At 42.4% G+C, this 55,222-nt stretch carries 71 protein-coding genes and 2 other annotated features; of the genes, 2 read left to right on the top strand and 69 right to left on the bottom strand.

From position 1 onward, the window contains the following. Positions 1–185: 185 nt before the first annotated feature. Positions 186–410, bottom strand: a complete 225-nt coding sequence (locus IHV10_RS20800) for a hypothetical protein (RefSeq protein WP_231619647.1) — start codon at positions 408–410, stop codon at positions 186–188. Between the two features lie 150 nt (positions 411–560). Between IHV10_RS20800 and pdaB the strand changes: the two genes are divergently transcribed. After that, positions 561–1,322, top strand: a complete 762-nt coding sequence (gene pdaB, locus IHV10_RS20805) for a polysaccharide deacetylase family sporulation protein PdaB (RefSeq protein WP_197134147.1) — start codon at positions 561–563, stop codon at positions 1,320–1,322. Between the two features lie 22 nt (positions 1,323–1,344). Here pdaB and IHV10_RS20810 read toward each other — a convergent pair whose 3' ends face one another. Continuing rightward, complete coding sequence (locus IHV10_RS20810) at positions 1,345–1,965, bottom strand: KinB-signaling pathway activation protein (RefSeq protein WP_197134150.1); 621 nt, start codon at positions 1,963–1,965, stop codon at positions 1,345–1,347. 148 nt (positions 1,966–2,113) lie between these two features. On the opposite strand from IHV10_RS20810, the gene gerD reads away from it, so the two are divergent. Then, a complete protein-coding gene (gene gerD / locus IHV10_RS20815) occupies positions 2,114–2,743 on the top strand; it encodes a spore germination lipoprotein GerD (RefSeq protein WP_197134154.1) in 630 nt (209 codons plus the stop codon). A 30-nt stretch (positions 2,744–2,773) separates the two neighbouring features. On the opposite strand, the gene IHV10_RS20820 is transcribed toward gerD, so the two are convergent. From IHV10_RS20820 to radA, 67 genes are all read right to left on the bottom strand, one after another. Then, entirely contained in the window at positions 2,774–3,823 is a 1,050-nt protein-coding gene (locus tag IHV10_RS20820) for a P-loop NTPase (protein WP_197134157.1), read from the bottom strand. A gap of 277 nt (positions 3,824–4,100) precedes the next feature. After that, positions 4,101–4,826, bottom strand: a complete 726-nt coding sequence (gene cwlD, locus IHV10_RS20825; protein ID WP_197134160.1) for an N-acetylmuramoyl-L-alanine amidase CwlD — start codon at positions 4,824–4,826, stop codon at positions 4,101–4,103. 72 nt (positions 4,827–4,898) lie between these two features. Next, positions 4,899–5,339, bottom strand: coding sequence for a DUF2521 family protein (locus IHV10_RS20830; RefSeq protein ID WP_197134163.1), 441 nt, complete (start codon positions 5,337–5,339; stop codon positions 4,899–4,901). Positions 5,340–5,674: 335 nt separating this feature from the next. After that, a complete protein-coding gene (gene rpsI / locus IHV10_RS20835; protein WP_066237857.1) occupies positions 5,675–6,067 on the bottom strand; it encodes a 30S ribosomal protein S9 in 393 nt (130 codons plus the stop codon). 16 nt (positions 6,068–6,083) lie between these two features. Next, on the bottom strand, positions 6,084–6,521 hold the full coding sequence (gene rplM, locus IHV10_RS20840; protein WP_066237860.1) for a 50S ribosomal protein L13: 438 nt from the start codon (positions 6,519–6,521) through the stop codon (positions 6,084–6,086). A 151-nt stretch (positions 6,522–6,672) separates the two neighbouring features. Continuing rightward, on the bottom strand, positions 6,673–7,425 hold the full coding sequence (gene truA / locus IHV10_RS20845; RefSeq protein ID WP_197134166.1) for a tRNA pseudouridine(38-40) synthase TruA: 753 nt from the start codon (positions 7,423–7,425) through the stop codon (positions 6,673–6,675). A 13-nt stretch (positions 7,426–7,438) separates the two neighbouring features. Next, complete coding sequence (locus IHV10_RS20850) at positions 7,439–8,236, bottom strand: energy-coupling factor transporter transmembrane component T family protein (protein ID WP_197134169.1); 798 nt, start codon at positions 8,234–8,236, stop codon at positions 7,439–7,441. Position 8,237: 1 nt separating this feature from the next. Next, on the bottom strand, positions 8,238–9,104 hold the full coding sequence (locus IHV10_RS20855; protein ID WP_197134172.1) for an energy-coupling factor ABC transporter ATP-binding protein: 867 nt from the start codon (positions 9,102–9,104) through the stop codon (positions 8,238–8,240). Next, positions 9,089–9,919: an energy-coupling factor ABC transporter ATP-binding protein gene (locus IHV10_RS20860; RefSeq protein ID WP_197134175.1), complete on the bottom strand. Its 831-nt coding sequence runs from the start codon at positions 9,917–9,919 to the stop codon at positions 9,089–9,091. The genes IHV10_RS20855 and IHV10_RS20860 overlap by 16 nt, the downstream gene beginning before the upstream one ends. 254 nt (positions 9,920–10,173) lie before the next feature. Beyond that, positions 10,174–10,536, bottom strand: a complete 363-nt coding sequence (rplQ, locus tag IHV10_RS20865; protein ID WP_066237878.1) for a 50S ribosomal protein L17 — start codon at positions 10,534–10,536, stop codon at positions 10,174–10,176. 58 nt (positions 10,537–10,594) lie between these two features. Beyond that, positions 10,595–11,539 carry a DNA-directed RNA polymerase subunit alpha gene (locus IHV10_RS20870; RefSeq protein WP_066390697.1) on the bottom strand — a complete coding sequence of 315 codons (945 nt, stop codon included), beginning with the start codon at positions 11,537–11,539 and terminating at the stop codon, positions 10,595–10,597. 143 nt (positions 11,540–11,682) lie between these two features. Continuing rightward, entirely contained in the window at positions 11,683–12,078 is a 396-nt protein-coding gene (gene rpsK, locus IHV10_RS20875) for a 30S ribosomal protein S11 (protein WP_066237883.1), read from the bottom strand. A gap of 20 nt (positions 12,079–12,098) precedes the next feature. Beyond that, positions 12,099–12,464: a 30S ribosomal protein S13 gene (gene rpsM, locus IHV10_RS20880; RefSeq protein ID WP_066390695.1), complete on the bottom strand. Its 366-nt coding sequence runs from the start codon at positions 12,462–12,464 to the stop codon at positions 12,099–12,101. Positions 12,465–12,485: 21 nt separating this feature from the next. Beyond that, positions 12,486–12,599: a 50S ribosomal protein L36 gene (gene rpmJ / locus IHV10_RS20885; protein WP_007203526.1), complete on the bottom strand. Its 114-nt coding sequence runs from the start codon at positions 12,597–12,599 to the stop codon at positions 12,486–12,488. Positions 12,600–12,634: 35 nt separating this feature from the next. Then, entirely contained in the window at positions 12,635–12,853 is a 219-nt protein-coding gene (gene infA, locus IHV10_RS20890) for a translation initiation factor IF-1 (protein WP_066237890.1), read from the bottom strand. After that, positions 12,846–13,169, bottom strand: a complete 324-nt coding sequence (locus IHV10_RS20895) for a KOW domain-containing RNA-binding protein (protein ID WP_137792243.1) — start codon at positions 13,167–13,169, stop codon at positions 12,846–12,848. Before IHV10_RS20895 ends, infA begins: the two co-directional genes overlap by 8 nt. A 14-nt stretch (positions 13,170–13,183) precedes the next feature. Beyond that, positions 13,184–13,930, bottom strand: coding sequence for a type I methionyl aminopeptidase (gene map / locus IHV10_RS20900; protein ID WP_197134178.1), 747 nt, complete (start codon positions 13,928–13,930; stop codon positions 13,184–13,186). Continuing rightward, positions 13,927–14,580 (bottom strand): adenylate kinase, encoded by a 654-nt coding sequence (locus tag IHV10_RS20905; RefSeq protein ID WP_066390692.1) that lies wholly within the window; start codon positions 14,578–14,580, stop codon positions 13,927–13,929. The genes map and IHV10_RS20905 overlap by 4 nt, the downstream gene beginning before the upstream one ends. Positions 14,581–14,648: 68 nt before the next feature. Then, a complete protein-coding gene (secY, locus tag IHV10_RS20910; protein WP_197134181.1) occupies positions 14,649–15,950 on the bottom strand; it encodes a preprotein translocase subunit SecY in 1,302 nt (433 codons plus the stop codon). Continuing rightward, positions 15,950–16,390: a 50S ribosomal protein L15 gene (gene rplO / locus IHV10_RS20915; protein WP_197134184.1), complete on the bottom strand. Its 441-nt coding sequence runs from the start codon at positions 16,388–16,390 to the stop codon at positions 15,950–15,952. Before rplO ends, secY begins: the two co-directional genes overlap by 1 nt. 31 nt (positions 16,391–16,421) lie before the next feature. After that, entirely contained in the window at positions 16,422–16,610 is a 189-nt protein-coding gene (rpmD, locus tag IHV10_RS20920) for a 50S ribosomal protein L30 (protein WP_066237910.1), read from the bottom strand. Positions 16,611–16,624: 14 nt separating this feature from the next. Beyond that, a complete protein-coding gene (gene rpsE / locus IHV10_RS20925; RefSeq protein WP_066237913.1) occupies positions 16,625–17,125 on the bottom strand; it encodes a 30S ribosomal protein S5 in 501 nt (166 codons plus the stop codon). A 14-nt stretch (positions 17,126–17,139) separates the two neighbouring features. Then, positions 17,140–17,502, bottom strand: a complete 363-nt coding sequence (rplR, locus tag IHV10_RS20930) for a 50S ribosomal protein L18 (protein WP_066237916.1) — start codon at positions 17,500–17,502, stop codon at positions 17,140–17,142. Between the two features lie 31 nt (positions 17,503–17,533). Further along, positions 17,534–18,073: a 50S ribosomal protein L6 gene (gene rplF, locus IHV10_RS20935; RefSeq protein WP_066390685.1), complete on the bottom strand. Its 540-nt coding sequence runs from the start codon at positions 18,071–18,073 to the stop codon at positions 17,534–17,536. Positions 18,074–18,097: 24 nt separating this feature from the next. Continuing rightward, positions 18,098–18,496, bottom strand: coding sequence for a 30S ribosomal protein S8 (rpsH, locus tag IHV10_RS20940; RefSeq protein WP_066390683.1), 399 nt, complete (start codon positions 18,494–18,496; stop codon positions 18,098–18,100). Positions 18,497–18,528: 32 nt separating this feature from the next. Then, complete coding sequence (rpsN, locus tag IHV10_RS20945; protein ID WP_066390681.1) at positions 18,529–18,714, bottom strand: 30S ribosomal protein S14; 186 nt, start codon at positions 18,712–18,714, stop codon at positions 18,529–18,531. Between the two features lie 24 nt (positions 18,715–18,738). Continuing rightward, entirely contained in the window at positions 18,739–19,278 is a 540-nt protein-coding gene (rplE, locus tag IHV10_RS20950; protein ID WP_066390678.1) for a 50S ribosomal protein L5, read from the bottom strand. Between the two features lie 26 nt (positions 19,279–19,304). Continuing rightward, positions 19,305–19,616, bottom strand: coding sequence for a 50S ribosomal protein L24 (gene rplX, locus IHV10_RS20955; protein WP_066294477.1), 312 nt, complete (start codon positions 19,614–19,616; stop codon positions 19,305–19,307). Between the two features lie 57 nt (positions 19,617–19,673). After that, the gene (rplN, locus tag IHV10_RS20960; protein WP_066237936.1) at positions 19,674–20,042 is read right to left on the bottom strand and encodes a 50S ribosomal protein L14; all 369 of its coding nucleotides are present in this window, start codon (positions 20,040–20,042) and stop codon (positions 19,674–19,676) included. A 45-nt stretch (positions 20,043–20,087) separates the two neighbouring features. Continuing rightward, positions 20,088–20,351, bottom strand: a complete 264-nt coding sequence (gene rpsQ / locus IHV10_RS20965; RefSeq protein ID WP_066390676.1) for a 30S ribosomal protein S17 — start codon at positions 20,349–20,351, stop codon at positions 20,088–20,090. Between the two features lie 22 nt (positions 20,352–20,373). Then, positions 20,374–20,577, bottom strand: coding sequence for a 50S ribosomal protein L29 (gene rpmC / locus IHV10_RS20970; protein ID WP_066237940.1), 204 nt, complete (start codon positions 20,575–20,577; stop codon positions 20,374–20,376). Then, positions 20,567–21,001, bottom strand: coding sequence for a 50S ribosomal protein L16 (gene rplP, locus IHV10_RS20975; RefSeq protein WP_066237943.1), 435 nt, complete (start codon positions 20,999–21,001; stop codon positions 20,567–20,569). Before rplP ends, rpmC begins: the two co-directional genes overlap by 11 nt. 2 nt (positions 21,002–21,003) lie before the next feature. Then, complete coding sequence (gene rpsC, locus IHV10_RS20980; protein WP_066237945.1) at positions 21,004–21,663, bottom strand: 30S ribosomal protein S3; 660 nt, start codon at positions 21,661–21,663, stop codon at positions 21,004–21,006. A 3-nt stretch (positions 21,664–21,666) separates the two neighbouring features. Continuing rightward, positions 21,667–22,008 (bottom strand): 50S ribosomal protein L22, encoded by a 342-nt coding sequence (gene rplV / locus IHV10_RS20985; protein WP_066237948.1) that lies wholly within the window; start codon positions 22,006–22,008, stop codon positions 21,667–21,669. Between the two features lie 19 nt (positions 22,009–22,027). Beyond that, entirely contained in the window at positions 22,028–22,306 is a 279-nt protein-coding gene (gene rpsS, locus IHV10_RS20990; RefSeq protein WP_066237951.1) for a 30S ribosomal protein S19, read from the bottom strand. A 57-nt stretch (positions 22,307–22,363) separates the two neighbouring features. Further along, entirely contained in the window at positions 22,364–23,194 is an 831-nt protein-coding gene (rplB, locus tag IHV10_RS20995) for a 50S ribosomal protein L2 (protein WP_066390675.1), read from the bottom strand. A 28-nt stretch (positions 23,195–23,222) separates the two neighbouring features. Further along, a complete protein-coding gene (gene rplW, locus IHV10_RS21000; RefSeq protein ID WP_137792245.1) occupies positions 23,223–23,510 on the bottom strand; it encodes a 50S ribosomal protein L23 in 288 nt (95 codons plus the stop codon). After that, positions 23,510–24,133, bottom strand: coding sequence for a 50S ribosomal protein L4 (gene rplD, locus IHV10_RS21005; RefSeq protein ID WP_066390669.1), 624 nt, complete (start codon positions 24,131–24,133; stop codon positions 23,510–23,512). The genes rplW and rplD overlap by 1 nt, the downstream gene beginning before the upstream one ends. Before the next feature lie 17 nt (positions 24,134–24,150). Then, positions 24,151–24,789, bottom strand: coding sequence for a 50S ribosomal protein L3 (gene rplC, locus IHV10_RS21010; RefSeq protein ID WP_066237965.1), 639 nt, complete (start codon positions 24,787–24,789; stop codon positions 24,151–24,153). A gap of 49 nt (positions 24,790–24,838) precedes the next feature. Further along, entirely contained in the window at positions 24,839–25,147 is a 309-nt protein-coding gene (gene rpsJ, locus IHV10_RS21015; protein WP_053356198.1) for a 30S ribosomal protein S10, read from the bottom strand. Between the two features lie 899 nt (positions 25,148–26,046). Next, positions 26,047–27,237 (bottom strand): elongation factor Tu, encoded by a 1,191-nt coding sequence (gene tuf / locus IHV10_RS21020; protein ID WP_066390665.1) that lies wholly within the window; start codon positions 27,235–27,237, stop codon positions 26,047–26,049. 116 nt (positions 27,238–27,353) lie between these two features. Continuing rightward, positions 27,354–29,432: an elongation factor G gene (gene fusA, locus IHV10_RS21025; protein ID WP_197134187.1), complete on the bottom strand. Its 2,079-nt coding sequence runs from the start codon at positions 29,430–29,432 to the stop codon at positions 27,354–27,356. 75 nt (positions 29,433–29,507) lie between these two features. Then, positions 29,508–29,978 (bottom strand): 30S ribosomal protein S7, encoded by a 471-nt coding sequence (gene rpsG, locus IHV10_RS21030; RefSeq protein ID WP_197134190.1) that lies wholly within the window; start codon positions 29,976–29,978, stop codon positions 29,508–29,510. A 46-nt stretch (positions 29,979–30,024) separates the two neighbouring features. Next, positions 30,025–30,447, bottom strand: a complete 423-nt coding sequence (gene rpsL, locus IHV10_RS21035; RefSeq protein ID WP_197134192.1) for a 30S ribosomal protein S12 — start codon at positions 30,445–30,447, stop codon at positions 30,025–30,027. A gap of 116 nt (positions 30,448–30,563) precedes the next feature. Continuing rightward, positions 30,564–30,812 (bottom strand): 50S ribosomal protein L7ae-like protein, encoded by a 249-nt coding sequence (locus tag IHV10_RS21040; protein ID WP_066237983.1) that lies wholly within the window; start codon positions 30,810–30,812, stop codon positions 30,564–30,566. An 84-nt stretch (positions 30,813–30,896) separates the two neighbouring features. Then, a complete protein-coding gene (rpoC, locus tag IHV10_RS21045) occupies positions 30,897–34,520 on the bottom strand; it encodes a DNA-directed RNA polymerase subunit beta' (protein ID WP_197134194.1) in 3,624 nt (1,207 codons plus the stop codon). Between the two features lie 29 nt (positions 34,521–34,549). After that, positions 34,550–38,092 carry a DNA-directed RNA polymerase subunit beta gene (gene rpoB, locus IHV10_RS21050; protein ID WP_197134196.1) on the bottom strand — a complete coding sequence of 1,181 codons (3,543 nt, stop codon included), beginning with the start codon at positions 38,090–38,092 and terminating at the stop codon, positions 34,550–34,552. 291 nt (positions 38,093–38,383) lie between these two features. Next, positions 38,384–38,986, bottom strand: coding sequence for a class I SAM-dependent methyltransferase (locus IHV10_RS21055; protein WP_197134198.1), 603 nt, complete (start codon positions 38,984–38,986; stop codon positions 38,384–38,386). Positions 38,987–39,331: 345 nt separating this feature from the next. Continuing rightward, a complete protein-coding gene (gene rplL, locus IHV10_RS21060; RefSeq protein ID WP_066237995.1) occupies positions 39,332–39,697 on the bottom strand; it encodes a 50S ribosomal protein L7/L12 in 366 nt (121 codons plus the stop codon). Between the two features lie 47 nt (positions 39,698–39,744). After that, positions 39,745–40,245 (bottom strand): 50S ribosomal protein L10, encoded by a 501-nt coding sequence (gene rplJ / locus IHV10_RS21065; RefSeq protein ID WP_144704568.1) that lies wholly within the window; start codon positions 40,243–40,245, stop codon positions 39,745–39,747. A 39-nt stretch (positions 40,246–40,284) separates the two neighbouring features. Further along, positions 40,285–40,435 (bottom strand) — a sequence feature (ribosomal protein L10 leader region). 45 nt (positions 40,436–40,480) lie between these two features. Then, positions 40,481–41,182 (bottom strand): 50S ribosomal protein L1, encoded by a 702-nt coding sequence (gene rplA, locus IHV10_RS21070; protein ID WP_066390636.1) that lies wholly within the window; start codon positions 41,180–41,182, stop codon positions 40,481–40,483. Positions 41,183–41,343: 161 nt separating this feature from the next. Then, positions 41,344–41,769 carry a 50S ribosomal protein L11 gene (gene rplK / locus IHV10_RS21075; protein WP_066285502.1) on the bottom strand — a complete coding sequence of 142 codons (426 nt, stop codon included), beginning with the start codon at positions 41,767–41,769 and terminating at the stop codon, positions 41,344–41,346. A gap of 158 nt (positions 41,770–41,927) precedes the next feature. Then, entirely contained in the window at positions 41,928–42,461 is a 534-nt protein-coding gene (nusG, locus tag IHV10_RS21080) for a transcription termination/antitermination protein NusG (protein WP_066390634.1), read from the bottom strand. 75 nt (positions 42,462–42,536) lie between these two features. Beyond that, positions 42,537–42,743: a preprotein translocase subunit SecE gene (secE, locus tag IHV10_RS21085; protein ID WP_197134200.1), complete on the bottom strand. Its 207-nt coding sequence runs from the start codon at positions 42,741–42,743 to the stop codon at positions 42,537–42,539. A 57-nt stretch (positions 42,744–42,800) separates the two neighbouring features. Then, positions 42,801–42,950: a 50S ribosomal protein L33 gene (gene rpmG, locus IHV10_RS21090; protein ID WP_197134202.1), complete on the bottom strand. Its 150-nt coding sequence runs from the start codon at positions 42,948–42,950 to the stop codon at positions 42,801–42,803. Positions 42,951–43,516: 566 nt separating this feature from the next. Further along, positions 43,517–44,167, bottom strand: coding sequence for an RNA polymerase sporulation sigma factor SigH (gene sigH / locus IHV10_RS21095; RefSeq protein ID WP_066390628.1), 651 nt, complete (start codon positions 44,165–44,167; stop codon positions 43,517–43,519). A gap of 79 nt (positions 44,168–44,246) precedes the next feature. After that, entirely contained in the window at positions 44,247–44,765 is a 519-nt protein-coding gene (locus IHV10_RS21100; RefSeq protein WP_137792248.1) for an NYN domain-containing protein, read from the bottom strand. Further along, on the bottom strand, positions 44,762–45,535 hold the full coding sequence (rlmB, locus tag IHV10_RS21105; protein ID WP_197134204.1) for a 23S rRNA (guanosine(2251)-2'-O)-methyltransferase RlmB: 774 nt from the start codon (positions 45,533–45,535) through the stop codon (positions 44,762–44,764). The genes IHV10_RS21100 and rlmB overlap by 4 nt, the downstream gene beginning before the upstream one ends. A gap of 3 nt (positions 45,536–45,538) precedes the next feature. Beyond that, positions 45,539–45,946, bottom strand: a complete 408-nt coding sequence (locus IHV10_RS21110; RefSeq protein WP_197134207.1) for a Mini-ribonuclease 3 — start codon at positions 45,944–45,946, stop codon at positions 45,539–45,541. Beyond that, complete coding sequence (gene cysS, locus IHV10_RS21115) at positions 45,947–47,350, bottom strand: cysteine--tRNA ligase (RefSeq protein ID WP_197134210.1); 1,404 nt, start codon at positions 47,348–47,350, stop codon at positions 45,947–45,949. Beyond that, positions 47,351–47,998, bottom strand: a complete 648-nt coding sequence (gene cysE / locus IHV10_RS21120; protein WP_197134213.1) for a serine O-acetyltransferase — start codon at positions 47,996–47,998, stop codon at positions 47,351–47,353. A gap of 287 nt (positions 47,999–48,285) precedes the next feature. After that, positions 48,286–48,516, bottom strand: a binding site (T-box leader). A 56-nt stretch (positions 48,517–48,572) separates the two neighbouring features. Then, positions 48,573–50,042, bottom strand: a complete 1,470-nt coding sequence (gltX, locus tag IHV10_RS21125; RefSeq protein ID WP_197134238.1) for a glutamate--tRNA ligase — start codon at positions 50,040–50,042, stop codon at positions 48,573–48,575. A 246-nt stretch (positions 50,043–50,288) separates the two neighbouring features. Continuing rightward, complete coding sequence (gene ispF, locus IHV10_RS21130) at positions 50,289–50,765, bottom strand: 2-C-methyl-D-erythritol 2,4-cyclodiphosphate synthase (protein WP_197134216.1); 477 nt, start codon at positions 50,763–50,765, stop codon at positions 50,289–50,291. Further along, entirely contained in the window at positions 50,762–51,457 is a 696-nt protein-coding gene (gene ispD / locus IHV10_RS21135; RefSeq protein ID WP_197134219.1) for a 2-C-methyl-D-erythritol 4-phosphate cytidylyltransferase, read from the bottom strand. Before ispD ends, ispF begins: the two co-directional genes overlap by 4 nt. 18 nt (positions 51,458–51,475) lie before the next feature. Then, positions 51,476–52,567 (bottom strand): PIN/TRAM domain-containing protein, encoded by a 1,092-nt coding sequence (locus IHV10_RS21140; protein WP_197134221.1) that lies wholly within the window; start codon positions 52,565–52,567, stop codon positions 51,476–51,478. Positions 52,568–52,662: 95 nt separating this feature from the next. Beyond that, entirely contained in the window at positions 52,663–53,736 is a 1,074-nt protein-coding gene (gene disA / locus IHV10_RS21145) for a DNA integrity scanning diadenylate cyclase DisA (RefSeq protein WP_066390602.1), read from the bottom strand. An 8-nt stretch (positions 53,737–53,744) separates the two neighbouring features. After that, entirely contained in the window at positions 53,745–55,121 is a 1,377-nt protein-coding gene (gene radA, locus IHV10_RS21150; protein ID WP_197134224.1) for a DNA repair protein RadA, read from the bottom strand. Positions 55,122–55,222 lie beyond the last annotated feature (101 nt).

Below are 55,222 nucleotides of genomic sequence, written 5' to 3' on the forward strand. Positions count from 1 at the left end.
GTGTGTTTCAGTGTGTCGCTCGTTTTGGCGACTTTTATAAGATACCACCGTTAGCTAGTTGATGTCAACTGCTTTTTTTAGTGATTCTTAATTTGTTTATTTCGTTTGTTTCAGCCGCTGTAAAAGCGACAAGAAGTAATATACCACCTTCTTGATAATATGGTCAATAGTTTTTTCGAAAAAAGTTAATTTCTTAGTTTCCGCCTTAAATATCTTCTGCAATCAGATGGCTTCGCGAACCTGCAGAACAAACGATAAATGATCTGATACCGCTCTTCTAATACAGTTTTTACAATGGCATCAATCTTATTGTCTTCAAGATCGACCCTTAGTTCTTCCATTTCCTTTTTTAACACATATTCAAACTCATAAAGCTCTTGATGATTTAACAGCATCCCTACCAAAGACAATAGACGACACCCCTCTTATTTTTTCTTTTACCATTATGGCCATGAAAAGTCAGAGTTAATATTTTATAGGAATGTCTAAATTTTCGGTATATCTTGTCCCTTTTATCATAGATATTTTGTAAGGAAGATGGACAGGGGGTAGATGGTTTTATGAAATTTTTCTTTGTTATTAACGGCAAGAAAATGAAACAATACATGGTTGTTGTGTTTGCAGCGTTCTTTGCTGCCTCAATTGCATTTGTAGGACAGCAGCAACTATCTGTGTTTTCATCTAAAGATGGACCCCGTGCGATTTATAAGGGAGAAGACCAAGGAAACAAAGTATCTCTCACGTTTGATATCAGCTGGGGCGACAAACGGGTCACACCGATCTTAGACGTCTTAAAGGAAAAGGGCGTAAAAAACTGTACCTTTTTCCTATCAGCCGCTTGGGCTGAACGTCATCCTGAAATCGTCGAACGTATTGTAAAAGATGGTCATGAAGTAGCTAGTCTCGGTTATCAATACAAAAGCTATACAGATTGGGAAGATAAACAGATCAAGCGGGATATCCTTTTAGCTCAGGAGAAAATTAAAAAAGTATCCGGGAAAATGACTTCTCTCATACGACCACCAAATGGGAATTTTGATGAGCGTGTCTTGAACATCTCAGAAGATCTCAACCACACGGTAGTTCATTGGAGCATCGACACGAAAGATTGGAAAAACCCTGGAGTAGATCGTATTGTTACAACTGCCACTGATGAGACGAAAGCAGGAGACATCATCTTGCTTCATGCATCCGATTCCGTTAAACAAACACATAAAGCACTTCCAACTATTATTGATAAACTCCGCGACGATGGCTTTAAATTTGTGAGTGTAAGTGAGATGATCGCGAATACCGAGGCAAACAGTAAAGAAGTTAACTGATGAATGAAAAAACGCCCCTGCCTTATAAGGCAGTGGGCTTTGTTTGTTTAGATGATTTAGATTGATTTGACTGCAACAGTCGATGCAACATTAAAATTTGATACGTGTTACAAAGCATGATCGGAACAAAGCCCATCCATAGTGAAAGGGTATTGTTTTCTTTTAACACCGGCACCCATTCTAAGATGGTTACGACTGTAATAAAGAAAAGCGTTGGGATGAACGCTACACTCGATGTTTGTTTTACTTTTACATATGCAATGACCAATCCGTAAGCTAAAATCGCAAGCGGAATAAGAATGTAGTTAACGAGGCTGTCGCCTTCCTTGTGAAAAGATGTATATCGTAAATAGAACAGATCGAAAAGTACGACCGCAATCAATACAAGTTGTACTCCGTTCCAAAGGCGATGACTTTTAAAAATACCAAGGCCAAAGCGATGAACCGTTAAATATGCAAAAAAGCCCATCTGACTAAATACACTGAACAACGCGCCAAAACCGATCAGTCCAAAAATATATAGAAGTACTTCTAAAGCGCTGCTGTCCTCAGGAAACTTTAATATAAGACCAACTGTGATTGTACTGACAATCCCAATTAATAATGTGGTAAAGAATAAAAAGATCCAACTTCTAATTTTCACGCGTGTTTTCCCCCTCTAACATGCTCCGTAACGATTGTACCAATGTCTATTTTAAATTGCCAGTTTTCCTTTAAATAACCAGTATAAATACGTGCTAAAAATCAATCCTATAAGTATCGAGCTCAACTTGAAAGGAGGAGGAATTCAAATGAAAAAAATATACATTTTCCTCTTTTGTATCTCTTTTGCTGTTCTTTCGGGCTGTGCTCAAGAAGCCCAAGGCAGTTCACAGGTCGATTACGAAGCAACGAAAAAGATGCTTGTCGATCTATTGAAGACAGATGAAGGAAAAAAAGCCATTAAAGAAGTTCTATCAGATAAAGAAATTCAACAAGATATACTCATTGATCAAGAAGTCATCAAACAGACGATTGAAAAGCAGCTTCTTTCTGAAAAGGGCCAAAAGTTTTGGCAGACCCTTTTTAAAGATCCGAAGTTCTCAGTAGCTTTTGCGAAAAGCATGCGAAAAGAACATGAGAAATTGATGAAGGATTTAATTAAAGATCCTCAGTATCAAGCAGAAGTGATGAAGATCATGCAGAACCCGCAAATGGCACAAAAATTATTATCCCTCGTTGATACACAGCCAGTTAGAAAAGAAATGAAAAAAGTGATGCTTGAAACGTTTGAGAGTCCAATCGTACAAGCTCAAATTCAAGAGATGTTAAAGAAAGTGGCTCATGAAGAAATTGATCAGTCCATCTCGAAAAAAGGAAAAGAAGCTTCATCATCTGGCGGCGGACAAGAGCAACAAGAAGAGTCCACAAGCCCACAATAAAAGCCTCCCGACAACCGGAAGGCTTTTTCTTTAATTTGTTTTATCAATGATTTTCTTTGCCATCTGAATGTAGTGTTCACCGATTGGATGTGTTTGGTCATATACACTTGGCGCAAAATCATCTTCTTTTATTTCAGGCTGACCAAGCGGTATTTGTCCTAGCAACGGTACATTTAACTCTTCTGCTAAACGCTTTCCGCCGTCTTTACCAAATACATATTCCTTCTCACCTGTTGATCCGCTTTGGAAGTAAGACATGTTCTCAACGATACCAAGCACTTCATGGTTTGTCTTGATCGCCATCGTTCCCGCTCGAGCTGCTACGAATGCTGCTGTAGCATGAGGTGTTGTTACGATTACTTCTTTACACTTCGGAAGCATCTTATGAACATCCAGCGCCACATCACCTGTACCTGGCGGCAAGTCTAGAAGAACATAGTCAAGATCTCCCCATTCTACTTCGCTGAAGAAATTCATGAGCATTTTCCCGAGCATCGGTCCACGCCAGATAACAGGTGCGTTATCTTCTACGAAAAATGCCATAGAGATTACTTTTACATCAAAACGTTCAACCGGAAAGATGCGGTCGCCCTTTACTTTCGGACGTTCTGTAATTCCCATCATATCTGGAACACTGAATCCGTAAATATCTGCATCGATCAATCCGACCTTTTTCCCAAGTCTCGCAAGAGCAACAGCTAAGTTGACCGAAACCGTTGATTTCCCTACCCCGCCTTTACCACTAGCGATCGCGATAAATTGAGTCTTGCTGTTTTCGGAAAGAAGAGTAGTTGGTGCACTCTGATTCGCTGCTTCACTTGGGTTTACAGCCGTAATATCGTCTCTTTTTTCGAAACGAAGTCCTACAGATTCCGCTCCAGCGTTTTTCAAAACTTGAACGATCTGCTGCTGCAGCTGCATTTGTTCGGGCGTTCCTGTATGTGCTAAGCCGATTTTCAGCCCCACATATCCTTCTTTTATCTTCAACTCACGGATACTCCCTGAGTCGACCATGCTTTTATGTAAATAAGGGTCTTGAATAGGACCTAACAGCTCGATGACTTTTTCTTCTGTAAGCACATAGACACATCCTTTACCTGTAAAATTCCTTTTCAGTATATCACAACCCCCACCGACAATCATGTAAGCGGTTTTTTAGATGTGTGAATTTCACTGAAGCGAGGAAGCTCACTAAAGTATGTTCGAGCACTTACTATCGACTTTTATGAAAATACTGTCCACTTATTGAAATTTACTGTCCACTTTCAAAGAAATACTGTCCACTTTTACATATTTACTGTCCACTCCAAATTACTCGCGCGGAAAGCGAGCACATGAAAATAGAGAAACACCCCCTCTAATCAAGAGGAGATGTTGGTGGTGTTTCATTTGTATAAAATCGCAGCATACCTTGGTAGATCGATGCCGCTATACTTTTTTGGTACGATTCTGTTTTTAACAGCTCTCGTTCCGATGGATTGGATAAGAAACCGACTTCGACTAGCGCTCCTGGCACTTCTGCAGTCCGCAGCAAGTATAAACCTTCTATGGATTTTGCAAACCGATCCGTATTATTTAGATTTCTTTTGATTTCGTCTTGTATAAATTTAGATACGGCTTCTCCGTCTTCTTTTCCGGGATGATAAAAGACTTGAGCGCCTCTCCACCTGGATGAAGGCAAAGAATTTAAGTGGATCGAAATAAATAAGTCCGCATGATTTTCGTTAATAATTTTTTTTCGCTCTTTTAAATCTTCCCATTTGCGATGTCGCAGTTTTTTTGTACCTTCGTCCGCGAGGTCCGTGTCTGTTTCACGTGTCATGATGACAAGTGCTCCCGCTTCTTGTAAATAATCTCGAAGCAACATGGAAATGTTTAATGCGATTTCTTTTTCAAGAACTTCTCCATCACCAACAGCACCACCGTCAGCACCGCCATGGCCTGGGTCGATTACGATAATCTTTCCAGAGAGCGGCATGTTCCACGAGCGCCACGAATCATCATCTAAAAAATGATAGGTGAAAATAAAGATAAGGACAGCGCATCCAAGTGCAAATGCGGCTCCCTTCACCCACTTCTTCATGTTTCGTCCCCCTATACAAGCCATATATCACTATGTATATGGGACAAGAAGAAATTTATAACTGTTTAGCGATTATTGCAACTTCATCCGGTAGCGTTTTTCACCGTTTTTGTAGCCTTCCATCCACCAAATATGAACGAATGCCTCACAGCAAAGATGAAGAGATTCCATCATCATCTCTGTTCCCCAGCACCAGAACTGCCAATATTCAAAAAGACCGTCTGCAATTGCCTGTTGTTTTGCATATGCTCTTTCCTTAATCTTTTCTAATGTTTCTCCATGATACGCAAATCGGCTGTAGCCTGCACCTAAGAGATAAGAATCGATCGCCATATCGATGCACGCATCTTCAATGTCATTTTGATAAAGAAGCGAGTATTGAAAAAATGGTTGAAACAAACGCTGAAATTCTTTTTTTATGGTAGCAAGGGATAAGTCCCGAAGTACTTTCCGCTCGAACGTTTCTTTTTTGAAGCGCTGCTTTTCTTTAAAGTTGTTTAATACGATTGCCATTAATACCTCCCCTTTCATCATGTTGTGTTTTCCATATCTATATTTTCTCCAGAGATGGCTTCACGACACTTCATAAAAGATGGGAATAACTCTTTATGGCATTATGGAGGGGAAAAAGGCAGGGCACGATAAGATCTGCGTTAGACTTAATTTTTTCGTTTTTGACTTAATTATTTTAAATTAGACTTAATTATTTGGGTTAAGACTTAATTTTCACGATTAAAGGCTTAATGGTTCGGAATTTGACTCAATCTTCTCGAACTAGACGCAATTCACAAATAAAAAAACCCCGCTCTCTAAAAAAGAGAACAGGGTTTTGAAAAACGTAATAGAAATTAACGTTTTGAGAACTGAGGTGCACGACGAGCGCCTTTAAGTCCGTACTTCTTACGCTCTTTCATACGAGCGTCACGAGTAAGGAATCCAGCTGCTTTAAGAGAACCGCGGTACTCAGGATCTGCTTCAAGAAGCGCACGAGAGATACCGTGACGGATAGCTCCTGCTTGTCCAGTGTATCCACCGCCATGAACAGTAACTAATACGTCATACTTGTCAGTTGTTTCAGTTGTGTTAAGTGGTTGCTTAACGATAAGCTTTAATGTTTCTAATCCGAAAAATTCGTCAATGTCACGTCCGTTGATTACGATACGGCCTTCACCAGGAACTAATCGTACACGCGCTACGGAGTGCTTACGACGTCCAGTGCCATAATATTGTACTTGTGCCACGTAAATACCCTCCTTTTTATCCGCGTAACTCGTAGTTTTCAGGTTTTTGTGCTTGGTTGTTGTGCTCAGCTCCAGCGTAAACGTGAAGCTTTTTGAACATTTGGCGACCAAGGCTGTTCTTTGGAAGCATACCTTTGATTGCTAGCTCAAGCATTTGAACTGGACGAGTTGTACGCATTTCTAATGCAGTTCTCGTACGCAGTCCACCTGGGTGACCAGTGTGGCGGTAGTAAATTTTGTCTGTTAATTTCTTACCTGTTAATTCAATCTTCTCAGCGTTGATGATGATTACGTGATCACCAGTGTCAACGTGTGGTGTATAAATAGGCTTATGCTTACCGCGAAGGATAGATGCAACTTCACTGGATAGACGTCCAAGTGTTTTGCCTTCAGCGTCGATCACAAACCATTTACGTTCTACTTCAGAAGCTTTCGCCATGAAAGTCGTACGCATGTGTTTTCCCTCCTGTATCTTCAATCAAATTTCATTATATTCATGTGAACATTTCCCGAGATATCTACACGGGGCATGTGGACGATATCTGTAGAAATACCAAATAATATCTTATAATATATAAACAACGATGTCAAGCGTATCCTAAATATTATTCCGTTTTATCTTCATATTCTACATGAAAGAGATAGAGTCCGTTTGCCGGAGCTGTTTTTCCAGCGAGCGCACGGTCTTTGCTTTTAATAATCGCTGAGATCTCCTCAGTTTTTCGCTTTCCTTGACCAACTTCTAAAAGTGTACCAACAAGTATGCGAACCATGTTATATAAAAAACCACTGCCTCTTACCTTCAGCGTTAGGACATTGCCTTCTTCCTCAACATCTAAAGCAAAGATCGTACGAATTTTGTCTTCCACTTCCGACTTTGCTGATGAAAATGAGGTAAAGTCATGTGTACCTAAAAATAACAATGCAGCTTGCTTCATATCCTCTACGTTTAAGGAGTAAGGGAAATGAAACATATGATTTCTTTGAAAAACATCTGGTTGCTTACTTCTTAAAATTTTATAGTGATACTCTTTACCCGTTGCAGAGAAACGAGAATGAAAAGAATCACTGACCATCTCTACTTCTTTTATTAGAATATCATTCGGAAGCATCGCATTCAATGCCTTCCCCCAAGCTTCAGAAGGAATCTCCATGGGTGTATCAAAATGAAACACTTGACCGATGGCATGAACACCCGCATCCGTGCGTCCTGAGGCATAGATTCCTACAGGTTCCCCTTTGTGCATCTTTTGCAGGACGGCCTGAATCGTTCCTTGCACCGTTCTGCCGCTAGGCTGTATTTGGTATCCGGCAAACCCAGTACCATCATAGGCTACGGTTACTTTCATACGAGCCATGTTCAATCTCCTTTTAATTGCGTAATAAGAATAGCGCAAGAGTCAGCAATGCTAGTAAAAGCAGTGCAAACGTATCACGTTGATGCCACTCTAGCGCTCGAAGTCGCGTTCTGCCTTCACCACCACGATAACCTCTCGCCTCCATCGCAAGAGCGAGTTCTTCAGCCCGCTTAAACGAAGAGACGAATAACGGAACTAACAGCGGTACAAAAGCTTTTGCTCGTTCTTTGATCGGTCCGCTCGTGAAATCAGCACCACGTGCCATCTGCGCTTTCATGATTTTTTCCGTCTCTTGTAAGAGTGTTGGAATAAACCTGAGTGAGATCGACATCATCAATGCGAACTCATGAACAGGAAGTTTCCACTTTTTTAAAGGTCCTAACAAGTGTTCCAAACCATCTGTAATATCGATCGGTGTTGTTGTTAAGGTTAAGAGCGACGTCATCATAACAAGTAATAAAAGCCTTAGGGCAATGAAGATCCCTTGAATCACTCCGCCTTCGTAAATTTCAAGAAAGCCCGCTTTATAAAGCAAATCGCCTTCTTTTGTTAAGAAAATATGCAAAAGCATCGTAAACACGACAAGTAAAAGAATCGGCTTTAATCCTTTATATAAAAAACGAAGTGGAACTTTTGACAAACTGATCGTTACAAACGTAAAAGCGATTAGTAGTCCATAAGTAAGCCAGTTGTTCGCCAAAAAGACGATAAACAAGTAAAAGAAGGCAGCAATGAGCTTCGAGCGGGAATCCATCCGATGAAGTGGAGAGGAAGCTGGGTAATACTGCCCGATAATAACATTCTGCAGCATATTAGTTCCCCCTCTTCTTCAGACTCTGACTAACTTGTTTAGCCAGCTCGTCCACTGTAAACTTCGATAATGCCAGATTCAAACCAGACTTCTCATTCCACTTTTGTAAAAATTGAACGGTCTCTGGCACATCTAATCCGGCTTTCTGTAGAGCTTCTCGCTCACTAAAGATGTCAGTCGGCTTACCATGTAGATACAGTTCACCTTTATGCATCACAGCAATCTCATCTGCGTATCTCGAAGCGTCTTCCATACTGTGAGTAACAAGTATCGTAGTGAGGTTATTTCTCTCATGCAGGGAATAGAACAGCTCCATAATCTCAACACGCCCAGCTGGATCAAGTCCTGCTGTAGGCTCGTCCAAGATCAGCACTTCGGGATTCATGGCAAGAACACCTGCAATCGCCACACGACGCATCTGGCCACCGCTCAAGTCAAAAGGAGATTTACTTAGAACACTCTCTGGAAGTCCTACCATCTCAATTACTTTAGTAGCAGTTAGCTTCGCGCTTTCTTCAGACACACCAAAATTCCGTGGACCAAACATGATATCTTTTTCAACCGTTTCTTCAAAAAGCTGATGCTCAGGATACTGAAAAACAATACCGGCTTTTTTTCGAAGTGATTTTAAATCTTGTTTCTTACCGCCAGCCTTAAGTTCAGTACTGCCCATCTTTATCGAGCCTGCTGAAGGCTTTAATAGCCCGTTAAGATGTTGAATAAGTGTAGACTTTCCAGAGCCAGTGTGCCCGATCAAAGCAAGGAAAGTACCATCCGCGATGTCGAGGTTAATATCGTGCAGTGCACGCCTCTCGAACGGAGTTCCCTCCATGTATCTATGCTCTAGACGGTTTATGCTAATTTCCATAATGCATTCACCAGCTCTTCCTGCGTTAAATAGCTTTTATCAAGCTCCACACCTTGTTGGCGAAGAGCCTCACTTAACTTTAGTGAAAACGGTAAATCCAGACCGGCCGATTTCAAAAGTTCACGCTGCTGAAAAATGTCTTCAGGTACGCCTTCAGCTGCCTTCTCTCCCATTTTCATGACGACAACTCTGTCTGCACTTAGCGCTTCCTCTAAATCATGAGTGATAGAAATGACAGTGATGCCCTCTTTTTCATTCAGTTCGCGCACAGTCTCGATCACTTCAATTCGACCGATCGGATCGAGCATCGATGTCGCTTCATCCAAAACGATAACAGAAGGTTTCTGTGCCAATATACCGGCTATTGCCACTCGTTGCTTCTGCCCACCGGATAATTGATGAGGTTCCTGGTTTAAGAAAGCTTCCATTCCCACTCTCTCTATACTTTCATTGATACGCTTTACCATCTCGTCTCGCGGAACACCGAAATTCTCCAGGCCAAACGCGATGTCATCTTGTACGCTCGTTCCTACAAACTGGTTATCTGGATTTTGAAAGACCATCCCGACAAGTCTTCTTATTTCCCAGATGTCGTCTGGAAGGCCTGTCGTGTACTGTGAGACATATACAGCCCCCTCATTAGGCAACAACAGCCCGTTGAGCATTTTTGCTAACGTGGACTTTCCAGAGCCGTTATGGCCCACGATCGATAGCCATTCCCCTTTGTGTACATCTAACGTTACACCTTTAAGCGTAGGTGTCTCTTCTCCCGGATAATAAAAGGTCACATCTTTAACGGTAATGATGTTTTCCATGTGACATCCTCCTCTTAACTGCTGCTCATTCTAAGCTGCTCTCTGCTCGATATTAGTCTTTAATAAAGATGTTGCTTTCAAAAAGTATGAGCTTTATTGACTAGTTGATTGGAGCGCAAGGTGCGAGACTCCTGCGGGAGAAGCGAGCACCTGAAGCGCAAATCAACCTCTCGAAAATCTACTCGGATTTTCGATAAAATAAAAAAGGGCAAGATTGTCATTGAAGACTTGATCCCGCCCTTTCATACGTTTTATTAAACTAATTCAATGATAACCATTGGTGCACCATCACCACGGCGAGGGCCGATTTTTGCGATGCGAGTGTAACCACCGTTACGCTCTGCATAGCGAGGTGCAAGATCACTGAAAAGCTTTTGTAGAGATCTTTGTCCAGACTCAGCGTCTGCTACTTCGTTACGAAGGAACGATGCAGCTTGACGGCGAGCATGAAGGTCTCCACGCTTACCAAGCGTAATCATTTTCTCAGCAAATTTACGAACTTCTTTTGCACGTGCTTCTGTAGTTTCAATACGCTCGTTGATGATTAAATCAGTAGCTAAATCACGAAGCATTGCTTTACGAACCGCAGATACACGACCTAACTTTTGGTATCCCATGCTTGTATTCCCTCCTCTGCGCGTTTCTCTCTCGTCTTGAAAAAGCGCGTATTACGAATTAATCGTCAGCGCGTAATGAAAGACCTAGCTCTTCAAGTTTCTCTTGAACTTCTTCAAGAGATTTCTTTCCAAGGTTCCGTACTTTCATCATGTCTTCTTCAGACTTATTCGCAAGTTCTTGAACTGTATTAATGCCAGCACGCTTTAGGCAGTTATAAGAACGAACAGAAAGATCAAGTTCTTCGATCGTCATCTCAAGTACTTTTTCTTTTTGGTCTTCTTCTTTTTCTACCATAATCTCAGCGTTCTGAGCTTGATCTGTTAAGCCAACAAAAATGTTTAAATGTTCGCTAATGATCTTCGCACCAAGAGAAACTGCTTCCTCTGGACGAATGCTCCCATCTGTCCATACATCAAGCGTTAGCTTATCATAGTTTGTTACTTGTCCTACACGAGTGTTTTCCACTTGATAGTTTACACGTGAAATTGGCGTGTAAATTGAATCAACAGGAATTACCCCGATCGGCAGGTCTTCGCGTTTATTGCCTTCTGCCTGTACATAACCACGACCACGTTTAGCATGAAGCTTCATTTGGAAATGAGCTCCTTTTGCTAGTGTTGCGATATGAAGATCCGGATTAAGGACCTCAACATCACTGTCATGAGTAATGTCGCCAGCTGTTACAACACCGTCACCTTGTACATCGATTTCAAGTGTCTTCTCTTCATCAGAGTAAATCTTCATTGCAAGTTTCTTTAAGTTTAAGATGATGGTTGTAACATCTTCAACTACACCTTCAACTGTAGAGAACTCATGCAATACGCCATTGATCTGAATAGATGTAACTGCTGCACCAGGTAGTGAGGACAACAAGATACGACGCAAGGAGTTGCCTAGTGTAGTCCCGTATCCACGTTCAAGTGGTTCAACAACAAACTTTCCGTATGTGGCATCGTCGCTGATTTCAACCGTCTCAATTCTTGGCTTTTCGATTTCGATCATTCAACTGAACCCTCCTTCAAACGTCGAATCTCGGCTGGAGGTTTCCAGCCGAAATTCCCCATAGGCATTCCGACTTATCATTTACCAAAACTTTCACTATAACCATTATAGACAAGTTATAGAAATATATACCGTGTATATTGTTACACGCGACGGCGTTTTGGCGGGCGGCAACCGTTGTGAGGTACAGGAGTAACGTCACGAATAGCTGTTACTTCTAAGCCTACCGCTTGAAGGGCACGGATTGCTGCTTCACGTCCAGCACCAGGTCCTTTAACGGATACTTCCAACGTTTTCATACCATGTTCCATTGCAGTTTTACCAGCTGTTTCAGCTGCCATTTGTGCTGCGAACGGAGTAGACTTACGAGAACCTTTAAATCCTAGGTGACCAGCAGTCGCCCAAGAGATTGCGTTCCCGTGCGTGTCAGTGATCGTAATGATCGTGTTGTTGAATGTAGAACGGATATGTGCTACGCCGACTTCAACATTCTTTTTGACACGACGTTTACGTGTATTAGTCTTACGTGCTTTTGCCATTTAGAGTTTACCTCCTTTACTTACTTTTTCTTATTCGCTACTGTACGACGAGGTCCTTTACGAGTACGGGAGTTGTTCTTCGTGTTTTGACCACGTACTGGTAATCCACGACGATGACGAACACCACGATATGCTCCGATCTCGATTAGACGCTTGATGTTTAGTGATACTTCACGACGAAGGTCACCTTCCACTTTGTGTCCATCGATGACTTCGCGGATTTTATTTAATTCATCTTCAGTAAGATCACGAACGCGTGTATCTTCAGAAACTCCAGCTCCAGCAAGAATTTGCTGTGCTTTTGTTTTACCGATACCGAAGATGTATGTTAAAGAGATTACTACTCGCTTATCACGAGGAATATCTACACCTGCAACACGTGCCATAATTTTTGCACCTCCTGTATATTAACCTTGTTTTTGTTTATGTTTCGGATTTTCACAGATCACCATTACAGTGCCTCTGCGGCGAATCACTTTACATTTTTCACATATTGGCTTGACTGATGGTCTTACCTTCATTGTTTATAACCTCCTTATGTCACGGAGTACATTGATTATTTAAAACGATACGTTATACGACCACGTGATAAGTCATACGGAGACAATTCTACGGTTACTTTATCCCCTGGAAGAATTCGAATGTAGTGCATACGAATCTTTCCAGAAACGTGCGCTAGAACTTTGTGTCCGTTTTCTAGTTCAACACGAAACATGGCGTTCGGAAGAGGTTCAATTACTGTACCTTCGACCTCAATAACATCATCTTTAGCCATCGACTTGATCTCCCTTCTTCAGAGCAATGACTTTCTCGTCGGAAAACTTCGCTACTGCATAACGCAATTTGCCATTGGTTACACGACCTGTTTCAAGAATGCTTTTAACAACTTCCGGAGAAGTAAAATCCAGCAGCTCTAAGTGGTTTAGGTTCTTACGCTTGGCTCGATCAAACTTTCTCTTGTCACCATCTGCTACGAGGACGAAACGTCCATCGAGAATACCGACAATCACACCTAACCGATCTGCGTCTCTTCCTTTTAGTATCCGAACCAGTTGACCTATGCTCGGTACCGAATCAGATTCGCTTACCATTTCATCACCTTCACTTAGATCTTTGTTAAGATTTCAAAGCCTTCTTCCGTAATGACAACCGTGTGTTCGAAATGAGCACACCATTTGCCATCCGTTGTGACAACCGTCCAGTTATCGGATAATGTTCGAACATAGCGAGTTCCCGCATTAATCATAGGCTCTATTGCTAGAACCATGCCCTTTTTCAGCACCGGCCCTTTACCAGGCGGTCCATAATGAGGAATTTGCGGGTCCTCATGTAAGTCCTGGCCTATTCCGTGTCCGACATATTCGCGAACAACAGAAAACCCTTCACCCTCAGCATACTTTTGTATCTCATGAGAAATGTCAGTTAACCGGGCACCGGCTTTTGCTTTTTCAAGTCCTTTATATAAAGACTCTTCCGTTACATCCAGAAGTTTTTGAGCTTCATCTGAAATCTCGCCAACTCCATACGTCCAAGCGGAGTCACCGTGGTATCCTTTGTACTTCGCCCCAATATCTATAGAGATAATGTCGCCATGGTTGAGTACGCGTTTACCTGGAATTCCGTGCACAAGTTCTTCATTTACAGAAGCACAGATGCTTCCACTAAAACCATTATAGTTTTTAAATGAAGGAATTGCACCTTGGCTGCGGATAAACGTATCAGCAATTTTATCCAGTTCCTTAGTAGTTATGCCAGGCTTAATGTGTTTTTTTAACTCTTGATGAGTTAAGGCAACAATGCGACCTGCCTCCCGCATGATTTCAATCTCTCGCGGTGTTTTGCAGATTATCATTTCGCCAATCCCCCAATAAGTTGGTCAATGTCTTGAAAGACTTTGTCGATATCCTGATCACCATTCATGTTTTTCAGGTAACCTTTTTCACCATAAAAATCAAGCAGTGGTTTAGCCTGCTTCATGTTTACATTTAAACGGTTTCGAACGGTCTCTTCATTATCATCTTGACGTTGGATAAGCGTACCGCCGTCTTTATCACATACTCCTTCAACCTTTGGTGGGTTGAATATTACATGATACGTGCTTCCGCATGTTTGGCAAATCCGACGACCTGTTAATCGCTGCATAAGCTGATCAGAATCTACTGAAATGTTTAACACATAATCAATCGTTCTTCCAAGCTCTGTTGTGATTTCTTCCAGTGCTTCCGCTTGGGCAACTGTCCGAGGGAATCCATCTAGTAAAAATCCTTTTTCGCAGTCCTTTTTAGAAAGTCGGTCACGTACGATACCGATTGTAACTTCGTCAGGAACGAGGTTACCCGCATCCATGTACGATTTTGCCTCAAGTCCAAGAGGAGTCTCCTCTTTAATTGCTGCTCGGAACATATCTCCAGTAGAGATATGAGGTATTCCGTATTTCTCAACAATTCTTTCTGCTTGAGTACCCTTACCTGCTCCGGGCAATCCCATTAAGACTAGATACATCTAATCCCTCCATAAATCACAATCGTCTTTTATCAAGAGCATATGGGAAGATGAATCTTCCCGTGCTCTTATTTAATGAAGCCTTTGTAGTGTCGCTTGATCAGCTGACTCTCAATCTGCTTCATGGTGTCAAGTGCCACACCTACAACAATCAGCAAGCTTGTTCCACCAATTTGAATGGCTGGCGGAAGGTTCAAACCTGGAATTGCTGTAAAGACAACTGGCAGGACTGCAACTGCAGCCAGGAAAAGAGATCCAACAAATGTTAATCGATACAGAATTCTTGTTATATAAGTTTGAGTGTTAGCTCCTGGTCGAATGCCAGGAATGTATCCACCCTGCTTCTTTAAGTTTTCCGCCATTTGCTCCGGATTTACTTGGATAAACGTATAGAAATACGAGAATCCGATAATAAGGAGCGCATATATAATCATTCCGACTGGTTTCGTGTAGTCAAACGTGTTGATAATCCAAGTCGTAACATCATTCTGTCCGAAGAAGCCGGCAACAGTTCTTGGCGTGATGATCAAGGAAATCGCGAAGATAACCGGGATAACACCTGCTGCGTTTACTTTAATCGGAAGATGAGTTGACTGGCCGCCAACAGGCTTTGTTCCAACGACTCGCTTTGCATACTGAATCGGGATTTTCCGAACACCTTGTTGAATAAAGATAACACCCATAATAATGAGTACAATCGCAAGAGCAAGCAGTACAATCGTTACAATATGCATGAATAACTGATCGTTACCACCTTCAAATTGCGTTGTGAAAAGCTGGTTAACTGCTGTAGGAATAGCTGCGGCAATCCCCGCAAAAATCAGAACTGAAATTCCGTTTCCAATCCCCTTAAGGGTAATCTGCTCACCTAACCACATTAAGAATGCAGTACCTGCAGTTAAAACTAACGCGATAAAAAGATACGTAGACATACTAGGGTTTTGAATAAGTCCTGGGAAAAGATTGTTAAAACCGATAGACATACCGATTGCCTGGATAAAACCAAGAACAATAGTTCCATAGCGAGTGAACTGAGCTAATTTCTTACGCCCAACTTCACCTTGCTTACTCCACTCCGTAAATTTAGGAACAACGTCCATCTGCAAAAGCTGCACGATGATCGATGCTGTAATATACGGCATGATACCCATAGCGAAAATGGAGAAGTTCTGTAAAGCTCCACCGCCAAACGTATTCAAAAAACCAAAAATGTTAGCACTGTCGCCCGTACTGAATTTCAGTACATCACGATTTACGCCTGGTACTGGGATAAATGTTCCTAGACGGAACACTACCAGCATAGCAAGTGTAAACAATATCTTGTTTCTCAGATCACCCACACGCATAATGTTGGAGATTGTCTGGAACATTAGATCACCTCAGTAGTTCCGCCCGCTGCTTCAATTGCTTCTTTAGCAGAAACAGAGAATTTGTGCGCCTTAACTGTAAGCTTAGCTTCTAACTTGCCATTTCCAAGAACTTTAATTCCGTTTTTAAGACTGCTAACTACTCCTGTTTCGATAAGAAGTTCCGGAGTAACTACTGTGCCCTCTTCAAAACGAACTAGCTTCTCAAGATTTACAACTGCATACTCTTTACGAGTAGGGTTTGTGAATCCGCGTTTCGGTAAACGACGTGCTAGTGGATTTTGTCCACCTTCGAATCCAGGTCTAACACCACCGCCTGAACGAGAGTTTTGACCTTTATGACCACGACCACTTGTTTTACCATTGCCTGATCCGATACCGCGACCTAAACGGTTGCGAACTTTACGGGATCCTTCTGATGGCTTCAACTCATGAAGTTTCATCTGAGCACCTCCTCATGATTTATTTATCTTATTAAGCTTCTAATTCTTTCACTGTTAAAAGGTGAGACACCTTGTTAACCATACCGCGGATAGCCGCGTTATCTTCGTGTACAACCGTCTGGTGCATTTTGCGCAAACCAAGTGTCTTAACAACGATACGTTGGTTTTCAGGACGGCCGATAACACTACGAGTGAGGGTGATTTCTAATTTCTTAGCCATCTAAAGTTCCCTCCTTAACCTAAAAGCTCTTGTACTGATTTACCGCGAAGTTTCGCAACGTCTTCAGCACGCTTTAAATTTTTCAAACCTTCGATAGTTGCACGAACCATGTTGATTGGGTTGTTAGATCCAAGTGACTTAGAAAGGATGTCACCTACACCAGCAAGCTCCAATACTGCACGTACAGGTCCACCAGCAATTACCCCAGTACCTTCAGATGCAGGTTTAAGAAGTACGTTACCTGCTCCAAAGCGTCCAATTACTTGGTGAGGAATTGTTGTTTTTACGATCGGTACAGTTACTAAGTTCTTCTTAGCATCTTCAATCGCCTTACGGATCGCTTCTGGTACCTCTTGGGCTTTACCAGTACCGAATCCAACGTGACCGTTTTTGTCACCAACTACAACTACTGCAGCAAAGCGGAAACGACGTCCACCTTTTACTACCTTAGCTACACGGTTAACGGTAACGACGCGTTCTTCAAGTTCAAGTTTGTTAGGGTCGATACGCATCAGGTTCCCTCCTTCGATTAAAATTCTAACCCAGCTTCACGAGCTGCGTCTGCTAATGCTTTAATACGTCCGTGATATAAATATCCGCCTCGGTCAAATACTACCGATTTGATTCCTTTTTCAACTGCGCGCTTAGCGATTTCTTGACCAATCGCTTTAGCAGCATCTACGTTTCCACCGTTTTCTACACTTACACCTTTATCAAGGGAAGATGCAGATACAATTGTTACACCTGCTTGATCATCGATCAATTGAGCATAGATGTGCTTTGTAGAACGGAATACGTTCAAACGAGGACGTTGTGCTGTTCCGCTTACAACGCGGCGAACACGAGCATGTCTTTTCTTACGAGCGACATTCTTATCTGCTTTCGTGATCATCCTTTGCACTCCTTTCCGCTACCTAACGGCTTTATTTACCAGTTTTACCTTCTTTACGGCGAACGAATTCACCTTCGTAACGAATACCTTTACCTTTGTAAGGCTCAGGTGAACGAACTGAACGGATGTTTGCAGCAACTTCACCTACACGTTGCTTGTCAATACCCTTAACGATTACCTTCGTGTTAGAAGGTACTTCGATGTCGATCCCTTGCTCAGGAACGATTTCAACAGGATGAGAGTAACCTACGTTAAGTACAAGCTTGTTACCAGCTTTGGAAGCACGATATCCAACCCCGATAATTTCTAGAGCTCTTTCATAACCGTTAGTTACACCGATAACCATGTTGTTTAGTACGCTACGAGTTGTACCATGCAATGCACGGTGCTCTTTGTGGTCGCTCGGGCGTTCCACAGTAATTTCGTTATCTTGAACATTAATCTTAATGTCAGCATTGAATTTGCGAGAAAGTTCACCTTTAGGGCCTTTTACAGAAACCGTGTTGTCAGTTGCAACATCGATTGTAACGCCACCTGGAACTTCAATCGGTTTGTTACCTACGCGAGACATGTTGACACCTCCATTCGCTATTTATTACCAAACGTACGCTAGTACTTCGCCACCCATTTGTGATTGGCGAGCTTCTTTATCAGTCATAATGCCTTTAGAAGTAGATACGATCGCAATACCAAGTCCTCCAAGTACACGTGGAAGATCAGTTGATTTTGCATAAACACGTAGTCCAGGCTTAGAGATACGCTTAAGACCTGAGATTACACGCTCATTGTTAGAACCGTACTTAAGGAAGATACGAATCATTCCTTGTTTGCTATCCTCTACATATTCCACATCGCGAACAAAACCTTCACGCTTTAGGATTTCTGCGATTTCTTTTTTCATATTAGAAGCAGGAAGCTCCAATTTATCGTGACGAACAGTGTTTGCGTTGCGGATACGAGTAAGCATATCTGCAATTGGATCTGTCATAACCATTACTAGTTACCTCCTTCCCTTTTTTCAGGGTATTACCAGCTGGCTTTTTTAACGCCAGGAATTTGACCTTTGTAAGCAAGTTCTCTGAAACAAATACGGCACAGTTTGAACTTGCGGATTACTGAATGAGGACGCCCGCAACGTTCACAGCGCGTATACTCTTGCACTCCGAACTTTTGCTTGCGTTGTTGCTTAGCAATCATGGATTTCTTTGCCACGGGTAAACCTCCTTTGGCTAAAGGTTATTTTTGGAACGGCATTCCGACTTGTGTAAGAAGCTCACGTGCTTCTTCGTCAGTGTTCGCAGTCGTTACGATAACGATGTCCATTCCGCGAACTTTGTTTACTTTATCATAGTCGATCTCCGGGAAGATCAATTGCTCTTTAACTCCAAGCGTGTAGTTACCGCGGCCGTCGAAAGACTTCTTGGAAACCCCGCGGAAGTCACGTACACGTGGAAGGGAAACGCTGATTAACTTATCAAGGAAGTCATACATGCGCTCTCCGCGAAGTGTAACTTTTGATCCGATCGGCATACCTTCACGAAGTTTGAATCCAGCGATAGATTTCTTAGCACGCGTGATCACAGGCTTTTGACCAGCGATTGCTGTAAGTTCCTCTACTGCTGTATCTAACACTTTAGAGTTGGATACTGCTTCACCAACACCCATGTTGATAACGATTTTTTCGATCTTTGGTGCTTGCATTACTGAAGTGTAATTAAACTTTTCCATTAGAGATGGTAAAATCTCTGCTTTATATCGCTCTTGTAGACGGTTCATTATGTGTCCTCCTTTCACTCTGAGACTTATTTATCTAGGGTTTCACCAGATTTTTTGGCCACACGAACTTTTTTCCCATCAACTACATTGTAGCCTACACGAGTAGGAGCACCAGTTTTAGGGTCAAGAGGCATTACGTTAGAAGCATGAATTGGTGCTTCTTGGCTAAGGATTCCACCTTGTGGATTAGCTTGAGAAGGTTTTGCGTGTTTCTTAACAACGTTCACACCTTCAACAAGCACTCTATTTAGCTTCGGATAAGCTTCAAGGATCACACCTTGTTTACCTTTATCCTTGCCGGAAATAACTTGTACTTTATCGCCTTTTTTCACATGCAATGGCATTGTGATGTTGCACCTCCTTACAAGACAATAAACGCCTTGCTAGTAAATATATTAAAGAACTTCTGGAGCAAGAGATACGATTTTCATAAATTGCTTGTCACGAAGTTCACGTGCTACTGGTCCGAAGATACGAGTTCCTCGAGGACCTTTATCATCCTTAACGATTACAGCCGCGTTCTCATCAAAGCGGATGTAAGATCCGTCGTTACGGCGCATACCACGCTTAGAACGTACCACTACCGCTTTAACAACGTCACCTTTCTTAACAACGCCACCTGGTGTTGCGGACTTAACCGAACAAACGATAATGTCACCAACGTTAGCGTACTTACGACCAGAACCACCAAGAACTTTAATGCAAAGTAACTCTTTCGCACCGGAGTTATCAGCTACTCTTAAACGGGATTCTTGTTGAATCATGCGAATGGACCTCCTTTCGGATATGAGTATAATCCGAACAATTTATTAAATAATTACTGCTTCTTGTACTACTTCAACTAGACGGAATCGCTTGTCTTTAGAAAGCGGACGCGTTTCCATAACCTTTACGATATCGCCAATTTTAGCAGTGTTGTTTTCATCATGCGCTTTTAACTTTTTAGAGTATTTAACGCGCTTGTTATATAAAGTGTGAGTCTTGTAAGTTTCTACAAGCACTGTAATCGTTTTGTCCATCTTGTCAGAAACAACACGACCAGTGTACACCTTGCGCTGGTTACGTTCACTCATTGTGCGAACCTCCTCTCAAGATTTAACCGTTAGTAATCCCAAGCTCTCTTTCACGTAAAACCGTTTTTGCACGGGCAATTGCTTTACGAACTTCACGAATGCGGGCCGGGTTTTCAAGTTGACCTGTCGCTAGTTGGAAACGAAGGTTAAAAAGCTCTTCTTTAAGTGCTTTTGCTTTTTGTTCAACTTCTGCAGTGGTCAGGTTACGAATATCATTAGCCTTCATTTGTGTCACCACCCACTTCTTCGCGTTTAACAAACTTACATTTTACAGGAAGTTTGTGTGCTGCAAGACGCAACGCTTCGCGTGCCACTTCTTCAGAGACACCTGCGATTTCAAACATAACTTTTCCTGGCTTAACTACTGCTACCCATCCTTCAGGAGCACCTTTACCAGATCCCATTCGGACTTCTAGAGGCTTTGCAGTGTAAGGCTTAGACGGGAAAATTTTAATCCATACTTTACCGCCACGCTTCATATAACGAGTCATCGCAATACGAGCTGCTTCGATCTGACGGTTAGTAATCCAGCTAGCTTCAAGAGCTTGCAAACCGAATTCTCCGAAATGAACTTCAGTACCGCCTTTTGCGTTCCCACGCATTTTACCGCGGTGTTCACGACGATATTTAACACGTTTTGGCAATAACATAATTATTTGCCTCCTTCCTCTTTTTTCGTTCCTCTTGTTGGAAGGACCTCACCACGATAAATCCAGATTTTAACTCCAAGCTTACCGTAAGTTGTGTCTGCTTCAGCAGTACCGTAATCGATGTCTGCACGAAGTGTGTGAAGAGGAACTGTACCTTCACTATAATGTTCAGCACGAGCGATATCAGCTCCGCCAAGACGGCCTGACACTTGTGTTTTGATACCTTTCGCACCCATACGCATTGCACGTTGGATCGCCTGCTTCATAGCACGACGGAAAGATACACGGTTTTCAAGTTGACGAGCGATGTTTTCAGCAACTAGCTTAGCATCAACGTCAGCTTGTTTGATTTCAAAGATGTTTACGTGAACTCTTTTACCAGTGATGTCGTTAAGGGCTTTACGAAGTGCTTCAACTTCAGATCCACCTTTACCGATAACCATTCCTGGTTTAGCAGTTTTGATTGTGATATTCACACGGTTAGCTGCACGTTCGATTTCAACACCTGATACAGCAGCGTCTTTTAAACGCTTTTCAATATAAGAACGGATCTTAAGGTCTTCATGTAAAAGATTAGCGTAATCCTTTTCAGCGTACCATTTTGAATCCCAGTCACGGATGACGCCAATACGTAGACCTATTGGATTTACTTTTTGACCCACGTCTTAACCCTCCTTCTTTTCAGAAACAACGATTGTGATGTGGCTAGTACGTTTGTTGATACGGCTTGCGCGACCCATCGCACGAGGACGGAAACGCTTAAGAGTAATACCTTCATCAACGAACGCTTGCTTAATCACCAAGTTGTTCGGTTCCATTTCATAGTTGTGTTCTGCGTTTGCGATAGCAGACTTAAGCACCTTTTCAATTACAGGAGAAGCTGCTTTAGGCGTCAAACGTAGAATCGCAAGTGCCTCACCTACTTGCTTGCCTCGAATCAAGTCGATTACGATGCGAGCTTTACGAGGAGCAATACGCACTTGTTTAGCAATTGCTTTTGCTTCCATTTTGTGTACCTCCCCTCAATTAACGTCTTGTTTTCTTATCATCAGCTGCATGGCCTTTGTAAGTACGAGTAGGTGCAAACTCACCTAACTTGTGACCGACCATATCTTCTGTACAATAAACCGGCACGTGCTTACGACCATCATAAACAGCGATTGTGTGACCGATGAAGTCAGGGAAAATCGTAGAACGACGAGACCAAGTTTTAACTACTTTCTTGTCGTTAGATTCATTAAGTGCCTCGACCTTTTTCATCAAGTGGTCATCTACAAAAGGCCCTTTTTTCAAACTGCGACCCATTTGAGAACCTCCCTTTGTGTTTGCGCTACGGCTCGATTGAACCGTAGTACAATCACATTATTTTTTGCGACGACGTACAATGTACTTGTCAGTTTGGCTATTTTTCTTACGAGTTTTATATCCAAGAGTTGGTTTACCCCAAGGAGACATTGGTGATTTACGTCCGATTGGAGCGCGTCCTTCACCACCACCGTGTGGGTGATCGTTAGGGTTCATAACAGAACCACGAACTGTTGGGCGGATACCCTTCCAACGAGAACGACCTGCTTTACCAACGTTCACAAGTTCATGCTCTAAGTTTCCAACTTGACCGATTGTTGCGCGGCAAGTAAGAAGGATCATACGAACTTCACCAGAACCTAGACGAACTAGCGCATACTTTTCTTCTTTACCAAGAAGTTGAGCTTCAGCACCAGCTGAACGAGCCAATTGTCCACCTTTACCAGGCTTAAGTTCGATGTTGTGAATTGTAGAACCTACAGGAATGTTAGCTAATGGAAGTGAGTTACCTACTTTAATATCAGCTTCAGTACCGGACATGATTTCTTGCCCTACTTTAATTCCTTTTGGAGCTAAGATATAACGCTTCTCACCATCTGCATAGTGGATTAGCGCGATGTTAGCCGTACGGTTTGGATCGTACTCGATTGTAGCAACGCGACCTGGTATTCCGTCTTTGTTACGTTTGAAATCGATGATACGATACTTACGCTTGTGTCCTCCACCTTGGTGACGAACAGTTAGTTTACCTTGGTTGTTACGCCCAGCTTTTTTGCTAAGAGGAGCAAGCAAGGATTTTTCTGGTTGGTCAGTTGTAATTTCAGCAAAGTCAAGCTGAGACATATTACGACGACCGTTAGTTGTCGGTTTAAACTTTTTGATACCCATTGTAATTTCCCTCCTTTACGAGTTCTTTTTAAACTCCTTCAAAAAAGTCGAGTTCTTTGCTTTCTGGAGTTAATGTAACTACTGCTTTTTTACGTTTAGAAGTGTAACCAGTATGACGGCCTACACGCTTGAACTTACCTTTGTAGGTAGCAGTGTTTACAGATTGAATTTTTACGCCAAAGATTTCTTCTAGTGCGCCTTTGATTTGAGTCTTAGTAGCACGAGGATTAACTTCGAACGTGTATTTTTTGTCAGCCATTATTTCAGTAGAACGCTCTGTAATAACGGGGCGCTTAATCACATCACGAGCTTCCATTATGCGAGCACCTCCCCTACTTTTTCCACAGCGTCTTTAGTCATAAGAAGCTTGTCGTGGTTTAACACGTCAAGAACACTAACGCCGTTAGCCGTAACAACTGTTACGCCAGGGATGTTACGTGCAGACAATGCAACAGCGTCATTGTAATCAGCAGTTACAACTAATGCTTTACGATCTGCGGATAGATTTGCAAGAACTTGCATCATTTCCTTTGTTTTAGGAGCTTCGAATGCAAGACCTTCTAAAACGATTAAGTCGTTATCTAGAACCTTAGAAGATAGCGCTGATTTAATAGCTAAGCGACGAACCTTCTTTGGTAATTTGTAAGAATAGCTTCTTGGTGTTGGTCCGAAAACCACTCCACCGCCAACCCATTGTGGAGAACGGATAGATCCTTGACGAGCACGTCCAGTACCTTTCTGTTTCCAAGGCTTGCGTCCACCACCAGCAACTTCAGAACGGTTCTTTACATCGTGCGTTCCTTGGCGCTGTGATGCTTGCTGCATAATAACAGCGTCAAAAAGCACGCTTTTATTTGGTTCAATACCGAAAACGGAATCGTTTAATTCGATATCGCCAGCTTGAGTACCATCTTGTTTAAATAATGCTACTTTTGGCATCAGATTGTCCTCCTTCCTTATTTAGCATCCTTTGCTTTAACAGCAGAGTTAATTGTAACGTAGCTCTTTTTCGCTCCAGGTACGTTACCTTTGATTAGTAGAAGATTACGTTCTGCATCAACTCTTACAACTTCTAAGTTTTGTACAGTTACTGTATCTCCGCCAGTACGTCCAGGTAATGCTTTCCCTTTGAAAACACGGTTAGGGTCAACTGCACCCATTGAACCAGGACGACGGTGGTAACGGGAACCGTGGCTCATTGGTCCGCGTGATTGCCCGTGACGTTTGATAACACCTTGGAATCCTTTTCCTTTAGATGTACCAGTAACGTCTACAGCGTCACCTTCTGCAAAAATGTCAGCTTTGACTTCCTGACCAACTTCGTATCCCGCAACATCAACATTACGGAATTCTTTAACGTAGCGCTTAGGGCTCGTGCTAGCTTTAGCAGCATGTCCTGCTTGTGGCTTGTTAGTACGAGAGTCTTTTTTATCATCAAATCCAAGTTGGATAGCTTCGTAGCCATCATTCTCAACGGATTTCTTTTGAAGAACAACGTTAGGAGTTACTTCTACTACAGTAACTGGAATTAGATCTCCGTTTTCTGCGAAAACTTGAGTCATACCAATTTTTCTACCTAAGATTCCTTTGGTCATTCGTCACACCTCCTATTAATAAGTAAAATATTTATAAGCAAACGTGAAATTATAGTTTAATTTCGATGTCTACACCAGACGGTAGATCCAAACGCATTAACGAATCAACTGTTTGTGGTGTTGGCTCGATAATATCGATCAAGCGCTTATGAGTACGCATTTCGAACTGCTCACGAGAGTCCTTGTACTTATGAACCGCACGAAGGATCGTGTAGATCGCTTTCTCAGTAGGTAGTGGGATAGGACCTGATACCTTTGCTCCTGAACGCTTAGCAGTTTCTACGATTTTTTCAGCTGATTGATCAAGAATTCTGTGATCATACGCCTTTAAACGGATACGAATCTTTTGCTTTGCCATTTTTTTCCCTCCTTTATTCGCCTATTTTGATAAACAGACATTGCTCCGCGGAAATTCAACCTGATATCACCAGCCATGGCAAAGGGGCCTAGTGTGTCAGCAACCTTCCGGATCATCGCAGTGAATGACCAACATTACTTATTATAGAGAAAAGCAATGCCCAATGCAAGTGTTATTTGCATTTATTTATTGCTAATCGCACTTTTTCTATTATAGAGACTTTATCAGGAGATTTCAACTTCCTTTTTCTTCTTTTGCATATTTGAATGTGTTTCTTCTATATAAATAGAAAAAATGCGTTTGGTGGTGGTGAATTTAGATTGTTCCAGCTCCAGCAACCGTGCGCATGGAGTTGATTTTATAACTCGCGGATTTATGGTGTGAACTCCCGGAATTATGAACCGAATTTCAGGATTTACGATTTGATTTACCGTTCCGCTCTTTTTTAAAGGATCTCATATCACTTTTTCTTTATAAGAGCCATTTATTATAAATATTTTTTTTTTATCTCTCTTATAAATAAGTACATGGTTTTTTAATCCTTGTCTACTTTGACAGTTGATTGGAGTGGAAGTGCAAGACTCCTGCGGGACAGGCGGGCAGTCCGAAAAGTGGAAGTGGCTTGTCCAGCCCCGACAAGCAAAAGGTGAATAGACTAGGAAGGTGCTCTTTGCCTTCATGGTCTATTTAACTTTTGACCTCAAGGGGCTAGCCACTGCAACTAGACAGATGAGACACTTATACGCGAAGCGTACGAATGTGGCTCATCGCCTGCTCCGCGGAAAGCGAAGCACTGGAACGGAAATCAACTACTTTCATAAGCAACAAAGCGTTATAAATGAATTCAAAATAAAAAACACCCTCCAAAAGGAGAGTGTTTTTATTAAAGAGTAATAAGATTACTCAGTGATTGTTGCAACTACGCCTGCACCAACTGTACGTCCACCTTCACGAATAGAGAACTTAGTTCCTTCTTCGATAGCGATTGGAGCGATTAGTTCTACAGTCATCTCAACGTTATCTCCAGGCATAACCATTTCTACGCCTTCAGGAAGTTGGATGATACCAGTTACGTCAGTTGTACGGAAGTAGAACTGAGGACGGTAGTTAGAGAAGAATGGAGTGTGACGTCCACCCTCTTCTTTTGAAAGAACATAAACTTCTGATTTGAACTTAGTGTGAGCTTTAACAGTACCTGGCTTAGCAAGAACTTGTCCACGCTCAACATCTTCACGAGAAACCCCACGAAGAAGTGCACCAATGTTGTCACCAGCTTCAGCATAGTCAAGAAGCTTACGGAACATTTCAACACCTGTTACAGTTGTTGATTTTGGCTCTTCAGTAAGACCAAGGATCTCAACTACGTCACCAACTTTTACTACACCACGCTCAACACGTCCAGTAGCAACTGTACCACGACCAGTGATTGAGAATACATCCTCAACTGGCATCATGAATGGCTTTTCAGTGTCACGTGGAGGAGTTGGGATATAAGAATCTACAGCGTCCATTAGCTCGTAGATTTTAGCTTCCCAATCAGCGTCTCCTTCAAGAGCTTTAAGAGCAGAACCTTTGATTACAGGAATATCATCTCCTGGGAAGTCATACTCAGAAAGAAGGTCACGAACTTCCATTTCTACTAGCTCAAGAAGTTCTTCGTCGTCTACCATGTCACACTTGTTCATGAATACAACAAGGTAAGGTACACCTACTTGACGAGAAAGAAGGATGTGCTCACGAGTTTGTGGCATTGGGCCGTCAGCAGCAGATACTACTAGGATCCCACCATCCATTTGTGCTGCACCAGTGATCATGTTCTTAACATAGTCAGCATGTCCTGGGCAGTCTACGTGTGCATAGTGACGAGAATCAGTTTCATACTCAACGTGTGCAGTTGAGATTGTGATTCCACGTTCGCGCTCTTCTGGAGCACCGTCGATTTGGTCATAAGCCATTGCTACACCCTTACCGTTTTTCTTAGCAAGAACAGTAGTGATAGCAGCTGTTAAAGTTGTTTTACCATGGTCAACGTGACCGATAGTACCAATGTTAGCATGCGTTTTGGAACGATCAAATTTCTCTTTACCCATGAGAAAGATTCCTCCTTAAATATGTTTACATATAGTAGATTTTTTTATTTAAAACGAACAGTTTGTACTGCCCATTTTAGATTACATGAAAATGTTGCTTCTTACAACCGAAGAGATTAAGCTCCAGTTGATTTTTTGATGATTTCTTCAGAGATTGACTTAGGTACTTCTTCGTAGTGATCGAAGTGCATTGAGTAAGTACCGCGGCCTTGTGTACGAGAACGCAAGCTAGTTGCATATCCGAACATCTCAGCAAGTGGAACCATCGCTTTAACGATTTGTGCGTTACCACGAGCTTCCATACCTTCAACACGTCCACGACGGGAAGTTACGTCACCCATGATGTCACCCATATACTCTTCAGGAACCGTTACTTCAACTTTCATGATCGGCTCTAGAATTGCAGGGTCACACTTTGATTTAGCGTTCTTAAGAGCCATTGAACCGGCAATCTTAAACGCCATTTCGTTGGAGTCAACATCATGGTATGATCCATCAACGATACGAGCTTTAAGGTCAAGTAATGGGAAACCAGCAAGCATTCCGTTTTTCATTGATTCTTCGATACCAGCTTGAACTGCAGGGATGTATTCACGAGGAACTGCCCCACCAACGATTTTGTTTTCAAATACGAATCCAGATCCTTCATCACCTGGCTCGAATTCGATCCAAACGTGACCGTATTGTCCACGACCACCAGACTGACGAACGAATTTACCTTCAACCTTAGCAGCTTGGCGAATTGTTTCACGGTAAGCAACCTGAGGAGCACCCACGTTAGCTTCTACCTTGAATTCACGGCGCATACGGTCAACTAGGATGTCAAGGTGAAGCTCACCCATACCTGCGATGATCGTTTGTCCAGTTTCTTCGTTTGTTTCAGTACGGAATGTCGGATCTTCTTCAGCTAGCTTAGCAAGTGCCATACCCATCTTGTCTTGGTCTGCTTTAGACTTCGGCTCGATAGATAGTGAGATAACTGGCTCTGGGAATACCATGGATTCTAAGATAACAAGGCTCTTTTCATCACAAAGTGTATCACCAGTTGTAGTGTCTTTAAGACCTACAGCAGCTGCGATATCTCCAGCGTATACGACAGAGATCTCTTCACGGGAGTTTGCATGCATTTGAAGGATACGTCCAACACGCTCGCGCTTTCCTTTAGTAGAGTTCTGTACGTATGATCCTGAGTTTAGTGTACCAGAGTACACACGGAAGAATGTTAACTTACCAACATAAGGGTCAGTCATAACTTTAAATGCAAGTGCAGAGAATGGTGCTTCGTCACTTGATTCACGAGTTACTTCTTCTTCAGAGTCAGGAAGTACACCCTTGATAGCTGGTACATCGATTGGCGATGGAAGGTAATCAAGAACTGCGTCTAGCATAAGCTGTACACCTTTGTTCTTAAATGCCGAACCACACATTACCGGATAGAACTCAACGTTACAAGTACCTTGACGGATACCTGCTTTAAGTTCTTCGTTCGTAATTTCTTCGCCTTCTAAGTACTTCATCATCATTTCTTCATCTAGCTCAGCAACCGCTTCGATAAGTTTTCCACGGTATTCTTCAGCTAAAGGCATGTGCTCTTCCGGAATGTCACGAACTTCGATATCAGTACCAAGGTCGTTTCCGTAGAATACAGCTTTCATTTCGATAAGGTCGATGATTGCTTCGAATTGGTCTTCCGCACCGATCGGTAATTGGATCGGGTGAGCGTTAGCACCAAGGCGGTCATGAATCGTTTTTACGGAGTATAAGAAATCCGCACCGATCTTGTCCATTTTGTTTACGAATACAATACGAGGTACCCCGTAAGTAGTCGCTTGACGCCAAACTGTTTCTGTTTGTGGTTCAACACCTGATTGAGCATCAAGTAATGCAACCGCTCCGTCTAATACACGTAATGAACGTTCTACTTCAACTGTAAAGTCTACGTGTCCTGGTGTATCAATGATGTTGACACGGTGACCTTTCCATTGAGCAGTAGTAGCAGCGGAAGTAATCGTGATTCCACGCTCTTGTTCCTGCTCCATCCAGTCCATTTGTGAAGCTCCTTCATGAGTTTCACCAATTTTGTGGATACGGCCAGTATAGTAAAGAACACGTTCAGTAGTCGTTGTTTTACCAGCATCGATGTGAGCCATGATACCGATATTACGAGTATTTTTTAAGGAGAATTCTCTAGCCATGAATTTCTCTCCTTCCCTTTTTAAAAGGAATTTTTATAGTGTTTTAGAGACAGTCCGAGAACTGTCTCTATGATTTTACCAGCGGTAGTGAGCAAACGCTTTGTTTGCTTCTGCCATTTTGTGCATATCTTCGCGCTTCTTAACTGAAGCACCAGTGTTATTAGCAGCATCCATGATCTCATACGCAAGACGTTCTTCCATTGTCTTTTCTCCGCGTAGACGAGAGTAGTTCGTTAGGTAACGAAGTCCTAGTGTTGTACGACGCTCTGGGCGAACTTCAACTGGTACTTGGTAGTTAGCTCCACCAACACGGCGAGCACGAACTTCAAGAACTGGCATGATATTTTTAAGAGCTTGTTCAAACACTTCCATAGGATCTTGGTTTGTACGTTCTTTAATAAGTTCGAACGCATTGTACAAGATTGTTTGAGCTACCCCTCTCTTACCGTCAATCATAATTTTATTGATTAGACGAGTTACAAGCTTAGACTTGTAAATTGGATCAGGTAACACATCACGACGAGCAACAGGTCCTTTACGTGGCATGTGGTCCCCTCCTTTCTGATAGTTGTTTTAATTTATTTTAATAATATTACTTCTTAGCTTCCTTTGGACGCTTCGTTCCGTATTTAGAACGACCTTGCATACGGTTGTTAACACCAGCCGTATCAAGAGCACCACGAACGATGTGGTAACGTACCCCCGGTAAATCTTTTACACGTCCTCCACGGATAAGAACAACACTGTGCTCTTGAAGGTTGTGGCCAATACCAGGAATGTAAGCTGTAACTTCGATTCCGTTAGTTAGACGAACACGCGCATATTTACGAAGCGCCGAGTTCGGCTTCTTAGGAGTCATAGTACCAACACGCGTACAAACTCCACGCTTTTGCGGAGATGAAACGTCAGTTTGGGACTTTTTGAAGCTGTTGTAACCTTTGTTTAACGCAGGAGAGTCAGATTTCTTTGATTTAGAAACACGACCTTTGCGAACTAATTGGTTAATTGTAGGCATTTTGTATTTCCTCCTCTCTTTTTTCGTAATACCACCGACCCAGGTGGTTCATTTTAGGACAAAAGAAAGTTTTTGCGAGAGGAGCGATATTGATGCCCATCGCAAAAACATGAATTTTATCCTTTTATCGCAACAGTTGCGGCCCCGACATCTATACCGCATGCTTTTCCAAGCTTTTTCATGGAATCAACCTTTACGATCGGTACGTGCTTCTCTTCGGCAATTTGCAATACTTTGCTCGTTACTCGAAAATCCGCGTCTTCCGCAACGACCAGCTCTTTGACCTCGCCGTTCTGTAAAGCTTTGATTGTTTGCTTAGTACCTACGATAATTTCAGAAGCCTGTGTCACTTTTTCATAAGACATACGAATATCCTCCAAAGTAACAAATCTTAGGAGCACATCCGTAATCATATCACCGATGCGCTCCCGATGTCAACATTTCATTTATTAATCTTGAGAAACAAGTTCTGTAGGCAATTCTGTCTCTTCATTGTTCTCATCTTCAACTACTGGAGAGTTGATTCCGATGTTTCTGTAACGGTTCATACCTGTTCCAGCCGGGATCAGCTTACCAATAATAACGTTTTCCTTAAGTCCGAGTAATTCGTCACGCTTACCTTTGATGGCAGCATCCGTAAGAACTCGTGTTGTTTCTTGGAATGATGCAGCAGATAAGAATGATTCTGTCTCAAGAGATGCTTTTGTGATACCAAGAAGCACTGGACGACCTGTGGCAGGCGTTCCACCTTCAAGAAGTACACTACGGTTAACATCCGTGAAGGCATGAATATCCATAAGAGCTCCTGGAAGTACTTGAGAATCACCAGAATCGATGATGCGCACTTTACGAAGCATTTGGCGAACCATTACTTCAACGTGCTTATCTCCGATTTCTACCCCTTGCATACGGTAAACTTTCTGAACCTCACGCAATAGGTATTCTTGTACGCCTTCTGCACCACGTACTTTAATTAATTCTTTAGGATCGATCGAACCTTCCGTCAATACTTGACCGGCAGTTACTTTATCGCCTTCGACCGCTTTAATGCGGGCACCGAAAGGAATTGTGTAAGTTCTAGATTCAATCTCACCTTGAACGACTACTTCACGCTTATCTTTATTGTCGTTCACGCCAACAACCGTACCTTCAAGCTCAGAGATAACCGCTTGACCTTTCGGGTTACGCGCTTCAAACAATTCTTGGATACGCGGAAGACCTTGTGTAATATCGTCTCCAGCTACCCCACCTGTATGGAAGGTACGCATTGTAAGCTGTGTACCTGGCTCACCGATGGATTGAGCGGCGATAATTCCAACAGCTTCCCCAACTTCAACGTCAGAGCCTGTTGCAAGGTTTCGTCCGTAACATTTCTTACAAACGCCGTGACGTGTGTCACAAGTAAATACAGAACGGATCGTTACTGCTTTCACGCCTACTTCTTCAATATGAGCGGCCATGTCTTCAGTGATCAGCTGATTAACGTCTACAAGAAGTTCTTTTGTTTCAGGATGGTATACCTTTTTATAAGCAGTACGGCCGATCAAACGCTCATGAAGAGGCTCGATAACTTCGTTGCCTTCTTTAATAGCTGCAACTTCTAAGCCACGGTCCGTTCCACAGTCATCTTCACGTACGATAACATCTTGAGCAACGTCAACCAAACGACGAGTAAGGTAACCTGAGTCAGCTGTTTTAAGGGCTGTATCGGCAAGACCTTTACGCGCTCCGTGTGTAGAGATAAAGTACTCGAGTACTGTTAGACCTTCACGGAAACTTGATTTGATTGGAAGCTCGATGATTTTACCAGCCGGGTTGGCCATCAGACCACGCATACCAGCTAGCTGCGTAAAGTTAGATGCGTTACCACGGGCACCGGAGTCACTCATCATGAAGATTGGGTTTCGCTTATCAAGTGTACCCATCAATTTATTTTGGATTTCGTCTTTCGCCAAACTCCAAACATTAATTACACGCTCATAGCGCTCTTCTTCCGTGATCAAACCACGTCTGAATTGCTTTGTAACGTTAACTACTTTTTCTTCGGCTACAGCAAGGATCTCTTGCTTTTCAGGTAATACAACGATATCGGATACACCGATCGTGATACCAGCGCGCGTAGAATATTTAAATCCTAAGTCCTTCATGCGGTCAAGCATCTTAGACGTTTCAGTAATCTTAAAGCGTTTGAATACTTCCGCGATAATCTTACCTAGGATTCCTTTCTTAAATGGAACAATTTCCTCATGCTTCTGAATTTCCTCTTTTACATTAGCAGCCGGATCTAAGAAGTACTTTTCAGGTGTTTCCACTTGAAGGTTCGTCGTAGTCGGTTCGTTAATGTACGGGAATGACGGCGGCAGGATTTCGTTGAATAACAACTTACCTACTGTAGTCATAAGAAGCTTAGATTGCTGTTCATCTGTGAAAGTTTCTTTATTTAAGCTGGATACCGGTACTGCAATACGAGAATGCAAGTGCACGAATCCATTTTCATAAGCGATGATCGCTTCATTGATGTCTTTGAATACAGACCCTTCACCAATAGCTCCTTCACGTTCAAGAGTTAGGTAATAGTTACCTAAAACCATATCCTGTGACGGTGTTACTACCGGCTTACCATCTTTCGGGTTCAAGATGTTTTGGGCAGCTAGCATTAGAATACGAGCCTCTGCTTGTGCTTCAGCAGATAGAGGAACGTGGACCGCCATTTGGTCACCGTCAAAGTCAGCGTTGTAAGCTGTACATACGAGCGGGTGAAGACGGATTGCACGACCTTCTACAAGCGTCGGTTCGAATGCTTGGATACCAAGTCTGTGAAGTGTAGGTGCACGGTTTAGTAGAACTGGGTGTTCACGAATAACTTCTTCAAGTACATCCCAAACTTCTGGCTGAACGCGCTCTACTTTGCGTTTTGCACTCTTAATGTTGTGTGCAAGACCTTTTGATACTAGCTCTTTCATAACGAATGGTTTGAAGAGCTCAAGTGCCATCTCTTTAGGAAGACCACATTGGTACATCTTTAAGTTCGGACCTACTACGATAACCGAACGGCCAGAGTAGTCAACACGTTTACCTAGCAAGTTTTGACGGAAACGTCCTTGTTTCCCTTTCAGCATGTGTGAAAGTGATTTTAACGGACGATTTCCTGGTCCAGTAACCGGACGGCCACGACGACCATTATCGATTAATGCATCGACTGCTTCTTGAAGCATACGTTTTTCATTTTGAACGATAATGTTAGGAGCACCTAGATCTAATAGACGCTTCAGACGGTTGTTACGGTTGATAACACGACGGTAAAGGTCGTTAAGGTCAGATGTGGCAAAACGTCCACCATCAAGCTGAACCATCGGACGCAATTCCGGCGGAATAACCGGAAGTACTTCAAGAATCATCCAGTCGGCATGGTTGCCAGAATGACGGAATGCTTCTAATACTTCTAAACGCTTAATCGCACGTGTACGACGTTGTCCTTGTGCTGTTTTAAGCTCTTCTTTCAACATCTCAACTTCTTTTTCAGCATCGATGTCTTCTAGAAGACGTTTGATCGCTTCTGCACCCATTTGTGCAGTAAAACCTTTTCCATACTTTTCACGGTATGTGCGGTATTCCTTCTCTGAAAGCAGTTGTTTCTTCTCAAGAGGTGTATCTCCTGTATCAGTAACAACATATGAAGCAAAGTAGATTACTTCTTCTAATGCTCTTGGAGACATATCCAAAACAAGACCCATACGGCTTGGGATACCCTTGAAGTACCAAATGTGAGATACAGGAGCAGCAAGCTCGATGTGACCCATACGGTCACGTCGAACTTTAGCTCTTGTTACTTCAACACCACAACGGTCACAAACCACGCCTTTATAACGGACGCGCTTATACTTTCCGCAATGACATTCCCAGTCTTTTGTCGGACCGAAAATTCTTTCACAGAACAAGCCGTCTTTTTCAGGCTTAAGTGTACGGTAGTTGATTGTTTCAGGTTTCTTTACTTCCCCTCTTGACCACGACCGGATTTTGTCCGGTGAAGCAAGACCAATTTTCATATATTCAAAATTATTTACGTCTATCAAGGAGCGTACCTCCCTTTTGATATCCTGTTTTAGTCATTCGAAGTGTAAGACTCAAGATTTAGATTTAATTTCTCGCTTGCCTGATCGTCTTCATCATCAAGCTCTCTCATTTCAATTTCCTTGTCATCTCCAGAACAGATCTTAACGTCCATTCCAAGAGATTGAAGTTCTTTGATCAATACTTTAAATGATTCTGGAACACCAGGTTCAGGAACGTTTTCACCCTTAACGATGGCTTCATACGTTTTCACACGGCCGACAACATCATCGGATTTAACCGTTAGAATTTCCTGTAGTGTGTATGCAGCACCATATGCTTCAAGTGCCCATACTTCCATCTCACCGAAACGCTGACCTCCAAATTGAGCTTTACCACCCAGAGGCTGCTGTGTAACAAGTGAGTAAGGTCCAGTAGAACGAGCATGCAACTTGTCATCAACCATGTGAGCCAGTTTGATCATATACATAACCCCAACTGATACACGGTTATCAAACGCCGTACCTGTACGTCCATCATAAAGTACCGTTTTACCATCGCGAGCCATTCCAGCTTCTTCGATCGTAGACCAAACATCTTCCTCACGCGCTCCATCGAATACCGGTGTAGCAACATGAATGCCTAGCTGACGTGCAGCCATTCCAAGGTGAAGCTCCAATACCTGACCGATGTTCATACGGGAAGGTACCCCTAGCGGGTTTAACATGATGTCAACTGGTGTTCCATCTGGAAGATAAGGCATATCTTCTTCAGGCATAATTTTAGAAATTACACCTTTGTTACCGTGACGGCCGGCCATCTTATCTCCTTCGTGAATCTTACGTTTTTGCACGATGTATGCACGAACGAGCTGATTCACACCTGGAGGAAGTTCATCGCCATCTTCACGGTTAAACACTTTAACGTCAAGGATGATTCCATCTCCACCGTGAGGAACACGCAATGATGTATCGCGAACTTCACGAGCTTTTTCACCGAAGATCGCATGCAATAGACGTTCTTCAGCTGTTAATTCAGTTACACCCTTAGGCGTTACTTTACCAACTAAGATATCTCCATCTTTAACTTCTGCACCAACACGGATGATTCCGCGTTCGTCCAGGTTGCGTAATGCATCTTCTCCGACGTTTGGAATATCACGAGTGATCTCTTCCGGTCCAAGTTTTGTATCACGCGCTTCTGACTCATATTCTTCAATATGGATCGAAGTATAAACGTCGTCTTTAACGAGACGCTCACTCATGATGACAGCATCCTCGTAGTTGTAACCTTCCCAAGTCATGAAGGCAACAAGAACGTTACGACCTAAAGCAAGTTCACCGACTTCCATTGAAGGGCCATCCGCTAAGATTTCCCCTTTCGTCACGCGGTTACCTGTGCTTACGATCGGACGCTGGTTATAACACGTTCCTTGGTTGGAACGAATAAACTTAAGCATGTTGTAAGTGTCAAGGTCGCCTGAAACTTCCTTGCCATCTACTTCTTTAATGCGGCGTACTTGAACTTGTTTTGCTGTAACACGTTCAACGATTCCTTCGTGCTTACAGATAACTGCAGCTCCAGAGTCTTTTGCTGATACGTGCTCCATTCCTGTACCAACGATCGGTGATTCAGGAACAAGTAAAGGTACAGCCTGACGTTGCATGTTCGCTCCCATTAGGGCACGGTTGGAGTCATCATTCTCTAAGAACGGAATACAAGCTGTCGCAGCAGATACTACCTGTTTCGGCGATACATCCATATAATCGATGCGTTCGCGCTTAACAACAGTGTTATCACCACGGAAACGTGCGATTACGTCTTCGTTCATAAACTCTCCGTTATCACCTAAGATCGAGTTCGCCTGTGCAACTACGTATAAATCTTCTTCATCAGCAGTCAAGTAATCAATACGGCTCGTTACACGACCTGTTTCAGGATCAACCCGACGGTATGGTGTTTCGATAAATCCATATTGGTTCACTTTTGCATAAGAAGAAAGTGAATTGATCAAACCGATGTTCGGACCCTCTGGCGTCTCAATCGGACACATACGACCGTAGTGAGAGTAGTGAACGTCACGAACTTCAAAGCCTGCACGTTCACGTGTAAGACCACCTGGCCCTAGTGCAGATAGACGACGTTTGTGCGTCAATTCTGCTAGCGGGTTCGTTTGATCCATGAACTGTGAAAGCTGAGAGCTTCCGAAGAACTCTTTAATCGAAGCAATAACAGGACGAATATTGATCAATGCTTGTGGTGTGATCGCATTTGTGTCTTGGATCGACATACGCTCACGCACAACACGTTCCATTCTGGAAAGTCCGATTCTGAATTGGTTTTGCAGTAGCTCACCAACAGAACGCAGACGACGATTACCAAGATGGTCAATATCATCTGTTGTACCTACTTGATGCAATAAGTTGAAGAAGTAGTTAATAGAAGCAATAATGTCAGAAACTGTGATGTTTTTAATTTCTTTATCAACAAGTCCGTTTCCGATAACATTAATGATTCTTTCACCTTCTTGATCATCAGGTGCATAGATTTTGATAGATTGAAGAGCGATATCTTGATCCTCAGCCACTCCTCCTGCTGGTGTTACGGTTTTAAAGCCTACACCACTCTCAAGAGCAGGGATAATCTTATCTAGCGTTCTGCGGTCAAGAAGCGTACCTTCTTCAGCGATCACTTCACCCGTTTCAGCGTCAACAAGCGTTTCAGCCAGCTTTTGGTTGAAGAGACGATTCTTTATATGAAGCTTTTTATTGATTTTGTAGCGCCCAACGTTAGCTAAGTCATAGCGTTTAGGATCAAAGAACCTAGAATCTAATAAACTTTTTGCGTTATCTACTGTTGGAGGCTCTCCCGGACGAAGACGCTCATAGATTTCTAGAAGGGCTTTTTCCGTTCCTTCTGTATTATCCTTATCTAGCGTGTTGCGAAGATACTCGTCTTCTCCAAGCAAATCAATGATTTCTTGATCAGACCCAAACCCTAAAGCACGAAGCAATACGGTAATAGGGATTTTTCTTGTGCGGTCAATACGCACATAAACTACGTCCTTAGCATCTGTTTCGAACTCCAGCCAAGCACCGCGGTTTGGAATGACAGTAGCGGTAAAACCTTTTTTACCGTTTTTGTCGATTTTCTCACTATAGTAAACACTTGGTGAACGAACGAGCTGTGATACAATTACACGCTCTGCCCCGTTGATCACAAAGGTTCCCGTATCTGTCATTAACGGGAAATCTCCCATAAATACTTCCTGCTCTTTTACTTCGCCCGTCTCTTTATTGATCAGACGCACTTTCACACGAAGCGGAGCAGCGTAAGTAACATCGCGCTCTTTTGATTCATCTACAGGATACTTCGGCTCACCTAAGTTATAATCAATAAACTCTAAAACGAGGTTCCCTGTAAAATCCTCAATCGGCGAAATGTCTCGGAACATTTCACGTAACCCCTCATCAAGAAACCATTGATAGGAAGCGGTTTGAATTTCAATTAAGTTTGGTAATTCAAGCACTTCGCTAATCCTTGCATAACTTCTTCGTTGGCGGTGGCGTCCAAACTGAACTAGTTGACCTGTCAACTGCTTCACCCCTCAAATCCAGCGTTTTTTTCGTGTATCATATTTCTATCTAACATTCTATTAAGAAGGTTAGAAAACAAAAAGAAAAAGGGTTTCATATTTTTAAAACCGCAGTTTTCCTATTTTGATAAAAGCTATTATATAATTTTGTCCAACTTTTTCGCATTCTATACGTCTAAACATGAGTAAAAAACGTTGATTTATCAACGTTTTTTCGCTTACCACGAAAAATAAGCAGCAAAATGCGAATCCATTGGCATTTTATAATACTAACATACGGGATTTATCAAGTCAAACTTTTATTGCGCGTAAAATATAGTAGCCTTTTTTCTTCGCAACCGTTTCAACTTGGCCGAATAATTGTTCCATTTTGTCCATAGCAGATGGTGCACCTTGTTTCTTTTGAATCACTACCCATAACTCGCCACCAACGCAAAGTTTATGATGTGCTTCTTCAAAAATTTGATGAACGACTGTCTTACCTGCACGAATGGGCGGATTTGTTATAACAGCAGCGAACTCTTCACCCTTCACTTCAGCAAATAAATAACTTTTGTAGATCTTAACATTATCGACCTTGTTCTTATCTGCGTTCAGCTTAGCAAGTTCAATTGCTCTTTCATTGATATCCACCATTTGAACAATACGATCTTTTTCCGCTCTAGCAAGCGAAAGTCCGATCGGTCCGTATCCGCATCCCACATCTATATAATCACCATGTACTTCTGGAGGTACAAAGGACTCTATTAAAACGCGGCTGCCAAAATCTACTTCTTTCTTCGAAAAGACACCAGCATCCGTCGTAAAGCGAAATTTTTCGCCATTTAATGAAAAATCCCGTGTTTCTCTTTTACTTTCTGTACCAGGTGTTTCAGAATAATAATGGTTCTTCATCGTTTTTAAACTCTCCTTACCTTCTGATAAAGACAGTATTCCCGTTCCGTAATTCTTTAACGGTCTATCTATAAAGATGCTTTTACAATGTCGCCTTTGAATGTGTTGATTTTCGTTACAGGTGCTCGCTTTCCGCGGGGCAGACGGTGAGCCACATTCGTACGTTTCACTCTTAAGTGTCTCACCTGCCCACTTGTCCCGCAGGAGTCTCCCACCTTACACTTCAATCAACTGTTCAAAGAAGCGACAAGATAAAAAGCAGCAAGATTTTAGAATAGTTCATTCTAAAAAGATTAAGCGAAACAAACAAAAAGGTCCGCCATCGGGCGAACCTTTTCTTTTGAATTACTTAACTTCAACAGAAGCTCCAACTTCTTCAAGCTTAGCTTTGATTTCTTCAGCTTCGTCTTTAGATACGCCTTCTTTAACTGGCTTAGGAGCACCGTCAACAAGTTCTTTCGCTTCTTTAAGTCCAAGACCTGTAAGTTCACGAACAACTTTGATAACTTTAATTTTTGAAGCTCCACCGCTTGCAAGAATTACGTCGAATTCAGTTTGTTCAGCAGCAGCGTCTCCACCAGCAGCTCCACCAGCTACAGCTACAGGAGCAGCAGCAGTTACACCAAACTCTTCTTCGATTGCTTTTACTAGGTCGTTAAGCTCTAAAACAGTCATTGTTTTTAAGCTTTCAATGATTTGCTCTTTAGACATTATAATTTCCTCCTTATGGAATGTAAGTTATTGGTTGAAGATAAGGCTTATGCGCCTTGTTCTTCTTTTTGTTCTGCAACGGCTTTAGTAGCCAACGCAAAGTTGCGGATAGGTGCTTGAAGCACGCTGAGTACCATAGAAAGAAGACCTTCTCTTGATGGAAGTTCAGCAAGAGCTTTCACTTCTTCTAGAGACGCGATACGTCCTTCGATTACACCAGCTTTGATCTCAAGCGCTTCGTGTTTCTTAGCGAAGTCGTTAAGAATCTTAGCAGGAGCTACAACATCTTCATTCGAGAATGCGATCGCTGTAGGACCAGTTAAGTGTTCTGCTAATTCTTTAAGGTCATTCTCTTCAGCAGCGCGAACTACCATTGAGTTTTTGTAAACTTTAAACTCGATGCCAGCATCACGTAAAGACTTACGAAGTTCAGTAACCTCAGAAACAGTAAGACCACGGTAGTCAACAAGGATTGTTGATTGGCTATTTTTGATTTTCTCAGAAATAGTGGATACTAACTGCTTTTTTGTTTCTAAAATGCTGCTCATTATTACACCTCCTGTAAAATGATTGCATCACCGCAGGTTTTGTCCAAAAACAAAGCCTCCATGTCGAGACATGGAGGCGTGAGTATCTAAAGTCATAAGTAATTAACTAATGAGCTTACGATGCTTCACCTCGGCAGGAAGATTTAAGCCAGTTGGCTCCTGCTGTCTACGGCATTCATCTGATGCGTTTGTGTTTAACAGTATATAATATAACGGGTCGAAACCCGTTTGTCAACTATCGTTTTACAGCGAATGAAGATGGATTAACTTTGATCCCAGGTCCCATTGTAGAAGAAACAGCTACGTTCTTCATGTAAGTTCCCTTTGCAGCTGCAGGCTTAACTTTCAACAATGTTTCGATGATTGTGTTAAGGTTTTCTGCAAGCTTTTCTGCTTCGAAAGATACTTTACCGATTGGAACGTGAACGTTACCAGTCTTGTCGACACGGTATTCTACTTTACCAGCTTTGATTTCGTTAATCGCTTTTTCAACTTCAAATGTAACTGTTCCTGTTTTAGGGTTAGGCATTAAACCTTTAGGTCCTAGAACACGTCCAAGTTTACCAACTTCAGCCATCATGTCCGGAGTTGCAACGATTACGTCGAACTCGAACCAACCTTGTTGGATTTTGTTGATGTAGTCAGAATCGCCAACGTGATCTGCTCCAGCAGCTTCAGCTTCTTTTGCTTTTTCACCTTTTGCGAAAACTAATACACGTTGAGTCTTACCAGTTCCGTTTGGAAGCACTACTGCTCCACGAACTTGTTGGTCAGCTTTCTTCGTGTCTACACCTAAACGAACTGCAACTTCTACAGACTCGTCAAATTTTGCAGGAGCAGCTTTTTTAACTAGCTCGATCGCTTCTGCAGCGTCATATGCTTTTGTGCGGTCTACTAATTTAGCCGCTTCTTGGTACTTCTTACCTTTGTTTGCCATTGTATTGTCCTCCTTATGTGGTTTAGCGGATATTCCTCCCACTTATTGCACTAAAAAATCAAGTGCAATTACACGCATTGCATGAATAAAGGTTGCGAACCGTTTGACGGGCAGGATATCAATCCATTTACTCGCAACCTAATAGACATCAAACACAGGGATTAGTCTTCGATAACAATTCCCATGCTGCGTGCAGTACCTTCAACCATACGCATTGCAGCTTCAACGCTAGCAGCGTTTAGGTCAGGCATTTTTGATTCTGCGATTTCGCGAACTTTATCACGCTTTACAGTCGCAACTTTTTTCTTGTTCGGCTCACCAGAACCTGACTCGATTCCTGCAGCTTTCTTTAAAAGAACAGCAGCCGGAGGAGTTTTAGTGATGAATGTAAATGAACGGTCTTCGAAAACCGTGATTTCTACCGGAATGATTAAACCAGCTTGATCAGCAGTACGAGCGTTGAATTCTTTACAGAATCCCATGATGTTTACCCCAGCTTGTCCTAGTGCAGGTCCAACTGGCGGTGCCGGGTTTGCTTTACCAGCAGGGATTTGAAGCTTTACCATCTTAATAACCTTTTTAGCCACGCGACACACCTCCTTAAGTCCGTGATGTGGTATTATGGGCCGAAACCCTCCCACTCAAAAATACGCTTCCCCTCCTAAAAGAGAGGAAGCAGTTGATTAGTAATATCAAACATAAAAAATTCTATCACCTTTTTGAAGTGATTACAAGTCTTTTTCCATTATAACTTGCTAACTTGGGTAAACTCAAGTTCAACTGGTGTCTCACGGCCAAACATGTTGACGTGAACTTTCAGCTTCTGTTTTGTTGCATCGATCTCTTCGATCGTACCAACAAAGTCAGCAAAAGGACCTTCTTTTACTTTTACAGATTCCTTGATTTCGAAATCAACTTCAACGCGTGGAGCTTCCATACCCATACCTTTAAGTATATGATCTACTTCCTCAGGCAATAGTGCCGTTGGCTTCGAGCCCGCTCCAGCAGAACCGACAAATCCTGTTACCCCAGGCGTATTACGTACAACGTACCATGAATCATCTGTCATGATCATCTCCGTTAATACATAACCAGGGAAAACTTTCTTCATGCTTGTTTTTGTCTTACCGTTCTTTGTTTCGGTCTCTTCTTCTACAGGTACAAGTACACGGAAAATCTTATCTGTCATCCCCATAGATTCCAAACGCTTTTCCAAGTTTGCTTTTACTTTGTTTTCATAACCTGAATAGGTATGAACTACGTACCAATTTTTTTCCATACGATGGGACCCGTGTCCTTTCCCTCCTAAAATGGATATACTCTAGCATTCTATCCAAAAGAAGCTATATCTAATCTACCCTAAAATAAGCTCAACTAATTGTGAAATACCTAGATCCACAACCCAGAAGAACAAAGCCATAATCACTACAGTTGACAGTACAATCCCCGTATAGCGAAATAACTCTTTTCGCGTAGGCCAGCTAACACGCTTCATCTCCTTATTTACATCGGAAAGAAACTTTGCTGGTGATTTCTTTGTCTTTTCTGCAACATCCGCCATCTTCATAAACCCCCATGCCTTTGATCAATTAACATTTATAAAAAAAGCTTGTTTCGCTTACTTCGTTTCCTGGTGAATGGTATGAGCATTGCAGTAGCTGCAAAACTTTTTAACCTCGACTCGTTCAGGATTGTTTTGCTGGTTCTTCATCGTTGTATAATTTCGTTTTGAGCATTCTTTACAGGCTAAAAAAACTTTTTTTCTCATGCTAAATAAACACCTTTCGTGCGACAAACCCACTCATCCACGTTACAATGTTACTTTTAAAACCTTAACATAGGGGTATACGCTTGTCAATAAAGGGAAAATGACGTTTTGAGAGCTCATTGTGTTGGGAATGTAAGTGGTTGATTATCGTATTAGAGGGTTTGCTTTGTTAGGGATGCAACTCCATTTTGTACTCCAGACAACTTGGCGGTAGCTTGATTAAACAAAATTAATGATAAAAACCATCACTCATCGATAAAAATGTGTGAAAGTCAGCTAAAAATGATTTAGCTAGCTATTTTGTTCTCATGAGCACAATAGTTCTTGCCATTTTCTACTCAAATCAGGTGATTAACGTATACCCACCCTAGTATTCATCCTGCTAATCCATGAAATATGAGCCTTAATTCTAGAAATCATTCAATTAATCCAGCGAGTTTTGTGCATATATCGGCGAGTTGACAAAATACGATTATCATCAACCCGTCAAATACCCCCACCCACGCGCATACCAGCTAAACAACCTCTCAAACCCAAAAGAAAAAGAGCAGGAACAATCCCCGCTCTTAAGATGATATTTCTCTTAGCTCTAAATAACGCTCTAATTTACGTTTCACTCGTTGAAGCGCGTTGTCGATCGACTTCACGTGTCTGTCGAGATCCACTGAGATTTCCTGGTACGATCTTCCGTCAAGGTACAGCATCAGAACTTTACGTTCCAGGTCACTTAATATTTCTCCCATCTTCACTTCAATATCATCAAATTCTTCTTGATTGATAATCAGTTCTTCTGGATCAGTGACTTTTGTACCGCATATTACATCCATTAGTGTACGGTCAGACTCCTCATCATAGATCGGCTTGTCCAACGACACGTAAGAATTTAACGGAATGTGCTTTTGTCTAGTTGCCGTTTTGATAGCGGTAATCATTTGCCTTGTTATACATAGTTCGGCAAAAGCTTTAAAGGATGACAGCTTGTCCTCTTTAAAATCGCGAATGGCTTTATACAGTCCAATCATGCCTTCTTGAATGATATCTTCCCGGTCTGCACCGATCAAAAAGTATGATCTTGCTTTCGCACGAACAAAGTTTTTATATTTGTTGATCAAATATTCAAGTGCTGCGCTGTCCCCCTCATGAACCAGTTCCACAAGGCTTTCATCTTCCATGAGCTCGTAATCGCTTACTGACCGTTCCTTGAGATCTATGTTCACGACAAATCCCCCCACCAGGTTTTTACCGGCAAAATATAGCAATATTATAGCTCATAGTTCACAAAAGCGTCAAGATTCCTTATTTTTGCCCTCTTCTCCATCTTTCAAATATTTCGGCAATTTCGTCTGAAAGAAGGATAGATGAGGAGGTTTGCTTCCTTTTCCGCTCGCCAACGGACACATGGATATGCTTTTCGATTTCGTCCATCTCATTCTTTAATTCTCTCGCAGATTTTCTTAATGCGCCCTTACCAAAAATCTGCCACTGTTCGGTTGAATCTGAAGTTGCTACGTAAATTCGCGTATCTATTGATTTTAACTCTCCGACCAAACGTTCAATCCGCTCATCTGCCGTTTCGTTCTCTCTTGTAAAAATGACTTCAACGCGGTGGTTTTTCGTTTTTTTCTCTGTGCCAGGTGTGAGATGGGCATCAAATACGACGATTACTTGATACCCAGTCGTCCCCTGGTATTCTGCCATATATTCGATCAGCAGGTCTCTTGCTTTGGCAAAATCCGATGTTTTTAAGCTCCGTAATTCGGGCCAAGCGCCAATGATGTTGTAGCCATCAACAATCAAATAGTGGCGGGTTTTCATTTTCGCGCTTCTAACGGATTGCGGTTACGGTACACTTCATACATCAAGAGACTAGCAGCAACGGATGCATTAAGCGAGGTAACCTTCCCTTTCATCGGAAGCTGAACAAGGAAATCGCACGTTTCTGATACGAGTCTTCCCATTCCTTTTCCTTCGCTTCCGATCACAAGACCTAAAGGCATGTCCCACTTTGCTTGTCTGTAGTCATCTTTCCCTTTCATGTCTGCGCCGGCAAACCACATACCGCGGTCTCTTAACTCTTTCATCGTTTGAACAAGATTCGTAACACGAACAACCGGAATGTATTCGATCGCACCCGTTGAAGCTTTTGCTACTGTAGCGGTCAATCCTACTGAACGTCTTTTCGGAATAATGATGCCATGTGCACCAACTGCATCAGCCGTACGCATGATCGAACCTAAATTATGAGGATCTTCAAGCTCGTCCAATAAAATAAAGAACGGCTCTTCTCCTCTTTCTTCTGCAATTTTAAACAAATCATCAATCTCTGCGTATGAGTATGCTGCTACACCAGCGATTACACCTTGATGGTTGCCTCCCCCGCTTAATGAATCGAGCTTTTGCTTCGGTACATATTGCACAAGGACATTTTGTTTTTTCGCCATTGAGACGATCGTACTTACCGGTCCTTTTTGAGATCCTTCACCTACGAAGATTTTATTAATATCACGGCCTGAACGAAGTACTTCCATCACTGGATTTCTGCCGATGATCAATTCTTGTTCTTTTTGTTCTTTTGCTTCACTCATCTTTTAGACCTCCCCCTTTTTATTATCTGATAACACATATTCCATCATGTTCGCTAAACGTTCATGGTTATTTAACAGATAGAGATAACCGATGATCGCCTCAAAGCTTGTTGCATGCCGGTACGTTTGAACATCCGTATTTTTCGGAACGGTTCCTTGGTTCGCATTGCGCCCACGCTTAATAACAGCGACCTCTTCTTCTGTAAAATAGTTTTCTTCAAGCAGCTGAACGACCATGCTCGCTTGCGCTTTTGCTGAAACAAACTTCGTGGCCGATACGTGGAGCTTGTTCGGCTTCACCTGTCCATTACGGATAAGGTGTTCACGCACGAACTGCTCCATCACCGCATCTCCCATATAAGCAAGCGTGGTTCCGTTCAATTGTTTAATATCTGCGTCCGTTATCTTCATTTACTTATCTCTTTTCCACCGTACACCTTGTGCGGTATCTTCCAAAATGATGTTCTGTTCTTTTAGCTGATCACGAATTTCGTCAGCGCGAGAAAAGTTCTTTTCTTTACGCGCTTGATTACGTTCTTGAATGAGAGCGTCAATCTCTTCATCTAACAATTCCTCTTCTTTATGAAGAGTAAGTCCCAGCACACCCGCAAGCTCATCGAACAGAGCGATGAACTCTGTAATAACGGCTTTAGAAGTGTTTTTCTCTTGCAGATATACGTTCGCTTCTCTCGAAAAATCAAAAAGATGAGAGATCGCGTTCGCCGTGTTAAAATCATCATCCATATCCGTGATGAATTTCTCTCTAGTCTCTTTAACAAGCTGAGTCCATTTTTCTGTATCTACAGATAGGTCTGCCGATACACTCAAGCGGTGTTTTAAGTTTTCATAAGACGTACGGATTCTATTCAACCCTGCCTCTGCCGCTTCTAACAACTCTTGACTGAAGTTGATCGGATTGCGGTAGTGTACGGCCAGCATAAAGAATCGGATAACTTGCGGATCCTGCTGTTGCACAAGATCATGAACAAGTACAAAGTTCCCAAGTGATTTGGACATTTTTTCGTTATCAATATTAATATACCCATTATGCATCCAATACTTAGCCATCGGAGCTTCATTTAATGCTTCCGATTGTGCGATCTCATTCTCGTGATGAGGAAAAGCTAGATCTTGACCGCCGCCATGAATGTCGATCGAGTCACCTAAGTATTTTTTCGCCATAGCGGAGCATTCGATATGCCAGCCTGGACGACCTTTCCCCCAAGGGCTCTCCCAATAGATCTCCCCATCTTTCGCTGCTTTCCATAGCGCAAAATCAAGTGGATCTTCTTTTTTCTCTCCTACTTCAATTCTCGCACCAGATCTTAAGTCATCGATCGATTGATGAGAAAGTTTACCATAGCCGTTGAACGAACGCGTCTTGAAATAAACATCTCCCGCTGCTTCATAAGCAAAACCTTTTTTGATGAGGTTCTCGATAAAATCAATGATCTCTGGCATCGTTTCTGTTACACGCGGATGTGCGTCAGCTTTTTGTACGCCTAGTGCGCAAGTATCCTCATGATACGCATGGATGAACTTCTCGGCGATCGTTGGGACATCGCTTCCCATCTCATTAGCCGCTTTAATGAGCTTATCATCAACATCCGTAAAATTGGAGATGAACTGCACATCAAAATCTCTGTATTCCAAGTACTTTCTCACTGTATCAAAAACAATAGCCGGTCTCGCGTTACCGATATGAATATAGTTATATACAGTCGGTCCGCACACATACATCTTCACTTTTCCTTCTTCTAACGGGACAAAAAGCTCTTTTTGACGTGTCATCGTATTATAGATTTTAATACCCATTTAGACATCACTCCCTTTTTTCAATCTTTCCAGTTCGTTACACATTCTTTTTAACTCGTCGTGCATTTCTCTAAATTTATCAGCTACCGGATCAGGCAGATCGCGATGATCAAGTTCGCATCCTACTTTAATGCCATCCTTAATCACGACTCTTCCTGGTATTCCAACTACTGTGGCATCAGGCGGAACGTGTTGAAGAACAACCGATCCTGCCCCAACTTTTGAATTTTTTCCGATGGTAATGTTACCCAGCACCTTGGCTCCTGTAGCAACAAGAACATGATCTTCAAGCGTGGGATGCCTTTTACCTTTTTCTTTTCCCGTACCTCCGAGCGTAACACCCTGATAGAGCGTCACGTCATTGCCGATGATACACGTTTCGCCGATCACAACACCCATGCCGTGATCGATAAAAAAGCGTCTGCCGATCTGGGCTCCTGGGTGTATTTCGATACCGGTAAAAAAGCGGCTGATCTGTGAGATTAAACGAGCTAAAAACAGCCAGTTTCGTTTGAATAACTTATGTGCTAATCTATGGGCCCAAACTGCGTGGAGTCCAGAGTATGTTAGGAATACTTCGAATGAACTTCTAGCTGCTGGGTCTTTCTCAAAAACAACCTGAATGTCTTCTCTCATGGCTGAAAACATGTTCTCCAACCTCCTTGCATAAAAATATCGTGCTTTTACTGTGAATACAATGTTGCCTTGGAAGAGGTTGATCTCCGTTCCAGGTGCTTCGCTTTCCGCGGGGCGTGCGGTGAGCCCCCTGCCGCTTTGCGCCTTTAGGGGTCTCGCCTGCCCACTCGTCCTAGCCTAGAGTCTTACACCTTCCACTACAATCAACTAGGCAAAGTTGAAAAAGTGATTCATAAGCAAAATTGTTTAGATCTAATCTAAGCATTAGAAAATAAAAAACGCCCCTGTGCCAAATATGACACAGAGACGTATGGATAAACGCGGTTCCACTCTGTTTAACAGGCTTAATTTAAAACTCACCTGTTCCCTTAAGCTCCATAACGGGGAGTTGCCGCCCAAACCTACTAAAACTTTCGGCAAGGGACTCCGAGGGGCACTTCAGCAAGCATTTTCATGAACCACTTTCAGCCGGTGATGGCTCTCTCTACTATGAAAAGGCGCTAGCCTACTTTCCTCATCTGCGTTTTACATGTTTTTTATAAGTTTCTTTTACTATATTATAATCTTTGCAAAATGTGTACTTTTATTACTTTTTAATTTGAGTCAGTACAGCATTTACGCGCTTTGTAATCACATCTTTACCGAGAAGGGACACGGCAGCAGGCAGATCTGGACCATGTTGCTGACCAGTTGTTGCCACACGAATCGGCATGAACAAGTTCTTTCCTTTTTGACCTGTTTCCTTCTGAACAGCTTTCATCATCGCCTTGATGTCTTCCGCTTCAAAAGAATCACTGTTTTCGATCTGAGTTAAGAACGATTCCATAACGGATGGAACCCCTTCACCTTGCAAGACTTCAAGTGCTTCTCCTCCATACTCGATCTCTTGTTTGAAGAATAGTTCCGTTAAGTCTACGATTTCAGCACCATAGCTCATTTTTTCCTGATGAAGAGCGACAAGTTTCGTAATCCACTCCTGTTCTTCAGGACTTGGGTTTTCTGAAACTCTGCCCGCTTTTACTAGGTGAGGCATACACAACTCAACGATACGAGCTACGTCTTGCTGTTTCATATATTGGTTGTTCAGCCATTCTAACTTTTGCGTATCAAAAACGGCAGGAGCTTTGGATAGACGGTTCGGATCAAAAATTTCAATAAACTGCTCACGGCTGAAGATCTCTTCTTCTCCACCTGGAGACCAGCCTAGTAGCGCAATAAAGTTAAACAGCGCTTCTGGCAAATATCCTAAATCTTTGTATTGTTCGATAAACTGAACGATCGATTCATCACGTTTACTCAGTTTTTTACGGTTTTCATTCACGATCAATGTTGTATGACCGAACTTCGGATGAGAAAAACCTAGCGCATCATAGATCAATAACTGCTTTGGTGTGTTTGAGATGTGATCATCTCCACGAAGTACGTGAGAGATCGCCATTTCATGGTCATCGATAACAACAGCGTAGTTGTAAGTTGGAATTCCATCTTTTTTTACGATAACAAAATCACCAAAGCCGCTTGATTCAAACGACACTTCACCTTTAACCATGTCATCAAACGTAATCGTACGGTCTTGAGGTACTTTAAAACGAATGCTCGGACGACGACCTTCTTCTTCTAGAGCCGCTTTTTCTTCAACTGATAAGTTTAGACAGCGTCCATCATAAACAGGAGTATCCCCTTTTGCCATCTGCTCTTCACGAGAAGCCTCAAGCTCTTCTTCTGTACAATAACAAGTGTATGCAAGACCTTTTGAAAGTAGTTCATCTGTATACTTTTCGTATAAATCTAAACGTTCCATCTGACGATACGGACCGTAATCTCCTCCGATATCAACACTTTCATCCCAATCCATACCGAGCCATTTCAAATGATCCAGCTGACTCTCTTCTCCGCCTTGAATGTTACGCTTTTGGTCCGTATCTTCAATACGAATAATAAATTTCCCGCCAGTATGGCGTGCATACAGATAATTGAATAGAGCTGCACGTGCATTCCCTATATGTAAGTGTCCCGTTGGACTTGGTGCATAACGCACTCGAACTTCGTTTGCCATCATGTTTCACCTCTATAATTTTTTTCTTCTTTAGATGAATGGTTGGATCGTTTGACGGATCCTCTTCACTGAAAAGTTGATTGGAGTGCAAGGTGCGAGACTCCTGGGGGATCAGCGGGACAGGTGAGACTCTTAAAAGCGCTGAGCACTAAAAGGCTCACCGCACGCCCCCCGGAAAGCGAGCAACCTGGAACGGAAATCAACCGCTCCCTTAAACTCCATAGCCTTCCTTCTACAGCAGTATAACTATGCCTTCTCTATCAACACTACCGCTTGAGCTGCGATTCCCTCTTCGCGTCCAGGAAATCCTAGCTTTTCAGTCGTCGTCGCCTTCACGTTGATTCTATCTACATCAACATCAAAAATACCGGCGATCACTCCGCGCATCTCTTCAATGTACGGAAGCATCTTTGGTTTTTGAGCAATGATCGTACAATCTATATTACCTAAAGAATAACCTTTTTTCTCAACCAATTTCCAAGAATCGAGCAACAAGCGCTTCGAATCTGCGCCTTTGTAAGCTGGATCTGTATCTGGAAAGTGTTTCCCGATATCTCCTTCACCTGCTGCGCCTAGCAATGCATCTGTAATCGCATGCAAAAGAACGTCAGCATCAGAGTGCCCTAAAAGTCCCTTCTCATAAGGAATCGTTACACCGCCAATGATTAACGGACGACCCTCACTAAAGGCATGTACATCAAAACCTTGTCCGACGCGCATCATGCTTTTTCCCCCTGTCTCTCTAACAAAATGGCTTGTCCAAATAACAAGTCATCAGACGTAGTTAATTTTATATTATGATAGTCTCCCATTACAATAGCGACTGTTTGTCCAATTCGTTCCACTAGGCTTGCGTCATCCGTTCCAATATAGCCTTCTTCGTCTGCCTTTCTGTGTGCATCCATTACGATAGAAAGACGAAAAGCTTGCGGGGTTTGAACAGCCCACAAGCTGGAACGGTCGATCGTTTCTTCCACTACATTCTCTAATACCCGCTTAACCGTATCCTTAACAGGAACAGCTAACACGGCAGAGCCTGTATCTCGTGCCGTGTTAATGAGTTGTAAAATAGAATCATGTGTGATGAAAGGCCGTGCTGCATCATGAATGAGAACGAGGTCTACATCTGTAGGTACGACCTTCAATCCCTCATAGACACTTTGCTGACGTTCTTTTCCGCCTGGAACGATTTTGCGCACTTTTTTGTATTGGAACGACTCTACAAAGTCTTGCATCTGCTGCAATTCCTTTTCACTGCCGACAAGAATCACACCCTCGCAATGCGGATCGTTTTCAAACACAAGTAGTGTGTGCGCGAGAACTGGTTTTCCTAAGAGCTCGATCCACTGCTTAGAGATCCCAGCATTCATGCGTTTACCTTGTCCAGCAGCAGGAATGACTGTCCAATAATTCACGTGCTTCCCCACCGTTCGTTACAATGCTTTTTCTAATAGTTTCTTTTTGGCAAAAATCATTCTGCCCGCTGATGTTTGAAGTACGGATGTAACAACAACATCAATCGTTTTTCCTACATAATCACGACCATCTTCTACAACGATCATCGTTCCATCATCCAGATAGCCTACACCTTGACTCTGTTCTTTTCCGTCTTTGATCACTTGTACAACAAGTTCTTCGCCAGGAAGAACAACGGGTTTTACCGCATTTGCAAGGTCATTAATATTTAGTACTGCAACGTTTTGCAGTTCACATACTTTGTTCAAGTTAAAATCATTCGTAACGACGACACCGGATAACAGTTGAGCGAGCTTTACAAGCTTGCTATCAACTTCTGTTACCTCTTCAAAGTCACCTTCATAGATTTCAACTTTCATAGAAAGCTCTTTTTGAATACGATTTAAAATATCAAGGCCACGGCGCCCTCTGTTACGTTTTAAAACATCTGAGGAATCAGCAATATATTGCAATTCTTCTAAAACAAAACGAGGAATGATAAGCGGACCTTCTAAAAAGCCAGTTTGACAGATATCAGCCACTCGGCCATCGATAATGACGCTCGTGTCTAAAATCTTATACTTACCACCGGGCTTTTCGATCTCTGCTTCTTTTTTTCGTTCTTTCCCTTGGCTTTTCAAAGAGAACAGCTGAATCAACTCGTCTCTCTTTTTAAAACCTACTTGAAAGCCTAAATAACCGAGCAGGAATGTGATCGCGATCGGCAGGATCGAGCTGACCACAACAATATCCATAGAGCTTAACGGTGACTGGATTAAAAAGGCTACGATCAGTCCGATAATAAGTCCCATCGTCCCGGATAAAAGATCAGTTGCTGGAGCTTTTACAACCGTCTCCTCAGCCCAACGGATTAAACCTACTACGTAATCGGACAGCCAGAATGTAGATAAAAATAATATAAGTGCACCAATCACTGCCCCGACATATGGGGATGTTACTTGATTCGGAAGATCACCGAAATTAAGTACACGAATGAGATCTGGTATATATAGATAGCCTAGCATGCCCCCTATTACGATGAAAAATAGTTGAACAATTCTTTTTAGCATGCCTGATTCACCTCCCCTAATCATTATTTACAAAATGACCGTATTAAAAACGTGCAAAAAATAGAAAATTCCTTTTTTTACTCAGAATGTTCCATTTAGATATGACGATCGACGAAAAGCTGTTCCTGAATGCGTTTGAGACCTTCTTTTACTTTTTTGGCACGAATCTCACCGATACCCTCTACCTCGTCCAATTCATCGATGGACGCACGCAAAATTTGCGGGAGGTTTTCAAATGCATCTGTTAAATTCTCAATAATAACAGCTGGAAGCCTTGGAATCTTGCCAAGAATACGGTATCCGCGTGGATGAATCGTCTCATCCTGCATATTCATACCGGCTGAGAAGCCTAAAAGTTTCATAATAACGGATTCATCAAATAATTCTTCAGATGATAGTTTGTTCAATTGGCGAAGAATCGCATAAGGATCACTTTCACGATCTTTCATATAGTCCTTGATTAAAAGCAATGCTTCTTCCTCAATGTTAGAAACGAGCTCCTCCATCTGGATTCGAATCAGTCTTCCTTCAACACCAAGTTCATTAACATATTTAATAATCTCATTTTTTATGCGTAAAACCATCTCAATTCTGTGAATAACTTGTGTAACTTCTTGGAAAGTCACTAATTCTTCAAATTCTAGCGCTCCAAGGTTCGTAACACTTTGGTCAAAAACCACTTTATATTTCTCAAGCGTTTGAATCGCTTGATTCGCTTTCGTCAAAATCACACCGATCTCTTTTAGTGAATAACGAATCATCCCTTGATATAGAGTGATTACGTTACGACGTTGAGAGATAGAGATCACAAGGTTGCCTGTTTGGCGCGCAACACGTTCGGCGGTTCTGTGACGAATCCCCGTTTCTGTAGACGGAATCACCGTATCTGGAATGAGCTGTGTGTTCGCATACAGAATTTTAACAGCATCTTCATTCAAAATGATCGCACCATCCATCTTGGCAAGTTCATATAGTGATGCGGGTGAGTATTTACAGTTAATAGAGAAACCTCCATCAACGATTTCTTTTACTTTATCGTTATATCCAACAACGATCAGTCCACCAGTGTTCGCTCGCAGTACGTTGTCGATTCCTTCCCGAAGTGGTGTCCCGGGAGCAACTAGCTGTAGCATTTGGCTTATGATTGCTTCTTTTATCGCATGGTCCATAATATGCTTTACCCTCCTAACGCTGCTTGTAACGCCTCATAAACGGTCGATACTCCGACGACTTGTATTCCTTTTGGAACCGTCCAGCCGCCTATATTTTTATCAGGTATAATAGCTCGCGTAAAACCTAATTTTGCAGCTTCATGTACGCGCTGCTCGATACGGGAAACTCTTCTAACCTCTCCCGTTAATCCTATTTCTCCAATCATAACATCTGTTGGCTTTGTTGGTGAATCGCGAAAGCTTGAAGCGATGCTGATTGCAACAGCAAGATCGATCGCTGGCTCATCCAGCCGAACTCCACCTGCAACATTCAGATACGCATCCTGGTTCTGAAGCAGCAGTCCGACTCTCTTTTCTAAAACAGCCATAAGCAGCGATACACGGTTGTGATCGATACCCGTAGCCATCCTTCTAGGATTACCAAAGCTCGTTGGTGATATTAAAGCCTGAAGTTCTACTAGCATCGGACGCGTTCCTTCAAGAGACGCAACTACTGTCGAACCCGCTGCCCCTTTCGAACGTTCTTCTAAAAAGATCTCAGAAGGGTTTAATACTTCTTCGAGGCCGACTTCCTTCATTTCGAAAACACCAATTTCATTCGTAGAGCCGAAACGGTTCTTAACTGCTCGTAAGATACGGAAAGTATGATGTCTTTCACCTTCAAAGTACAATACCGCATCTACCATATGCTCTAAAAGACGCGGTCCAGCGATATTTCCTTCTTTTGTAACATGTCCAACGATAAATACAGCAATACCTTTCGTTTTCGCCATACGCATCAAATGTGACGTACACTCTCGTACTTGCGATACACTTCCTGGAGCTGAAGTCACTTCAGCCCGATAGACGGTTTGAATCGAGTCGATGATCATTACAGAAGGCATCACATCTGCCATCGCCTGCTCGATCAGCTCTAGATCTGTTTCTGCTAAAACAAACAAGTCCTTTGCTCCGATATCTAAACGATCTGCACGCAGCTTCGTCTGTTTAACAGATTCCTCACCAGATATGTATAGAACACGCTCTCCTCTTTGTGCAAGCTGCGCTGATGTTTGCAGCAATAGTGTGGACTTACCGATTCCGGGGTCTCCTCCAACTAAAACCATTGAGCCTGGAACGATCCCTCCACCTAAAACACGGTTGAATTCCTGATAGTTTGTCGGTATGCGCGGCTCTTGCTCGCTTTTTACATCTGCTATTGACTGGGGTTTCTGCTTTACGTTCTTATCTCCGCCAGAGCTTAATCCCCTAATATTTTTTTCAGGTCGAATCATTTCCTCCACCATCGTGTTCCACGCATGGCATCCCGGACATTTTCCCATCCATTTCGGAGATTCATAACCGCAATCTTGGCAAAGAAAGATTGATTTTACTTTAGCCATCTAAAAAACTCCTCTTCCGAACTTAACGCTTATAACCTTTAGTTTCTAGTTTCAGACGCTTCAAGAAATTGATACTTTTAAAAGACTTCATGGATAGGTTG

This window comes from Fictibacillus sp. 5RED26, from assembly GCF_015903895.1.
GTDB classification, from domain to species: Bacteria; Bacillota; Bacilli; order Bacillales; family Fictibacillaceae; genus Fictibacillus; species Fictibacillus phosphorivorans.

What these genes read in the sequence shown, in the direction of transcription:
- IHV10_RS21140 (WP_197134221.1), bottom strand. Translation starts at nt 52,567, where the DNA reads ATGCTAAAAAGAATTGTTCAACTATTTTTCATCGTAATAGGGGGCATG.
- IHV10_RS20905 (WP_066390692.1), bottom strand. Translation starts at nt 14,580, where the DNA reads ATGTATCTAGTCTTAATGGGATTGCCCGGAGCAGGTAAGGGTACTCAA.
- infA (WP_066237890.1), bottom strand. Translation starts at nt 12,853, where the DNA reads ATGGCTAAAGATGATGTTATTGAGGTCGAAGGTACAGTAATTGAACCT.
- ispF (WP_197134216.1), bottom strand. Translation starts at nt 50,765, where the DNA reads ATGATGCGCGTCGGACAAGGTTTTGATGTACATGCCTTTAGTGAGGGT.
- rpsG (WP_197134190.1), bottom strand. Translation starts at nt 29,978, where the DNA reads ATGCCACGTAAAGGACCTGTTGCTCGTCGTGATGTGTTACCTGATCCA.
- rpsH (WP_066390683.1), bottom strand. Translation starts at nt 18,496, where the DNA reads ATGGTTATGACAGATCCAATTGCAGATATGCTTACTCGTATCCGCAAC.
- IHV10_RS20855 (WP_197134172.1), bottom strand. Translation starts at nt 9,104, where the DNA reads ATGGAAATTAGCATAAACCGTCTAGAGCATAGATACATGGAGGGAACT.
- rplC (WP_066237965.1), bottom strand. Translation starts at nt 24,789, where the DNA reads ATGACCAAAGGAATCTTAGGTAGAAAAATTGGTATGACTCAAGTTTTC.
- rplQ (WP_066237878.1), bottom strand. Translation starts at nt 10,536, where the DNA reads ATGGGATACCAAAAGTTAGGTCGTGTATCTGCGGTTCGTAAAGCAATG.
- rplB (WP_066390675.1), bottom strand. Translation starts at nt 23,194, where the DNA reads ATGGGTATCAAAAAGTTTAAACCGACAACTAACGGTCGTCGTAATATG.
- rplP (WP_066237943.1), bottom strand. Translation starts at nt 21,001, where the DNA reads ATGTTATTGCCAAAACGTGTTAAATATCGTCGTGAACACCGCGGTAAA.
- rpsS (WP_066237951.1), bottom strand. Translation starts at nt 22,306, where the DNA reads ATGGGTCGCAGTTTGAAAAAAGGGCCTTTTGTAGATGACCACTTGATG.
- rpmJ (WP_007203526.1), bottom strand. Translation starts at nt 12,599, where the DNA reads ATGAAGGTAAGACCATCAGTCAAGCCAATATGTGAAAAATGTAAAGTG.
- rplF (WP_066390685.1), bottom strand. Translation starts at nt 18,073, where the DNA reads ATGTCTCGCGTAGGTAACAAACCGATTGAAGTTCCAGGTGGCGTTACA.
- rlmB (WP_197134204.1), bottom strand. Translation starts at nt 45,535, where the DNA reads ATGAGTGAAGCAAAAGAACAAAAAGAACAAGAATTGATCATCGGCAGA.
- IHV10_RS21100 (WP_137792248.1), bottom strand. Translation starts at nt 44,765, where the DNA reads ATGAAAACCCGCCACTATTTGATTGTTGATGGCTACAACATCATTGGC.
- IHV10_RS21110 (WP_197134207.1), bottom strand. Translation starts at nt 45,946, where the DNA reads ATGAAGATAACGGACGCAGATATTAAACAATTGAACGGAACCACGCTT.
- gerD (WP_197134154.1), top strand. Translation starts at nt 2,114, where the DNA reads ATGAAAAAAATATACATTTTCCTCTTTTGTATCTCTTTTGCTGTTCTT.
- rplM (WP_066237860.1), bottom strand. Translation starts at nt 6,521, where the DNA reads ATGCGTACGACTTTCATGGCGAAAGCTTCTGAAGTAGAACGTAAATGG.
- rplR (WP_066237916.1), bottom strand. Translation starts at nt 17,502, where the DNA reads ATGATCACGAAAGCAGATAAGAATGTCGCTCGTAAGAAAAGACATGCT.
- truA (WP_197134166.1), bottom strand. Translation starts at nt 7,425, where the DNA reads ATGGCTCGTATGAAAGTAACCGTAGCCTATGATGGTACTGGGTTTGCC.
- rpmG (WP_197134202.1), bottom strand. Translation starts at nt 42,950, where the DNA reads ATGAGAAAAAAAGTTTTTTTAGCCTGTAAAGAATGCTCAAAACGAAAT.
- cysE (WP_197134213.1), bottom strand. Translation starts at nt 47,998, where the DNA reads ATGTTTTCAGCCATGAGAGAAGACATTCAGGTTGTTTTTGAGAAAGAC.
- fusA (WP_197134187.1), bottom strand. Translation starts at nt 29,432, where the DNA reads ATGGCTAGAGAATTCTCCTTAAAAAATACTCGTAATATCGGTATCATG.
- IHV10_RS20860 (WP_197134175.1), bottom strand. Translation starts at nt 9,919, where the DNA reads ATGGAAAACATCATTACCGTTAAAGATGTGACCTTTTATTATCCGGGA.
- tuf (WP_066390665.1), bottom strand. Translation starts at nt 27,237, where the DNA reads ATGGGTAAAGAGAAATTTGATCGTTCCAAAACGCATGCTAACATTGGT.
- IHV10_RS21055 (WP_197134198.1), bottom strand. Translation starts at nt 38,986, where the DNA reads ATGAAGAACCATTATTATTCTGAAACACCTGGTACAGAAAGTAAAAGA.
- cwlD (WP_197134160.1), bottom strand. Translation starts at nt 4,826, where the DNA reads ATGAAGAAGTGGGTGAAGGGAGCCGCATTTGCACTTGGATGCGCTGTC.
- IHV10_RS21040 (WP_066237983.1), bottom strand. Translation starts at nt 30,812, where the DNA reads ATGTCTTATGAAAAAGTGACACAGGCTTCTGAAATTATCGTAGGTACT.
- rpsK (WP_066237883.1), bottom strand. Translation starts at nt 12,078, where the DNA reads ATGGCAAAAGCACGTAAGACTAATACACGTAAACGTCGTGTCAAAAAG.
- rplA (WP_066390636.1), bottom strand. Translation starts at nt 41,182, where the DNA reads ATGGCAAACAAAGGTAAGAAGTACCAAGAAGCGGCTAAATTAGTAGAC.
- nusG (WP_066390634.1), bottom strand. Translation starts at nt 42,461, where the DNA reads ATGGAAAAAAATTGGTACGTAGTTCATACCTATTCAGGTTATGAAAAC.
- map (WP_197134178.1), bottom strand. Translation starts at nt 13,930, where the DNA reads ATGATAATCTGCAAAACACCGCGAGAGATTGAAATCATGCGGGAGGCA.
- rpsJ (WP_053356198.1), bottom strand. Translation starts at nt 25,147, where the DNA reads ATGGCAAAGCAAAAGATTCGTATCCGTTTAAAGGCGTATGATCACAGA.
- secY (WP_197134181.1), bottom strand. Translation starts at nt 15,950, where the DNA reads ATGTTCCAGACAATCTCCAACATTATGCGTGTGGGTGATCTGAGAAAC.
- IHV10_RS20830 (WP_197134163.1), bottom strand. Translation starts at nt 5,339, where the DNA reads ATGGCAATCGTATTAAACAACTTTAAAGAAAAGCAGCGCTTCAAAAAA.
- disA (WP_066390602.1), bottom strand. Translation starts at nt 53,736, where the DNA reads ATGGACCATGCGATAAAAGAAGCAATCATAAGCCAAATGCTACAGCTA.
- secE (WP_197134200.1), bottom strand. Translation starts at nt 42,743, where the DNA reads ATGGCGGATGTTGCAGAAAAGACAAAGAAATCACCAGCAAAGTTTCTT.
- rplW (WP_137792245.1), bottom strand. Translation starts at nt 23,510, where the DNA reads ATGGAAGCTCGTGATGTGATTAAGCGCCCCGTTATTACAGAGCGTTCT.
- radA (WP_197134224.1), bottom strand. Translation starts at nt 55,121, where the DNA reads ATGGCTAAAGTAAAATCAATCTTTCTTTGCCAAGATTGCGGTTATGAA.
- rplN (WP_066237936.1), bottom strand. Translation starts at nt 20,042, where the DNA reads ATGATTCAACAAGAATCCCGTTTAAGAGTAGCTGATAACTCCGGTGCG.
- rplJ (WP_144704568.1), bottom strand. Translation starts at nt 40,245, where the DNA reads ATGAGCAGCATTTTAGAAACAAAAAAGCAGTTAGTATCCACTATTTCT.
- rplD (WP_066390669.1), bottom strand. Translation starts at nt 24,133, where the DNA reads ATGCCAAAAGTAGCATTATTTAAACAAGATGGTACTCAAGCTGGCGAT.
- rpmC (WP_066237940.1), bottom strand. Translation starts at nt 20,577, where the DNA reads ATGAAGGCTAATGATATTCGTAACCTGACCACTGCAGAAGTTGAACAA.
- rplV (WP_066237948.1), bottom strand. Translation starts at nt 22,008, where the DNA reads ATGGAAGCAAAAGCAATTGCTAAACAAGTGCGTATTGCTCCTCGTAAA.
- rplL (WP_066237995.1), bottom strand. Translation starts at nt 39,697, where the DNA reads ATGTCTAAAGAGCAAATCATTGAAAGCTTAAAAACAATGACTGTTTTA.
- IHV10_RS20850 (WP_197134169.1), bottom strand. Translation starts at nt 8,236, where the DNA reads ATGCTGCAGAATGTTATTATCGGGCAGTATTACCCAGCTTCCTCTCCA.
- gltX (WP_197134238.1), bottom strand. Translation starts at nt 50,042, where the DNA reads ATGGCAAACGAAGTTCGAGTGCGTTATGCACCAAGTCCAACGGGACAC.
- rpsQ (WP_066390676.1), bottom strand. Translation starts at nt 20,351, where the DNA reads ATGAGTGAACGTAACCAGCGCAAGGTGTACACTGGTCGTGTTGTTTCT.
- IHV10_RS20870 (WP_066390697.1), bottom strand. Translation starts at nt 11,539, where the DNA reads ATGATCGAAATCGAAAAGCCAAGAATTGAGACGGTTGAAATCAGCGAC.
- IHV10_RS20895 (WP_137792243.1), bottom strand. Translation starts at nt 13,169, where the DNA reads ATGGTAAGCGAATCTGATTCGGTACCGAGCATAGGTCAACTGGTTCGG.
- rplO (WP_197134184.1), bottom strand. Translation starts at nt 16,390, where the DNA reads ATGAAACTTCATGAGTTGAAGCCATCAGAAGGATCCCGTAAAGTTCGC.
- pdaB (WP_197134147.1), top strand. Translation starts at nt 561, where the DNA reads ATGAAATTTTTCTTTGTTATTAACGGCAAGAAAATGAAACAATACATG.
- rplE (WP_066390678.1), bottom strand. Translation starts at nt 19,278, where the DNA reads ATGAACCGTCTACAAGAGCGATATAAAGCAGAGATTTTACCATCTCTA.
- rpsL (WP_197134192.1), bottom strand. Translation starts at nt 30,447, where the DNA reads ATGCCTACAATTAACCAATTAGTTCGCAAAGGTCGTGTTTCTAAATCA.
- cysS (WP_197134210.1), bottom strand. Translation starts at nt 47,350, where the DNA reads ATGGGTATTAAAATCTATAATACGATGACACGTCAAAAAGAGCTTTTT.
- rpmD (WP_066237910.1), bottom strand. Translation starts at nt 16,610, where the DNA reads ATGGCTAAGAAATTAGAAATCACCCTCACTCGTAGTGTTATCGGCCGT.
- rpsM (WP_066390695.1), bottom strand. Translation starts at nt 12,464, where the DNA reads ATGGCACGTGTTGCAGGTGTAGATATTCCTCGTGATAAGCGAGTAGTA.